Here is a 57,671-nt window from a genome sequence, read left to right as displayed (position 1 = left end):
AAAGTCTAATATTGTCAAAGTAAAATACAAAATTTTGATGACTTTGTAAAGTAGAATTACTTTAATACATAAGTCGATCTTAATAATAAACTTAAAAGAAAGAATTTCTTGAAATTTTTGTTTTTTAAGAATATATTTTGATATAATATCAAAAGAATTTAAATAAATTTTGAAAATAACTTGATTTTATTAGGCTTTTTTGGTATAATTATAGAACCTGCTCTATTTTAGAAGTAGGGCTAAAAAGCCATAGGAAAGGAGAAAGAAAATGAGAAATTATGAAATTATGTTTATTTTATCTACACAATTAACAGATGAAGAAAAACAAGCTGGAGTTGCATTTGTAGAAGAAACATTAAAAGTTGCAGGAGCAGCTGAAGTTAAGACAGAAGTTTGGGGAGATAGAAAATTAGCTTATCCAATTAAGAAAAAAGAAAATGGATACTATGTTTTAACAACATTCCAAGCAGATGGAACTAAATTTACTGAAATTGAATCAAAATTAAATATTAATGAATCAATTTTAAAATATATGATTGTTAAAAACGACTAATTTAAAGTATTATAATTGATAAATACAAAAATTTGAGGTTAAAAAAATATTATAATTAGGGGGAAATTATGAACGTAGTAATATTAATGGGAAGAATGACAAGAGATCCTGAATTAAAGTATACTTCAGGAGGTAAAGCATATACTAGTTTTACGCTGGCTGTGCAAAAAATGAAAGATGATGCTGAGTTTATTGACTGTATTGCCTGGGAAAAGACAGCAGAAACCATTGCTGAATATTTTAGAAAAGGTAGAAAAATTCTTGTGCAAGGACGTTTGAATGTAAGCAGTTACGAACAAAACGGCGAAAAAAGAAAATCTACAAAAGTTGTTGTAAGTAGTTTTGAGTTTGTTGAAAGTTCAGGAACTAGCAATAATAATGGCGGGTATCAGCAAAATCAGCCTTATAATGGAAATGGCGGAAATAGCGGAAGTAAACAAGTTCATAATAATACATATGAAAATGATGACGATACGGATGATAATGAAGATTTTCCGTTTTAGTAACTAGGCAAGTTTTATAAAAAAATTGCTATAAAAGTTTTTAGGAGGTGCAAATTAATGAGAGCTAAACCAGTTACAGAATTTAAAAGAAGAAAAAGAAGACCAAAAGTTAAATTTAAAGTAGAAGATATTAACTATAAAAATGTTGAATTATTAAAAAACTTTATGAATGATAAGGGAAAAATCTCTCCTGCGAGAGTAACAGGATTAGAAGCTAAAGTTCAAAGAAAAATTGCAAAAGCAATTAAAAGAGCTAGACAAATCGCTTTAATGCCTTATACAAGAATTGAAAAATAATAATAAATTTTTCTTTTAACAATATTTAGCAAGAAGTCTCCTTCTTCTATAAGTGGGAGATGAATTGCAGAATATAGCTTGAAATAACAGATCTTATATGGTATACTATTCATAGTTAGGGCAGGAACTGTCCGAAGAGCTTGGTAAATATATTTGGCTAGCAAAAGCAGATAATTCCCAAGAAGCTCCCGCTTCTAAAAGCGGGAGTAGTTCACTTGAAAATTACGGTTATATATTTATAATTTTAGCCGTAATTTAGTTAAAAATCCAAGACTATTTAAAATAAGTTTGGCTTGTTTATAAATAGTCTTTTTTTATGAAAAAATGTGGAAAAATTAAGATTAATATTGTATAATGTATCAAATATACATAATCCCTTTAATATTGAACTGAAAATTAATATTGTTTCTCATTTAAGCAGTGAATTTATACTATTTTCCATTTAAACAGCGGATTAGTTATAAGTTTGACTTCTTGTTAATGAAGTAATATAAAATATAACTTTTATTTTTATGGAATTTAAGTATTACTTTAAAGAGAATAGGATTAACTTGCTGCAAGTAACTATTTTTTCTAATAGTAATAGTTAAAAAAGTAATGGGAATACAATATTTAAGTTTAGTTTTAAAGTGGTTTTGCTGTATAAAAAAAAATAGGTGGTAATAAAAATGCTGAATAAAAAAATGAATATAATTTTACTTTTTTTATTTATTTTTATGGCAGGATGTGATAAAAAAGGGAGTGAAGCGAAAGAAAAAAGAGATAATCCTGAGAATATACAAAGTAAAACTGCAAAGGAAAACATTTTTTCAAATAATTCAATAGAAAAAATAATAGAAATATTTTCAAAAAAATCTAAAAGTAATAAAGTAAGTATTGAAAATTTTGAAAAATTAACTTATGAAAATAAAAATTATTATTATGCTAAAATACATTCAAGAGGAAATGCCGTTTATGCCCTTGATTATAGTGGACTAAGTGCAACTAGCATATTTTTAAAGGTTAATAATGTAAATGGGGCAAATTTGGGAATTATTGAAAATATGGTTGTAAATTTGATACAAGTGTCTGATGAAAATATTAAGGATTCAGAAGCTAGAGCAATTTATACAAAAATTTTGTCAAATTTGGGAGAAAAGGAATTGTCAAGCCTTTTAACCTATACAAATGGCATAATTTATGGAATAAGAATAGATCCTGCAACAGGAGAACTTATATTTTTTGCTAGGGAATCAGAAGATGAGAAGGCAGTAACAAGTATTCCAAAATTAAATTTTATTGACAAGAAAAAGATTAGCGAAAAAGCATTAACAAAATTAGGAGAAAGTAATTAATTTAAGAAAAAATGGAGGCAAAATGAATTTAGAAGCATTATTAGGACTTTTACAAGGACAAGATTTAGGAAAATTAGCCGAGCAAGTTGGAGGAAGCAGCACAGAAGCGAGAAATGGAGTAGCAGCGGCTCTACCAGCAATTTTGGCGGCAGTTAATAAAAACGCAAATAATAGCGAAAAAGCACAAGGATTGAATAAAGCGTTGGAACAGCACGATGGCTCAGTATTAAATAATCTTGGAAGTTATTTGCAAAATCCAGATTTAAAAGACGGAGCAGGAATTTTGAGCCATTTATTTGGTGGAAATACGCAAAATGTGGCAAACGCAGTTTCTCAGTCGAGCGGTTTAGATGCACAAGGAAGTTTGAAGATGTTAGAAACTTTAGCACCATTAGTTTTGGGAGCGTTGGGACAACAGAAAAAAGAAAATAATTTAGACGCACAAGGAATTAGTAATTTAACTTCAAATCTTGCTGCAAATTTTGGCGGAGAAGGCGGAATTATGAGTATGATTACAAATTTATTGGATGCGAATAAAGATGGAAATGTAATGGATGATTTGACTGGAATGATTGGTAAATTTTTTGGTGGAAAATAAAAATAAAAATTTAAAAATAATTAGTTTTAGCAAGTTGTAAAAATTCTTGCTATAAAATATAATTTAGTAAATAAAAGGAATTACTTGAAATCTTGAGTAGTTCTTTTTATTTATTGAATAAATTTATTTTCAAAAGATTAAATGTTTTAAATACAGCAATTAATACATTTCCTGTTTAATACTATTCCCCGTTTAAAAAGCGAATATTTATTTTAACAAGAGGTCTTAACTTCTCGTTACAAAAAAATAAATAAAATATAGTTTCTATTTTTCAAATAGGATTTAGAATAAAATATGATATAATAAATATTATTTGTTAATTTTTTATAGTTGTCAGTGGAGGATTTTATGAGAGAAATAATAATTATTTATATAATTGCGATTACAGTTTTACTGATTTACTACTTTTGGACAGTAAAATTTTGGGGTAAAAATTTTTTCAAAAAAGATGTGCTACCAAAGTTGAAAGTTCCGAAAAGCATTTCTGCAATGGGAGTTGGAATTTTGAATAATTCTAGGACGGAGAAAAATTTTCATATTGGGATATTTTCTTTGGTTGAGAAAAATTTTATAACTGCGAAAAGAGAAAAACTTTTTGAAAATATGGATTTTCAATCGGATATTTTGTATAAGAAAAATTTGGAAAAATCTAAAAGTAATTATTACAGACAAGATGAGCTTTTTGCAGAAGAGCGATGGGTTTTAGATAGCTTGGCGGATTCTGAAAAGGGGATTTTGAGTGATTATCAAAGTTCTGGGAATAGAGAGAAATTGCCGAAAATGGATGAAAAAAATATTGATAGAAGAAAAGAGATTTTTAGAGAAGTTTTGCAAGTGTTAATAACTTTTTTAGTAGCTTTTTTGATAAATGTAATTTTAAAGGGTTCTTCATCGAGTAGTTCAAGCGGCAATTATTCGAGTAGTTCATATAATCAAAAATCTTTAGATCCTTTTTTTGAAAAAATGTTTGAGATTTATAAAAGGACGAAGAAAAAGTTTTTAGGTTCATTTTGGTCGCCTGAAAAATTGGAAGAATTTATAATTTACAAGAAAAATTCAGGATTTTATATTTTTTATTTTGGAGTTATTTTAGCTTCAATTATAATGACAAGTAAAGATGTAAAATTTGGAAGTGGGGAAGGGAATTTTGGACTTATAGTTTTAGCTGCAATAATTGTTTTTTTCTTGGAAAGTCTTTGGCTAAGAATATTATTTTTACCGATATTTTCTAAGTATATCCCAAAAATACTAAAAATTTTTATTGCATTGGCATTTTTATTTTCGTTGTATAGTTTTATGTTACCAAATATTGCGTTCATATTTGGACTAAGATTTTATATTTTAATTCCACTGACATTTGTAATTCTATTTTTTATTTACAAGAAATTAATCGTGCGGTATACTGAAAACGGACTTTTGGCTATGAATGAAATTGAATCATTCAGAAAATACATTTTAAATTTTGAAAAATTGGAAGTTCCCACTTTTTCAAGTGAAGATGAATTAATCGAAAATTTTCAGCAAATGTATATTTATGCTTTTGCTTTGGGAATTGAAAAAAGATTTTTGAATTTTTTGGATGTTACCTTGGAGAAAAATAATTTTGCTGGGAGAAAAGAAGTTATTTATGAAAAACTTTGGATTTCGACTGTTTTTTGTGATAAAAAATTGTTGGGGGAATTGAAAGTTAATATTATGAGAAGATGATTTTTTAAGGAGGAAATTTTATGAAAAAAATTTTAGAAAAAATTGGAAAAGATGAGTTGCTTGAATATTATCGTTTATCTAAAGGACGATTTGCTGTTGGAAATTTTGTTGGGATTAATGGACAATTTGCTATTTTTACTTCAATTAGTAAATATGGAAAAAATGGTGGATTTCGATTTATAAAAATAGATGATTTAAAAAGAATTGCAAAAAATACAGAATATTTAGCATCAATGAAAGAAAAAATAAAAGAAAGAAATTCTGAAAATAGAAGAATTGTTGAACTTGAAAAAAATAAATTTTTTAAAGAATTATTTAAATATCTTAAAAAAAATAAAATAAAATTGAAAATATTTTTTGAAGATGATTACCAAAAAGAAGGATATTTATTGAAAGAAACAAAAGAATTTTTACATTTTCAGTGGTGTGATGAGGAAGGAAATCCTGAAGAAGTTATTAGAAAAAGTGAAGCGAAGAGAATTGAGATAGGAGAAAATATTATTAAAGACATAATTATTAAAGGTGAAAAAGTTAAGAAAAATAAAATTATAGTAGCTGAAGATGATATTCAAGGAGATATTTTTTTTCAAGATGAAGATTATTCATTGATTTATGAAAATAATTTGTTTTGGGAAGATTCAAATTTTGTAATAGTGAGAACAACTGATATTTGGGAAATTACAGAAAAAGTTTATAAAATAGAAACAGAAAGCGTTTCTCCAAATGATATTTTTTCTGATATTTCAAATATGGAGATAAAAGAAATTTTGAAAAGATGTTATGAAAATAAGATATTGATAGATTTTGAATATGAACAGTCATATTATGAAAAATACGGAATCATTGAAAAACTTGAAGATGATAAATTGATTTTAAAAGAAATAAGTAAAATAAGTGGAATTTTTGTTTCTAAATCAGAAATATTGATTAAAGATATTTCATTTTTGTTTGTGAGAAATTGTAGAGTTTTGAGAGTAGTAGAGTAAAACTATGGCTTTGTTTGATATAGTAAAAAAAGAGAACTGATTTGATTGGTTCTCTTTCATTTTTATCTATTATTTTGAAAATTTTTGGATAAAATTTTTCATATTCGTGATGTCATTGTATTATAAAAGTCAGTAAAATAAAATATTTTAAAATAAAAATTTTTACTATAATTCCAAAATCATAAATCCAATAAAAAATCAATAATTCGTTTTCGCAGAATTCCATTTATATTATATTCACTTAAATTATCCATAGAAAGAACATATTTTGGATAGTTGTCTTCAATGTTTTTTAATGGAGAAAATTCTCGTTCAATGGTGTTTTCTGAGGCTAAAAGATAAGTTGCTTGAATATATAATTTTTTATCTTCTTTTTGTGCGATGAAATCAATTTCTTTTGTTTTTAATTTTCCGATATTTACATTGTATTTTCTTCTTAATAATTCTAAATAGATGATGTTTTCAAGATGACCAGCGATGTCGTTTGCTTTGTATCCTAATTGAGAATGTTTTAAACCTAAGTCAAGAAGATAAAATTTTTCTTGTGTTTCTAAAATGGATTTTCCTTTTATGTCATATCTTTGAACTTTTGAAATAATATACGCATTTTCAAGTGCTTTTAAATAATTGTAAACAGTTTCAACGCTTAACTTTCTACCTTGACTTTTTAAAAAATCTGAAATTTTTTTTGCAGAAAAAATATTTCCAATATTGTCAAAAATGTATAAAATTATTCGTTCTAAAAGTTCAATATCCCTTATATTATTTCTCGCAACAACATCTTTTAGCAAGACAGAATTATAAATATCAGTCAAATATTGATAAATAGAAGTTTTATCTTGATTAAAATTGTGGATGGCAGGTAAACCTCCAAATTGTAAATATTTTTCAAAATATTCTTCATTGCTGTAAATTTTTTCTGGATTTTGAATTTTGGAAAAATCTATAAATTCTTTAAAAGATAAAGGAAAAACCTTTATTTCAACATATCTTCCTGCGATGTAGGTAGCCAATTCCGAAGATAATAAATTAGCATTTGAACCAGTGATATAAATATCACAATCTAAGTCAACTAGCAATGAATTTATCACTTTTTCCCAAGAAGCAACTTCTTGAATTTCATCGAGTAAAATATAAATTTTACCAGCTAAATTTTTTGATTTTTCAATAATATAGCTATATAATTTTTGAAAATTTGCAAATTCGGCGAACATTAAAGACTCAAAATTAATAAAAATAATATTCTCTTTATTAATTCCCTTTTCTTCAAGTTCTTTAGATATTAATTTTAAAATCATAGATTTCCCGCTTCTACGCATACCAGTAATAACTTTTATTATCGGCTTATCTATAAATTTCCTAATTTCTTTTAAATATTGCTCTCTTTTTATCATTTTATCACCACCTATATTAATATATACAAGAAATTATATACTAAATTAAAAAATTTTTCAACTTATACTAGAAAAACTTTTCGAAATAACATATTTTTTGCTTATATACTAGAAAAAATAAATAAAAATTTCTGATAAAATAAAAAAAGAGGCATAAAACCTCTTTTTGCTTTTAAATATATTTAATAGTAAATTTCATTTTTTATAAATAAAAATTTATAAAGCTGTAATAAAAGTTAAAAATCCTAATATTACACCAGCTAAATTTGGAACAATAAGGATAAAATCTTTTTTAGGTTCTTTAGTCCATCCGTAAATAACCCAAATTAGACAAGAAATCGAAGCCGTAAGAGGTTGCCAAGGCTGAGCTTTTTCTCCTCCTAAATTAGCGATAATTTGAGGAATATAGGTTATAAACACAAAAACTCCAATAAATGCTCCAATTGAACCAACAATAGTGTTAATTTTCTTTTTGTTCATAAAATTACCTCCTTTTTAAAAAGTACATATATAAATTATATCAAAGTTTAATATTATTGTCAAATTTAAAAGAAAAATTTCTTTAATGAGAAATTCCCAAACATTGTAAACAAATATCAAAAATGATATAATTTAACGAATAAAATTAAAATATAAGATATAAAAAAATAATTTGATAAAAATAGAGAAAAGGAAGGGAATTTGATGAGTTTAGTGCAATTTAATAGGGTGTATAAGCAGTTTGCTGGGGAATATATATTGAAGGATATTAATTTTACGATTGAGGAGAAGGATAAGATTGGGCTTGTTGGGGTGAATGGAGCTGGGAAATCGACGATTATTCGGATGTTACTTGATAGAGAGCGAATTGATGGGGCGGAAGATAATTTGAATGAAGTTGGGAATATTGTGAAAAGTCCTTCTATGAAAATTGGATATTTGTCGCAAAATCATGAGTTTTCGGATGAAAAAAATACGATTTATGAAGAGATGATGTCGGTTTTTGCAGAAGAGAGGGAAATTTGGCATGAACTTCAGAAGGTTAATTTGCTTTTGGGAACGGCTGAAAATGATGAGCTGGAAAAATTGATTAATAAGTCTGCGGAGTTGTCGTCGCTTTATGAGGCGAAGGGCGGATATGATATTGAGTATAAGATAAAGCAGATTTTGACTGGGCTGGAGCTGACTGAGGAATATTACAATTTGGTGCTGAAAGATTTGAGCGGTGGAGAGCAAACTAGGGTTTCACTTGCAAAATTGCTATTATCTGAGCCAGATTTACTAATTTTAGATGAGCCGACAAACCATTTGGACTTGGTTTCGATTGAGTGGCTGGAAGATTACTTGAAACGGTATGCGAAGGCGTTTTTGCTTGTTTCACATGATAGAATTTTCTTGGATAATGTTTGTAACAAAATTTTTGAAATTGAGAATAAGAAATTGCATAAATATGATGGGAATTTTTCTGCATTTATCATTCAAAAAGAAATGATTTTAAAGGGGGAAATGAAGCGTTACGAAAAAGAGCAGGAAAAAATTAAGAAAATGGAAGAATACATTGACAGATTCCGTGCTGGAATAAAAGCTAGACAGGCAAAAGGGCGACAAAAAATTCTGGACAGAATCGAGCGAATGGACGATCCTGTTTTTAATCCGCAAAGAATGAAATTGAAATTTGAAACAGATACAATTACTGGGGACAATGTTTTAAAAGTGAATGGAATTTCAAAAAGTTTTGACAACAAAAAAGTATTGAATAATGTGAGTTTTCAGCTATTCCGTGGCGAAAGAGTCGGAATTATTGGAAAAAATGGGATTGGGAAATCGACTTTGCTAAAAATTTTGGTAAATAAATTGAAACAGGATTCAGGAACAGTTGAGTTTGGTTCTCGTGTGAAAGTCGGTTATTACGACCAAAATCACATGGATTTAACTCCAGCAAACAATATTTTGCAGGAAATTAATAATTCTCTAAATTTGACGGAAGAATATTTACGAACACTTGCGGGAGCTTTCTTGTTTTCAGGCGATGATGTTTTGAAAAAAGTAGAAAAATTGAGCGGTGGAGAAAAAGTTAGGGTTTCATTCTTAAAATTGTATATGCAAAGGGCGAATTTCCTAATTTTAGATGAGCCGACAAACCATCTGGATATTTACTCAATTGAAGTTTTGGAAGATGCATTAGAAGATTTTGACGGAACAATGCTTGTTGTTTCTCACAACAGACACTTTCTAGACACAGTTTGTAATACAATTTACTATCTTGATGAAAATGGTCTTACGAAATTTAAAGGAAATTACGAAGATTACAAGGAAAGTTTGAAAAATAATAAATCGAATCCGACTACAACTGACATTGAAACAAAAGAAGAACAAAAATTGTCATATCAGGAGCAAAAGGAACTTTCTAAAAAAATCTCAAAATTGAAAAGAGATATTGCAAAATTGGAAGAAAAAATGGAGAAAATCTCAGAAAAACGGGAAGAATTGAATAAAGATTATGAAGAAGCTGGGCGAAAAAATGATGTTGGAAAATTGATGGAAATTCAGGAGGAATTTGATAGATTGGATAGTGACGAGATGGAAATGATGGAAGAGTGGGATTTGAAGAGTGAGGAGTTGAAGGGATTTGAAGAATAGAAAGTAGAATGGGGGAAATAAATGACAAATAGAAAATACAACTGGGAAAACGAAAGTGACAAAATCTCAAAAAGACTAGTTTCTCAAGACGAAGAAGAATTTTTGAGTAAAAGAAGGGTAAGAGAATTGTTTGATAATGAGATATTGAAAAATATTCAAGTGGGAACTTTTGAAGGATTGAAGGAAATACATCGGTATTTGTTTCAAGAATGCTATGGAAGTGCTGGAGAAGTGCGAAAACATGATATTCGGAAAGGTGATACCATGTTTTGTCGTGCAATGTATCTTGAAAATAATTTAAAGACAGTTTCTAAAATGCCTGAAAATACTTTTGAGGAAATAATTGAAAAATATGTTGAGATGAATATAATGTATTCGTTTTATGAGGGAAATGGAAGAACGACTAAGATTTGGCTGGATCAGATGTTGATAAAAAGGCTTGGAATGTGTGCGAATTGGCAAAATATCAGTAAAAATAATTATTTATCGGCAATGAAAAGAAGTGTGATTAATGATTTGGAACTAAAGATGCTTTTGAAGGAGAATTTGACGGAAGATGTGGAAAGTAGAGATATATTCATGAATGGGATTAATTAGTCTTATGAATATGAAAATATGAGAAAATATGATGTGCTAAATATATGAAGTAAATGTTTGAAATTATATTGATTTGTAAAAGGAGGTTTGAATGAAAAAGCGGTTATTGAAAATATTAATGCTATTATTTTTAATTGGGAATTTAACATTTTCAGAATATGTTGTGAAAGACGGGAAAGTTTTTTATGATGGTAAGGAAGTTTTGAGAGCAGATATAGGAAGTTTTAGGATTTTGAATAATAAAATTGCTGTTGATAGTCAGAATATATATTTTTTAGGAAGCAGAACGATAAAATCTGAAAAAAATGCTTATGATACATCAGAACCTGTTTACAAACTTTCAAGTGATTCAGGAAAATTGAAAATAGATAAAGAAGAATACGATGTAAAAAAATTTAAATTAATTTCAAGTAATGTAAAAAATAGTAATTTTTATTTTCTAAAATATGATAAAAAAATATATGTTGTATATGGGTATAATCATAGCGTTTTTTTTAGCGAAATATTAAATGTAGATTATGAAACTTTTGAGAGTGTGTCTAAAAATTTAGTAAAGGATAAAAATAAAGTTTATTTTGTTAACTCGTTTATAGCAGATTCACATAATAGATATTTAATTGATTTTGGAATAAAAGAAATAAAGGGAATTACTCCTAAAAATTTTAAAGTTATTGCAGATAATTTAAGATATAATTTAATATTTACTGAAAATAATGGGAAATTATATTTTTTAAATCTTTATCCGTTAGTTAAATACGAATTTACATTTGAAGAATTATCCCAAATGGACAATAAAACGTTTAAACCTTTTGATTACAAATTTATAAAAGATAAAAACAATGTTTATTATTTATATGGATATGATAAATTTATCAAATTTGAAAAGGCAGATGCAAAGACATTTGAAGTTATTGGGAACGGCTATGCAAGGGATAAAAGCAATATTTATTTTTTGTATCCAAACTTGGAATATATGATGCCAATAAAAATGGAGGCAGATAGAAAGTCGTTTAACTTGATTAAAGTTGGAGAAGATTATACATCTTATGCGAGAGATAAGAAAAACATTTATTGTGATGGAAGGATATTAGAAGGTGCAGATTACAAGACATTCAGAATCTTTAAAGAAAAAGATGAAAATGGAGAAGAAATTGTGAAAATAAAAGATAAAAATCATGAATATGATGAAAATTGTCTGATAAAAGATAGAAATAGGTTTTAGAAAAATATAAACGAAAATATTTTATGAGTAATAAAAGTGATAATTTCTGAGAATAGGATTTGTATATATACTTAATAAGTATTATTTAGAAAAACATAGTAGATAAAGAGGAGGTCAAATGGAAAAATTAGTAAGAAGAGGTGGTGGCGGACATTCTCACGGTGGAGGACACAGCCATTCTCATGGAAGTGGCGGAAGTCATCATTATGGTGGTCACTATGGTGGAGAACATAGTAGTGGAGAGCATTCGAGAGGACATTCAGATGGAGAAGGAGATGGAAAATCTCGAAAGTCTGGTGATGATGAGCAAGAAAATTCGTCATCTTTTTGGAGAAGTCGTGGTTCTCATTCAAGCAGTTCAAGTCGAAAAAATTGTGAAAATATTGTTGATATTAAGAAAAGACAGGATTGTATTGAAAGTAATAGTAATGCTAATAATCTTGAAATATTTTTTATCTTTTGTGCTGTGATAGTTTTTATTTTTTTAAAAATAAAAGATTTTGGGAAAAAATATTAAAATAAAAGATTGAAATTACAAATATTATAAATATTGCTTGGCAAATTATAAAAAAAGTAAAAAAATAGGAGAAATTATGATAGAAGGAATGATAAATATAATAAAAAAGATGTTATCAATATTAACATTAAGTACAACAGCAGTTGCTCCAATAAATACTGAAAATACAAACCATATTGCAGATGTTGGAAAAAAAGAATTAATTTGTATTGATCCTGGACATCAAATAAAAGGAGATCCAGGCTTAGAAGAAGTTGCACCAGGCTCATTGGAAAAAAAGCCAAAAGTTTCATCTGGAGCAATGGGAGTAGCAACGAAAAAATATGAATATCAGCTTGTGCTTGAAGTAGGATTAAAATTAAGAGATGAATTACAAGGTAAGGGTTATAAAGTGTTTATGGTACGTGAAACAAATGATGTAAATATCAGTAATAAAGAACGTGCAATTAAAACAAATGAAGCAGGATGCTCGTTGTATGTAAGACTTCATGCAGATGGAGTAGATAATTCTTCTGTAAATGGAGCTTCAGTATTAACTTCTTCACAAAAAAATCGCTACACACAAAGTGTTCAAAAATCCAGCGATAAATTTTCACATGATGTTCTATCTGAATACATAAAATCAACAGGAGCAAAAAATCGCGGGGTTTCATATAGAGATGACCTTACAGGTACAAATTGGTCGAAAGTAACTAATACATTAATTGAATTAGGATTTATGTCAAATCCCGCAGAAGATAAAAAAATGTCAACATCAGAATATCAGAATAAAATGGTATTAGGAATAGTGAATGGTATAGAAAAATATTTGAAAGAAAAGTAGAAAAGAGATAAAGTGTTTGAAGAAATAATGAGTATACATTTTTTGTTACACTTTACTTGAGAATACACCGTTGAGAAAATTTGAAAAAAATTTCAAAAAAGTAGTTGACAAATATTTTCTTTTATGATAATATATATCTTGTCGATACGAAAATGTATCAACGGACAATAGAGATATTAATAATGTAAAGAAGCAATTAAGTGTATAATCAACAAAGTCAAGTATCTTGAAAAAGATAACGTCAAGACTAAATTAGGTGAAATTTAAATATATGTAAATATATTGAATGAAGAGTTTGATCCTGGCTCAGGATGAACGCTGACAGAATGCTTAACACATGCAAGTCTTTGGCGAAGCTGTGCTTGCACAGCCTAGCCAAGGCGGACGGGTGAGTAACGCGTAAGGAACTTGCCCTGCAGTCAGGGATAACAGACGGAAACGACTGATAAGACCTGGTAAAGTCAGGCGGGCTCATGTCCAGCCTGATGAAAAGAGATGCTGCAGGAGAGCCTTGCGTCCTATTAGCTTGTTGGTGGGGTAACGGCCCACCAAGGCGATGATAGGTAGCCGGCCTGAGAGGGTGGACGGCCACAAGGGGACTGAGATACGGCCCTTACTCCTACGGGAGGCAGCAGTGGGGAATATTGGACAATGGGGGCAACCCTGATCCAGCAATTCTGTGTGCACGATGAAGGTTTTCGGATTGTAAAGTGCTTTCAGCAGGGAAGAAAAAAATGACGGTACCTGCAGAAGAAGCGACGGCTAAATACGTGCCAGCAGCCGCGGTAATACGTATGTCGCAAGCGTTATCCGGAATTATTGGGCATAAAGGGCATCTAGGCGGCCAGATAAGTCTGGGGTGAAAACTTGCGGCTCAACCGCAAGCCTGCCCTGGAAACTATGTGGCTAGAGTACTGGAGAGGTGGACGGAACTGCACGAGTAGAGGTGAAATTCGTAGATATGTGCAGGAATGCCGATGATGAAGATAGTTCACTGGACGGTAACTGACGCTGAAGTGCGAAAGCTAGGGGAGCAAACAGGATTAGATACCCTGGTAGTCCTAGCTGTAAACGATGATTACTGGGTGTGGGCATGAAGAGTGTCCGTGCCGAAGCTAATGCGATAAGTAATCCGCCTGGGGAGTACGGCCGCAAGGCTGAAACTCAAAGGAATTGACGGGGACCCGCACAAGCGGTGGAGCATGTGGTTTAATTCGACGCAACGCGAGGAACCTTACCAGATCTTGACATCCTGCGAAGGCCTGCGAGAGCAGGCTGTGCCTCCGGGAACGCAGAGACAGGTGGTGCATGGCTGTCGACAGCTCGTGTCGTGAGATGTTGGGTTAAGTCCCGCAACGAGCGCAACCCCTATTGCTAGTTGCCATCATTAGGTTGGGAACTCTAGCAAGACTGCCTGCGAAGAGCAGGAGGAAGGTGGGGATGACGTCAAGTCATCATGCCCCTTATGATCTGGGCTACACACGTGCTACAATGGCCGGTACAGAGAGCCGCAAGGCGGCAACGCCAAGCCAATCTTTAAAGCCGGTCCAAGTTCGGATTGAAGTCTGCAACTCGACTTCATGAAGCTGGAATCGCTAGTAATCGCAGATCAGCAATGCTGCGGTGAATACGTTCTCGGGTCTTGTACACACCGCCCGTCACACCACGAGAGTTGTCTGCACCTGAAGCTGCCGGTCCAACCGCAAGGAGGAAAGCATCTAAGGTGTGGATAGTGATTGGGGTGAAGTCGTAACAAGGTATCCGTACCGGAAGGTGCGGATGGATCACCTCCTTTCTAAGGAGAAACAAGCACTGCTTCTTTATATATCTTTATAACTGTTAGGACAATGGGAAATGAATAGTAGGTAAAAGATTATAACTAAACTAGAGTAAAAAGTTATTCTGGATATAAAAGCTAATAAGGGCACACGGAGGATGCCTAGGCAGCAACAGCCGACGAAGGACGTGATAAGCTGCGATAAGCCGGGAGAAGATGCACATAATCATTGATCCCCGGATTTCCGAATGGGTAAACCTGCATGCCTGGAGGGCATGCGTGAAAACGGCAAGCCTGCGAACTGAAACATCTAAGTAGCAGGAGGAAAAGAAAGTAAAAACGATTCCCCAAGTAGCGGCGAGCGAACAGGGAAAAGCCTAAACCGTGCCAGTGTCAAGCGGACAGCGTTGCTGGCACGGGGTTGCGGGACTTCCATTAACGGATTGTCATAATGTTTAATCTATATATGTGTAAGTAGAATCAGTTGGGAAGCTGAACCAAAGAAGGTGAAAGTCCTGTAGAACATAAAACATATATGGAGACTGGAAGCACCCGAGTAGCGTCAGGCACGAGGAATCTGGCGTGAATCAGCGTGGACCAAATCACGTAAGGCTAAATACTGTTGCTGACCGATAGTGAAGAGTACCGTGAGGGAAAGGTGAAAAGAACCCTGAGCAAGGGAGTGAAACAGAATTTGAAACCGTGTGCTTACAAACGGTAGGAGCACTTTATGTGTGACTGCGTGGATTTTGGTTAATCATCCTGCGAGTTATGGCTGGTGGCAAGGTTAATAGACGGAGCCGAAGGGAAACCAAGTCTTAATAGGGCGTCAAGTCGCCAGTCATAGACGCGAAACCTAGTGATCTAGGCCTGTCCAGGCTGAAGCTGAGGTAAGACTCAGTGGAGGGCCGAACTCACCGCCGTTGAAAAGTTGGGAGATGAGATAGGTCTAGGGGTGAAAAGCCAATCGAACTAGGAGATAGCTCGTTCTCTCCGAAATGCATTTAGGTGCAGCCTTGAACTGAGATATGTGGGGGTAGAGCTCTGTATGATCTAGGGGGCGTACTGCTTACCGAAATCAAGCAAACTGCGAATACCATATATCATGTTCAGGAGTGAGTCCGTGGATGACAAGGTCCTCGGACGAGAGGGGAACAGCCCAGACCGCCAGCTAAGGTCCCTAATTATGTCTAAGTGGGAAAGGAGGTGGACATTCATAGACAACCAGGAGGTTGGCTTAGAAGCAGCCATGCCTTGAAAGAGTGCGTAATAGCTCACTGGTCGAGAGTGCCTGCGCCGAAGATGTAACGGGGCTAAGACATAAACCGAAGCTGCGGAAGATACACCGTATCTTGGTAGGAGAGCGTTCTGTAGGCCGTCGAAGGGATGCCGCAAGGCCGTCCTGGAGGTATCAGAAGCGAGAATGCAGGAATGAGTAGCGAGAAGGCGGGCGAGAATCCCGCCGGCCGGAAGTCCAAGGTTTCCAGGGGAAGGCTTGTCCGCCCTGGGGAAGTCGGGACCTAAGCATAAGCAAAATTGTGATGGCGAATGGAAAACAGGTTAATATTCCTGTACCGCTGTTATCGCTTGAGAGACGGAGTGACGCAGGAAGGTATGCGAGAAGGCTGACGGTTTAGCCTTTCTAAGGGCCCAGCGTGGGCGTGCAGGTAAATCCGCACGCCTAAACGTGAGACCTGACGGGGAAGTGCATTTGCATAAGTCGCAGATCCTACACTGCCAAGAAAAACTTCTATCGATGAGAAGCAGCGCCCGTACTGTAAACCGACACAGGTGGACAGAGTGAGAAACTTAAGGCCGACAGGATAACTCTAGCTAAGGAACTCTGCAAAATAGCCCCGTAACTTCGGGAGAAGGGGTGCCTGACATACCTGAAGGAGAGAAACGCTCCCAGGGGAAACAGGCCGCAGTGAAGAGTCTCAAGCAACTGTTTACCAAAAACACAGGTCTATGCTAAGCTGAAAGGCGACGTATATGGGCTGACACCTGCCCAGTGCCGGAAGGTTAAGAGGAGGAGTGAGAGCTCCGATTTGAAGCCCCGGTGAACGGCGGCCGTAACTATAACGGTCCTAAGGTAGCGAAATTCCTTGTCGGGTAAGTTCCGACCTGCACGAATGGTGAAATGATTTGAGAGCTGTCTTGGCTGGAGACCTGGTGAAGTTGTAATGCCGGTGAAGATACCGGCTACCTGCAGTAGGACGGAAAGACCCCGTGGAGCTTTACTGTAGCTTGGCATTGGGTTCTGGCAATGTGTGTATAGGATAGTTGGGAGACTGTGATGTGATGGCGTCAGCCATTGCTGAGTCGCTGTTGGAATACCAACCATATGCTGTCGGAATTCTAATCTGGCAACGGAGACAGTGCTAGGTGGGCAGTTTGACTGGGGCGGTCGCCTCCCAAAGAGTAACGGAGGCGTTCAAAGGTTCCCTCAGGCTGGATGGAAATCAGCCTAAGAGTGCAAACGCATAAGGGAGCTTGACTGCAAGACTGACGGGTCGAGCAGGTACGAAAGTAGGAGTTAGTGATCCGGCGGTTCCGCATGGAAGGACCGTCGCTCAACGGATAAAAGCTACCCCGGGGATAACAGGCTGATACTTCCCAAGAGTCCATATCGACGGAAGTGTTTGGCACCTCGATGTCGGCTCGTCTCATCCTGGGGCTGGAGAAGGTCCCAAGGGTTGGGCTGTTCGCCCATTAAAGAGGCACGCGAGCTGGGTTCAGAACGTCGTGAGACAGTTCGGTCCCTATCCACTGCAGGCGCCTGAATATTGAAAAGATCTGACCTTAGTACGAGAGGACCGGGTTGGACAGACCTCTGATGTATCAGTTGTCACGCCAGTGGCATGGCTGAGTAGTCACGTCTGGTACGGATAACCGCTGAAAGCATCTAAGCGGGAAGCCGGCTTTGAGATGAATATTCGTAGTATCCATAGAGAACATATGGTCGATAGGCTAGGGGTGTAAGTGCAGCAATGCATTTAGCTGACTAGTACTAATATTACGTCTGCTTTTAAGATAATCTTTTGCTGCTGCTATTTATTTCTCATTGTCTTAATGGACAGTATATATATCTAGTTTGGTGATGATAACGACAGGGATACACCCGGAAACATTTCGAACCCGGCAGTTAAGTCTGTTAGTGCCTAAAATACTTGGATTCGTCCTGGGAAGATAGGTAGTTGCCAAACTTTTTTAAATATGTGTGTCTCCGTAGCTCAGCCGGTTAGAGCATCTGACTGTTAATCAGAGGGTCGTTGGTTCGAGTCCAACCGGGGACGCCATTTTTTGTTTTATGAGGAATTTTATAAATAAAGATAAACGAGGTTATTTATGTATGATTTTACAGCCTGTATTGTAACATATAATACACCAGCAAGCGATTTGGAAAGGATAATTAAGTGTTTTCAAAAGATTAAGTTGAATTTTAAGTTGTGGATATCAGATAATTCAGAAACAGATAATTTGAAGTTTTTTTTTGAAAAGACTGATGATGCTAGAATAGAATATATTTTTAATAATTCTAATAAAGGATTTGGAGCTGGACATAATGTAGTTATTAATAAATTAATCAGTAATTCTAAAATATCAGAATTTCATTTGATTATTAATGCGGATATTTATTTCGAGGAGAATATAATTGAAAAAATTGTTGAATATATGAAAAATCATAATGAAATTGGGCAAATAGGGCCAAGAATTAGAGATTTTGAAGGGAAATTCAGTTTGTGTCGAAGAATTGGACAGAAATACAAAGTTATTTATTTTCCGGAAGCTGAAATATTTCATGAGCATGGAAAAGCTTCGTATAAATCAAGAAAATTAATGATGTTTCACGTAAAATCGGCAATTAAGTATTTTAATAAGTGGGGATGGTTTTTTGATAAGGAGAGAAAAGTAAAAAATAGAAATTGTATGAGTAAATATAAAAAATAAAAATTGTAGTTTATTTTGTTATTAATAAAAAACAATTTACTTTGCTAGAAGGAATTTATAATTAATACTAAACCTTATTTGAATAACGGATATGCTATAAATCTTTTCAGTAGATTAAACCTAATATTTATTTTCAAATAATTAAAATAATTTAAATGGGGAATAGTATAAATTTGACTGAAATGTTGAAATTCTTATTATTAAAGTGCTATAATAAAGCATAATATATATTCAAATTTATCTAAAATTTAACTGTTAAAAATGTATAAACTTAAAGTTTGAGTAAAATAGTTATAGTTTTTTGAGTTCGATTCATAAATTAAAAAAGGAGATACAGAATATGAAAAAAAATATTTTTTTTAGAGCAGTTTTGCTTATGCTAATGGGAAATATGGCATTTGCTGCAGGAGATAGCCAAAATACAATAAGTTCTCAGCAAGTTGAAACAAGTGTGGTTCAGGCAAAAGAAAAAATTGAAGGGAATTTAAATAAAGTTGAAAATAGTGTAAAAGCTAAAAAAGGAAAGTTAGATAAATTCATTTCTAAAGTAAAAGGTAAAAGTTGGAAATTAGTTTGGGATGATGAGTTTAATGGAGATCGTTTAGACAGTACAAAGTGGGCTTACTGGGAAAATGGAAATCCTTGGAATGCTGGTAATTATGTTGATGAAAATGGGAAATTGGTAAACCAGTATGGATTTGATGCAAAACAGTATTATTTGAGAGATAATGTTAAAGTTGAAAATGGTAATATGGTTATAACATTGAAAAAGGAAAATGATAAAAAAGTAAATGTGGATGGGGTTGAAAGAAAAATTCTTTATAGTTCAGGAGCAATTCACACAAGAAATCTTTATAATGTTAAATATGGTAAAATCGAAATGAGAGCGGCTATGCCTAAGGGGATTGGAACTTGGCCTGCATTTTGGCTATGGCCTGAAGGATATTCTCAGGCTGCTGGAAAACTAGCAAACGGTGAAATTGACATAGTGGAAACTGATGGCGGTGAAATGAACCGTGTTACAGGTACAGCTCATGTTCTAAGAAGTGACAATACTTATGAATCATTTGAAGGCAGTGACTATAAAATAGGCAAATGGTCTAAAGAAAAGTTGACAAATTTTAATACTTATGCTGTAGAATGGGATGACAAAGAAATAAAATGGTTATTTAACAATAAAGTATATAAAAGATTTACCTACAAGGAATTAGAGAAAAAAGGATTGCAAAATCCATTTAACCAACCATATTTTATAATGATAAATGTGGCTTTGAGTAAAAAAACTGGAGAAGATGGAGATGTTGACTTTCCAACAGAGATGAAAGTTGATTATGTAAGAGTTTATCAGAAAAAATAGATTAATTCCAGTTTGATTAATAGAAATAATTTAGACAGAAAGACTTTTTATTTAGTGAAGGAAGTTTTTCTGTCTTTTTTTTAAAAAAGGAGCATATCTCACTTATGAGATGGCTCCTTGCTAAACAATTATATCAAATTTTAATAGTAAAAATCAGAAACTCAATTTAAATCCAAGTCCGCCTCTGATATTTTTACCCTTCGTATCATACCCTAAATTTGCTGTCACACCAAATCCTGTATTTTCCACTCCAATATTTAAGTCAAATTTTCCATTTCCTTTTCTGTCTTCCTTTTCATTTCTCAAATTATACCAATCTGCAGTAGTATAACGAACTCTAGCCTGATTTAATCTATTAAGTTTTCCAAGTTCGTTTTCATATGCTGCCGAAAGTCCGACTGAAAGTTGAGTTCCCGCAGTTAGTGGCTGAATATATTTAAACTCTGCTCCAACTTCAGGCTTAACTGAAAAATAATCATTTCCTTTAATTTCCAAGTTCATTTGACCATTATCTTCTTTTATGTCTGTAAATCGTCCATATTCTATTTTTAAAGCTCCATAAGGTCGCAAATGAGTTTTTTCAGATAATCTTATATCATAGCCTAATTCATTTTTTAAAGCTGCTCCATAAGTGTAATAATTAGCTTTAGACTCAAATGAATTGTCTACAATCCAGAATTTACGGTGCATACTATTTAGTCCACCAAATACATCTCCTGAGATTGTCCATTTTAATGAACCATTTTGATCATTTTTTGGCGATATTGTTTTAAATATTCCAGCTTTAATCATTGTATCTTGTTCAGTCGATTTTCCTAAATCTTTAAATTTAAATTGATTTGTAACAGCACCGGCATACCATCCGGAAGAATCTCCCATTTTAAGCGCTTCACCTTCATGAACATAGGCTACTCCATAAGCATTGCTGTCATAGTCTATAACTCCAGCTGTATCTGTTTTATACTCATCTTTTGTTCCAAATATCTTAATCTTGTCATTTTGCTTAACTGGATTTTTCCATTCGTTTCGTAAATATCCAATTTCCTTATCTAATTTATTCCCAGTTGAATTAATACGTTCTTGAGTATTTGAATATTCATAACCTTTCATTTCGTTTACAGCCTGTGCAAATATCTTTTTCTCATCTTTTCTCAAATCATTCAACTTATTAAAGAGCTGTTTTTCTCTTGAATTTATATCTTCAATTCCATATCTTTGTTCAAGCCCATCTAAAAAATGTCCGGTATCCGTGTCATTTTTATTTGCAAAATCAGTATAAGGAATTTTTTCCATATATACTATTTTTATTGGTGCTGCCGTATTTTCAGATTCCACTAGGTGCGCTTTCCAAGTCAAACTTGCTGAATCTACATTTACCTTAGCCCCTGCACTTCCCAAAGCATCATTATACGGCTGCAGAATGTCATCTCCTATTTGAACTGCTTTTGCATTCAAAGTATTGGTAACTTCTGTTCCAATTATTAAATTTACATCTGTAAGTCCTGGTAAATTGTTCAAACCTTGGATAGGATTTGTATGATTTATTCCTGAAGTATCTACATACATTCCTATAGTTGACATTTCTCTTATTGAAATTGTATTATTGGTGTTATTGCTGCTGCTATTATTATTGTTATTGCTACTATTATCAAAATTATGACCTGCTTGTTCCACCGGCATATTTAATGTTGTAACTCCTGTAAAATCAGAAATAGGCATTTTTGGTGCTTGTGGCAAAGCTATATCTGTGTCAACTCTTGATGTTTCGTTTTGTACGGCAGGAATCGGTATTGATACTGGACTTGGATGCGCTGGAACTTTTGTTATTGATTTTTCTGCTACTGTTCTATTAACTCCTGTTCCTACAGAAGATGCAGTTGCTGAAGTATTAGTTCCTTGAACTTGGTACTCGCTAGCTGCTTCGTTATATACTCCCACACCTCCAGCAATATGTATTGTTCCATAATTTTTAATGATTCCTCCATTTTTTGTAACTACACCTTTTATTCCAGTTCCACTTGCAGCTGGCATTGTCTGAATTGTTCCATAATTTTCTCCAGTAGCATGATTGTCAATATACATTCCAACTGTATCATTACCTTCCAGGTTAATAGTACCTCTATTTATTGCTTTTGAACCAGAACCTGATGCATACATTCCGACACTGCTGTTTTTTGTGACATTAATTGCTCCATGGTTTTCTATTGTTCCCATTGATGCAGCTGTACTTCCTGTTGCCATTCCAATTCCGTATTTTCCAGCTGTCACATCACTTGGACCAACATCAATTGTTCCATAGTTTTGGCCAATTCCTTGAGATGAATAAATTCCAACATTTCCAGTTCCTGATTTTAAATCAATATCTCCACGATTTATAAAATCTTGAGATGAATAAATCCCATAGCTGTTATTTCCATCAGTCACAATCTTTGACTCAGTTTCAATTTTTCCGCCTAAATTTTGTGGTGCTCTAGAATAAATATAAACTGAGTTTTCTCCAATATGAACATCACTTGATGCCTTTGTTTTTATATCCGTCTTAGTATTTGCTGCAGTTATCAAATATCCAACTGAATTTTGCCCAACCTTCATATCTACATTTCCCTTAACAATTGTAGGTTTTGGCTCTACGGTAGCATCATCAATGTATATTCCGACTGCATTATTGCTTGCTACATTAATTTTTCCTGCAATAAGATTGACATCAGGCCCTTGAGAATAAATTCCTACTCCATTATCACCTACATTTATTGTACCGCCGTTCATTTCTATGTTTCTGACAAAAATACCGTAAGAATACTGTCCAACATTTATTATACTATTGTTTCTTATTCTAGTTCCATTTTCAGTTTCTAATACATAAACTTTTGTCTTTGGATCATCCCCATACATTCCTATTGATTCATTTCCAGGAGAAGTTGCAGCAACATTTATTATCCCAAAATTTTTCAAATCGGTATTATTTGTTCCATACATTCCAAACGATTGCGTACCAAGTATATTAATTATCCCAGAATGATAAACATGAGTAACAGGATCTTCACCTTCATAATTTGTAACAGCTCCAAAATTAGATCCCATTCCTATCGCATGATTGTTTCCTTCCATTGTAATAGTACCTTCATTTACACCGACAAGCCAGGCTTTAGATGTAGATGGAACAGATCTTACAGTAGGATCAATACTGTTATTTTTTGTAAATATTCCAATCGCTCCATCCCCATACATTGTAATTACACCCCATGGCAAATTCATAATGTCTATTTTCCCAAAATTTTCTGGATGTGCAGCACTTCTAAAATAAGGTTCGTTAGATGGATCGATAGCCAAACCTGTAGCAGGGTCTATTTTATAAGAAAGTCCTAAAATTCCAATTGAGTTTTTACCGCCAACACGTATTGGACCAGAACTTACCATATTTGAATTATTTGTTCCATACATTCCAACTGCTTTGTCATTAGGTGTTACTGTTACTGCTTTATTACTGCTATACTCTACTTCCAGCGATCCAGCATTATAGTTATTAATCCATCCATAATCAGCCAAAAATCCTACTCCGCCTTGCCCAGCATCTGTTCTGTCAACAAAAACTTTACCTTTATTTCCAATTTCTGTTGTACTGTTATTAATTGACCTTGAACTTCCAGCAATTGCAAGTCCGACTGGTACTAAAAATTTGTTATCTATCGCATTTATTTGTGCAGTATTTAAGGAAGAATTTATTGAACCATACTCCGTTTCAATATGTAATCTTGAATTTTGGTATAAAAATCTTTTTGTAAATACTTCACTGTCTGAACCGCTTATCAAATTTGCTTTATCAATTGCCGATTTTATTTGAACTGTCGCATCATCTATCAAGGCATATTTATAGTCTGTTTTTCCATTTGAACTTGTAACATTCACGTTTCCTCCAAGAAGCCGGCTTTTCAAGCTGTTATTGCCAGATTTATTTTCCACATCTATGACAAGCGGTCCTGCTGAATTTTTTAAATCTGAAATTATTACATCATCAGAAAGCACATCAATGTTTGTATTGCTGTTAAAAGCTATAACATTCGGCCTAGCCTGGTCATAAACATATCCGACAGCTTTTCCATCTAGCGTTAATGTCGCATCTTTCATATTAATAGCATCCGAGGAGCTGCTTGTACTGTCGGTATAAAGTGCATACCCCTTTCCTTTATATTCAATTTTTCCACCTTCCAAATCAATTTTTGCACCGTTAATTGAAGCAATATTTGTGGCTCCATCTGTCACTTTTATCCAGTTATTCCGTGCATTAATTTTACCGCCATTATTGGCAAAAAGCCCAAATCCTGTATTTTTATTAGTCTGAGAATCAATTCCGCCAGTTATGGAAATGTTTGATGCTGATGGAAGAGAAGTTCTATTCATTGTTATTACTGCGCCATTGTCGGCATAAGCTGCTCCGGCATTGTCTGTGGAAACATTCTTAGCATCAACACGGCTTGGATCATAATGAAATTCCAGTCCAGATATTTGCACTCCTGCATTTGTTATTTTTGTCGTATTTGTACCAATTATTGAAGGAGAAGAAATAGAATCATTTACAGTAATTTTCGCCCCTTTATCTGCAATAAGCGCTACTGAATTTGTGGCATCCTTTGAAACAACCGCATTTACAGCAACTTCATTATTTGCATTATTTCCAGCATAAATGGCTATATTTCCCCTGTCATTCCTGCTGTCACCTTCAATATTGACAACATCTCCTTTTACTTTCCCATCCGTGCTTTGAACTCCAGAAACTGAAGTATCGCTTCCGCCAGCAACAATACCGATATTGTCAAGTCCGCCTTTTAACGAGATTTTTCCAGCGCCAAGTTTAATATCGGCTCCATCTCCAGTCAATACTCCAATGCTGTCTTTTACATTTTTAAAAAGATTTATCCGATGACCATTTTCTATATTTTTACTTGCAGTAGATGTTTCAAGGTCAACAGAGCTGGAAGCAAAAATACCGTAAGATTTGTCAATGTATCTGTCATTGTTTACTGTAAATCTGCTTGGAATACCAGCAGTAGTCTGAGCATCAATATTTGTGCTGTTTTTTGATTCATAAATTTCTCTGGAATTTCCGCTGGAATCTCCTAAATTAACAGCAAAATTCCCAATAACTGGACCAGAATCCCTGTTTGGAATCAATTCAGTAATTTCTTTTGAATCTTTGTCAACTGGAACATATAGCCCGATGCTGCTATCTCCATATATAGTCAATGGCGCCCATTCTCCATTTGAAGATTTTGTCTTAAAATCAAGATTTGCAGAACTTATATATTTTCCTGTTTTTACATATACTCCTACATTTTCTTCGCCGTATGTATTTATTTTATTTCTATTAACAATTGTTATTTCTCTAGGATTTAACGTGTCATCATCATAAAATGTTCCACTAGGATTTGGAATTAAATTGCTATATGGCTGTTCAAAAAATCCTCCGTAATTGTGGTTACTATGATTTCGTGTATAATCTCCATTTGGATTCAAGAAAAAAATTGCAGATTTTTTATTATACATTTCCACCGTTCCGGCATTATATAAAATTTGCGGATTCCCATTTCCTATAACCGATGGAGAAACTATAAATGCCGCTGAATTAGAATCATATATCCCGCCATTTCCAGAATATGGATGAATTATTATATTTCCTTCGCTTGTATTTACAACAGAAGCAACTGTCGTATCATTTTTACCTCCGATATGTTCATAACTGTTAGAAAAAGCTGCATTTCCACCTTCAATTACATATGTTCCTGAATTTATAAAAGTGTACCCTTCTGTACTGTTCGTTATTTTGCCAGCAATTTTTGCTACATCATCAAAAGCTGCATATTCAGATGAAGCCGTTCCAAGTTTGTTTCCCAATTTATTTTTTTCGCTTTCAAGATTAGCCCCGCTGTGCATATCTAAACGAATAATCCCGTTAACATAGTCATTAGGATTATTAGAAGCCCTGGTATACAGAAAATTTTTCCTGTTTACTAAAGTTTTATCTTGTCCAGTTATATTATTTCCACCGCTCGTACCATTACTGTTATTATAATCATTATCACTATCGCTCTCTATAACTGTTTTTATAATTCCCGTCTTCTTGTACGAAGTATCTCTGGCATATTTAACATCTTTGACCTTATCTCCATGGCCTTTGTAGCGTCCTTGCCAATTGTTGTAAAATTCGTTTATTCCAAATTGCCAATTGCCCCAAGGTGATTTAACCGCATGATCTCCTTGTTCCATAAGCTGAATCAATTCTAAATTTGTTTTTTTGGTAAGTTTGTCATTTTCCTTCCTTGCCCTTTTGAAATCTTTTTTCTGCTGTGCAATCGAAGTATTTATCGCCTTTGACTGTATTTCAATTTCATTTTCGTCTGAAAAGTGATTAGCCGATGCACTTTTTCCTATCGCACCAGTTAATAAAAATGTGATAAGCGCTGAATCTGTGTATTTAAAATCTTTTACTTTTTTAGCAAATGATTTTAATTCTTGCTTAAATTCTTTTAAATTATTTGTCATATTTCTTCCTTTCTAAAAGTCAAAAAATCTGTTTAAACTATACATTTCTTTCTTTATCTATAATTTAACTTTTTTAATTTTTACAGATAAAATACCGATTTTATCTTCAATTAATACTATTTCCCATTACAATAATAGATTTATTATAAATTTTTTCCAAGAAGGGAGTTGATCCGTTACTAGAAAATAATAAGATATGTATTCTATTTTTTAAATAGGATTTAGCATAACGTGCAATAACCTTATATTAGCCTTTACCTAATTATATAAAAGTTTTTTGAAAAAGTAAACTTTTTTTTACTAATTTTAACAAAATATAAAAAGAATTTTTTAACTTATGTTATAGAAAATTTGAATAAAAAAATTGTGAAACGGTGTTCAAATACAGAAAAGATAAAAATTCAGAGTGGAAATAGTTAAGCAGGATTGATAAAAGCATATATTTTTCAAAAAACTCCCGCTTTTTAGGCAGGAGTGGCTCATATTTCAATTTAAAAGAAAATATTTTTAAAAAATCTTTTAAAGAAACAATAAGTTATTCATATGAATGCTTTACTTTGACTAATCATCCAAAATAATTTTTTGTTTTGTCAAATTTCTGTTGAACTTTATCTTTTTCAGAAATTGTCAGTTCATCGGGGTTTATTCCAAATTCTTCAAATTTCCAGTCAATATTTATTGTTTCATCGTTCCATAAAATTCCGCTATCATATTCAGGAGCATATAAATCTGTGCATTTATAAGTAAATTCTGTTTCATCTTCAAGTGTTAAAAAGCCATGTGCAAAGCCTTCTGGAATATAAAACATCAGTTTATTTTCGGCAGATAATTTTACCGCATGCCATTTTCCAAAAGTTTCGCTGTCCTTTCTCAAATCAACTGCCACATCATAAACACTTCCCTTTATCACACGCACTAATTTCCCTTGAGTGTGCTTTGTCTGGAAGTGAAGTCCACGTAAAACGCCTTTTTTAGATTTTGAATGGTTATCTTGAACGAAGTCCATTGTAAGTCCCAATTCTTCAAAGGATTTTTTGTTATAAGTTTCCATAAAGAATCCTCTTTCATCTCCAAAAACTTTTGGCTCAATTACTGCTAAGCCTTTTATTGGGGTTTCTTTTATTGTAAAATTGTTCATTGAATTTCTCCTTATATAATATTTAATCAAACTTGTAAAATTAAATAAACTTAGAGTTTGAGAAGATTTGATTTTTGTTCATTTTATTTTTTATATTTTTTTATTATTTTCACTGTAGACTTGGATTGTCCAATACAATATCTCTTTGCCAATTCAAAGTATCAGGTACCCGAAGCGATCCAGAAATTGTTACTTTCTTATTAACATATCGTGTGTATCTGCCATCATTATTAATAATATTTAACTGAATTTGCTTGGCACTCATATTATCTACAGTTATTGAATTTGGAAGCTCCAAAACATAAAAATCTATTCTCTGTCCCGAAAATGCACCAAATTTCTTAATTTCTGAAAAATGTCTTAAAGTTCCTGTCAAAGTGGCATTATCACCACCTGAATATGAAGAACGTATTCTATTTTTGCTATAATTTACATTAGAGTCATAGCCACCGTATCCATAATTTCCACCTGAACTTCCTGATGAAACATATGCTCCACCACTTCTTTCTATATATCCGTAATTTTCATTTGTAAAATTTGGATAATTTGTTTTTATAGTTGTAATTAACCAATTTAATCTACTTTTGAATTTTTCTGGGGAAAGTAGAATCTGTGTATTTTTACTTCTCAAAAGTGACTGCACTTCATTCAATGAATATGTTTGATAGTTTTCTCTCTTATATTTTTTCCCATTTTTTACATATGAACCTGCTCCAACTATTATTTCCGTATCTTTGAACTCAATATAATAGAACTGATTATCATCTTTTTTATATCCTATATCTGGATAGCCATCTGAAGTTCTTTTGTTACTTTCAAAAGCCGTATAAGCTACTGCAAACTCCCTTTCTCCAACACGAACTACATGCATAACAAAATTTAAATATTCACATTTTTCTCGATTAGTGTTATTTTCTGTATAACAGAACCAGTCTTTCTGATCTGATATAAAAATCAGTGAATGATTGTTAAAATCTATAATCGAAGACGAATTTAACCTATTTCTGTTAGAATATAGCGGAAGTCCTAGAAATGATATATTGACCACATTTTGTTGTGCACTCGATAACATACTTCCTAAAAGAAGTACCAGCAAAAAAATAATTTTTTTCATAATAAATTATCACCTTTCTTTATCAATTTTTTTAATATTAAATAAAATTTGTATATACTTGAATTTTTTTTACTGAACTATTCATTTCCGTACATTTCTTCATAATATTTTTGATAATCTCCTGAAACTACTTCATTTACCCAGTCCTGATGCTCCAAGTACCATTTTACAGTTTTTCTGATACCTGTTTCAAAGTCTGTTTCTGGATACCATCCTAAATCTCTTGCAATTTTTGAAGGGTCAATGGCATATCTCATATCGTGCCCAAGCCGATCCTGAACATGAGTAATCAAATCATAATTTATATTTTGCAAGTCAGTTTTTAAAACCTTTTTATATTCATCGTTATTTTCAATTTCTTCTCTTAAAATATCAATAACTAATTTTACAATGTTAATATTTTGCTCTTCGTTAAAGCCTCCAATATTGTAAATTTCATAAATGTCAGCATTTCTTAAAACTAGGTCGATTCCTTTACAGTGATCTTCCACATAAAGCCAGTCCCTTACATTGTCTCCTTTTCCGTAAACTGGCAATTTTTTACCCTCCAGCACGTTTTTTATCATAAGCGGAATTAATTTTTCAGGGAAGTGGTAAGGACCGTAGTTATTTGAGCATCTTGTAATGTTTATTGGCATTTTATAAGTTTCGCCGTAGGCAATTACAATGTGGTCGGCACTTGCTTTGGAAGCTGAATACGGGCTTCTTGGATCAAGGGCAGTTTTTTCTGTGAAGAATTTTTTCCCGTAAGTTTTTAAATTTGTTCTATTTTTTACAACTTTTTTTACTTCATCATCATCAATTACTAAGTCGATGGCTGTGTCATAATCTTTTGACAAGCTTCCGTAAACTTCATCAGTTGAAACTTGTAAATATTTTACTCCATCCTTGTAAACTGGATACCCATTTTCATCTTTTGCAATGGTCCATGCTTTTTTTGCATTTTCCAAAAGATTTTGCATACCAAGAATATTTGTTTCCAAAAAAATTTGCGGGTTTTCAATAGAACGGTCAACATGCGATTCTGCCGCAAAATTCACAACAAAGTCAACTTCATTTTCAGAAAAGATTCTGGCAATTTCCCTTTGATCACGAATATCAACCTTTTCAAATTTTACTCTTTCATCCTTAAGTTCATTGGCAATCGTGCCTAAATTTCCTGCATAGGTAAGCACATCGACTACAATTACTCTAATATCATCATTTTTATAATTATTTAAAATATATTTTAAATAATTAGAGCCAATAAAGCCAGCAGCACCTGTCACTAAATATGTTTTCATATTATCCTCCTAATTAATTACTGTAATTTACAGCTTTTTATTTATCATCACCGATTAAATTATACAATTTTTTTTTAATTTTTCCAAACAAAATTTTAATAAAATGGACTTGACATAATAAAAAAAGGGTATATAATAATAGTAAGAAACATTTTAATGAAAATTTAAAGTTTTAAATTAAGGATGTGAATGAAATGCGTGTAATTATCTTAAAAAATGCTGATGAAGTGGCAAGATGGAGTGCTTATCAGATTACTAAAAAAATATTAAAATTTAAGCCTACAAGGGAAAAGCCCTTTGTGCTGGGACTTCCTACAGGCTCTACACCGCTTGCGACTTATCGGGAACTGATAAATTTGTATAATGAAGGGATATTGTCGTTTGAAAATGTCGTAACTTTTAATATGGATGAATATGTGGGATTAAAGCCTGAAGAACCACAAAGTTATCACTATTTTATTAAATAGTGCAAGAACACTCACAACTTTAGTCGTGAGATGAATTGCACGAAAATTTTAGTAAGCATATAGGGAAACTTGTATGTAGATACAGAGAGAAGCTGTACAACAAAGAAACTGAATTGCTGGGAACTCTTAAAGCTAGTATAACCACAACATAATACCTTCGTTCAAATATGGTATAAGTGTGATGGTAGCGAAAGCAGAAAAAATATACTAGATGGTGCAAGGTTAAATCCTAAACATTATGATAATAGACAATCAGCAGCTAAGCCTGAAAAGGAAAGTTCAACGACTATCCCTCGTGAGGGGAGTACAATACAAGCGATTGGTATTGGAAGTGGTTTCGCCTAAGTCCTTGAAATAGGATATGGATAAGATATAGTCTGTGCTTGTTAGAGATAACAAGAAGTTCATAAGAGAACTGCATAAGTAGTAGCGCACTTATGTGAACGACGCTTCCCGCTGTTGTGGGGTTTTAAAAACTTTAAAAATATTTAAAAATAAATAAAAAATATTACTTTTTTGACAGATAAAATGTAGAATACATGGTATAATATCTCTGATGAAAAGGAGGTGATATCTATGTATTTAACTTTAAAACAACAGGTAAAACATCTTAGTAAAAAGGAGTTTAGGAATTTAAAATATTTATCTCATATAGCCAAGAACTTAACTAATGAAGCTATATATAATATTAGACAGTATTATTTTAATAAGAAAAAGTATTTAAGTTATAACGAAAACTATAAAATGCTTAAAAATAGTGAGAACTATAAAAAATTAAATTCTAATATGGCTCAACAAATTCTAAAAGAAGCAGACGGAAGTTTCAAATCATTCTTTGCACTTTTAAAACTTGCTAAAAATGATCAATATAATTTTAAAGATATAAAATTACCTAAATATCTTGCTAAAGATGGATTTACAACTCTTGTTATAGGTTTTGTAAGATTAAAAGATGATATTCTGATAGTTCCTTATTCAAATTTGTTTAAGAAAACTCATCAGGAAGTTAAAATTAAGCTACCACCAGTATTAAAAGACAAGAAGATAAAAGAGATTAGAATAATACCAAAACAACATTCTAGGTACTTTGAAATTCAATATACTTATGAGATAGAAGAAGTTCAAAGGGAATTAAATAAAGAAAATGGACTAGGAATAGATTTAGGTATAGATAATCTTTGTACTTGTGTTAGTAATAATGGAGCTTCATTCATAATAGACGGCAGAAAATTAAAATCTATTAATCAATACTATAATAAGATAAATGCAAAATTACAAAGCATAAAAGATAAGCAAAAGATAGAGCATATAACATTGAGGCAAAAGAGAATAGCTAGAAAGAGAAATAATCGTATAGAAGATTATCTTTCAAAAGCAGCAAGAATAATAATAAATTATTGTCTTAATAATGATATAGGAAAACTAGTTCTAGGATATAATGAAGATTTTTAAAGAAATTCAAATATAGGAAGCATAAATAATCAGAACTTTGTAAATATACCATATGGAAAATTAAGAGATAAATTAATATATTTATGTAAACTATATGGAATAGAACTTAAGCTACAAGAAGAAAGTTATACATCAAAAGCAAGTTTCTTTGATGGAGATGAAATTCCAATATATGATAAAGAAAATCAAAAAGAATATATATTCAATGGAAAAAGAATAAAAAGAGGACTATATCAAACAAGTGCAGGTGAACTCATAAATGCAGATTGTAATGGAGCATTAAACATATTAAGGAAAAGTAAAGTTGTGGATTTAAGTATCCTATACAATAGAGGTGAACTGAACACGCCTAAAAGAATAAGGGTAGTGTAAAGCTATCAAACTTCTTAGAAAATTTTTAAATAATTTTAAAGATTTTAGAACCCTGTGACTTTAGTCGTGGGAGGTTCAGGAATGAGAACTTTTTTAAGCATATTAATATAAAAAAAGAAAATATAAATATTCTAAATGGATGTGCCGAAGATTTAGAGGAAGAATGTCATAACTATGAGGAAAAAATAAAAAAATCTGGCGGAATTCAGCTGTTTTTGGGCGGAGTTGGAGAAGATGGCCATATTGCATTTAATGAGCCAGGTTCGTCGCTTTCTTCACATACACGTGACAAGGATTTGACTTATGACACAATTTTGGCAAATTCCAGATTTTTTGACAATGATATTGAAAAAGTGCCAAAATCAGCCTTGACAATTGGTGTGGGGACGCTTATGGATTCAAAGGAAGTTATGATTCTTGCAAATGGGTATAAAAAGGCCCGTGCAGTTTATCATGGAGTAGAAGGCGGAGTTAATCATCTTTGGACAATTTCGGCTTTGCAGCTGCATAGAAGGGCAGTGCTGGTGATTGATGAGATGGCAGCTTCGGATATAAAGGTTAAGACTTATAAGTATTTTAAGGAAATTGAGGCTAAGAATTTGGATTTGGAAAAATATAAAAAATATTTGATAGAATTGGCAAAATAAGTTTTATTAATTTTCTTATTGTTAATGAATGTTTTTCTAAAGTCTTTATGTTTTTTCTTTTTTTCAAAGCAAGGGAAATCAATTGTCATTTCCTTTGTCTCCATGGCTTGTCTAGGTATTTTTAATTTGATTTAGTTATTAAAAAAAAACAGATTAAGTAGAATAAGAAAAAACATCTTTGACTAAAATATTCTAAAATAAAGAAAGGAACTATTGTTAAGATGATTATAAAAAATGCAAAGATATTTGATGGGGAGAAATTTATTGGGGAAAATGCGGTTTTTTTAGAAGGGAAATTTATAAAAAAGATAGTGAATTTTTCTTTGATTGATAAAAAAGAATTGGAAAATCAGGAAGTTATTGATGTTGAAGGGATGATTTTGTCGCCAGGGTTTATTGATTTGCAGATTAATGGATGCGGAGGAGTGCTGTTTAATGATGATATTTCTAGGGAAGCGTTGGAAATAATGAATGAAACTAATAAAAGATATGGGTGTACTTCGTTTTTGCCTACGCTTATAACTTCTCCAGATGAGAAAATAGAAAAGGCTATTGAGCTTGTGAAGGGAATGGAGGATAAGGAGGAAATTGGAGTTTTGGGGCTTCATATTGAAGGGCCTTATATAAGTGTGGAAAAAAAGGGGATTCATCGTTCTGAATATATAAGAGTTTTGTCGGATGAGATGATTGAGAAAATAGCTAAGGCAGGACCAGAAGTTACTAGAATAATAACGATAGCACCTGAAAAGGCTAAAGTTGAACATTTGAAGAAATTGAGGGATGCTGGGATTAATGTGGCTATTGGGCATACGAATGCAACTTATAAGGAGTGTGTAGAAAAGAAGGAATATTATAATTGCGGAACTCATTTGTATAATGCAATGAGAGGACTGGATTCGAGAGAGCCTGGGGTTGTTGGATTTTTATTCAATAATGATACTACGAATTGCGGGATAATAGTTGATGGACTTCATATAGATTTTGCTTCTGTGGAAATTGCTAAGAAAATAATGAAGGATAGGCTTTATCTTGTGACAGATGCAGTTAGCCCTGCTGGAACAGATAATATGACGGAATTTATGTTTGAAGGCAACAGAGTTTTGTATAGGGATGGAAAATGTATTTCTCCAGAAGGGACTTTGGGGGGATCTTCGCTTGTTATGATAAAAGGGGTGCAAAATCTAGTGGAAGAAGTTCATATTTCGCTTGAGGAAGCACTCAGAATGGCAACTTCCTATCCTGCTGAAGCGGTGGCTATTGATGAAAAATATGGATTTATAAAAGAGGGATATTTTGCAGATTTGACATATTTTGATGAAAAGTTTAATGTGAAGGGGACAATAAGCAAGGGGAAATTGACTAGATATTAAGAATATTTGTATAATAAAACTTAAAATTTCAGGAAAAAATTTTTAAAATTGTAAAATATAAGTGGAAAAATTTGAAAAAAAGTTTGTTTTTTGTTATACTTTAATTGAAAAAAAGTTTGGTAAAAAATTACTTTAAAACGGAAGAAAGTTTTTTGTATATTTTTTATTTTGCTAACTAGCTTGTGGCTTGTAATTTGAAAACTATGTGGTTATCAGGCAAGTTTATGAATTGCTTCAAAATCGAGATATTAAATTGAAATTACAGAGATTTATTTTTATTCGATTTTAAGGTTGTGTTACTATGTGTAAATAAAAGTTTTTTGATTTTCAAAAAATTTAGGAAATAAAATTGTATTAGGAAATTGTAAAAGTAATGGGTATAAAATTTAAGTGATGAGTTTAAAATCTCTTGCTAAAAAATTGAAATGGAAGATTAAAATTGATAAAACCTTTATTAATGGAATTTTACAAACTTTTACAATGGACTAAAATAAAATTGTATATTAAGGAGATAAAAAAAATGAAATTAAATTTTAGCTATCAATTTGCAAAAAATTTTTTTAACGAAGATGAATTAAAACAAATTAAGCCTTATGTGGAATTGTCAAATGAAGTATTGACTTCAAAAACTGGAGCAGGAAATGACTTTTTAGGATGGGTTGATTTGCCTGAAACTTATGATAAAGATGAATTTGCCAGAATTAAAAAGGCGGCTGAAAAAATTAAAAATGATTCGGAAGTTTTAGTTGTAATTGGAATTGGGGGGTCATATTTAGGAGCGAAGGCTGCAATTGAATTTTTATCACACAGTTTTTACAATAACTTGCCAAAAGATAAGAGAAAAACTCCTGAAATTTACTTTGCAGGGACAAATATGAGCGGTGTTTACTTACAACACTTAATCGATGTAGTTGGAGATAGAGATTTTTCAGTAAATGTAATTTCAAAATCTGGAACTACAACTGAACCTGCAATTGCATTCAGAGTATTCAAGAAAATGCTGGAAGAAAAATACGGAAAAGAAGAAGCTGCAAAAAGAATTTATGCTACAACAGATAAAGCGAAGGGAGCATTAAAAACACTTGCTACAGCTGAAGGATATGAAACTTTTGTTGTACCTGACAATGTTGGAGGAAGATTTTCTGTGTTGACTGCAGTAGGACTTTTACCAATCGCTGCGGCTGGAATTGACATTGATGACTTAATGGCTGGAGCAAAAGATGCGATGAATGACTTTGCAAACAAAAATATGGATGAAAATCAGGCTTTACAATATGCGGCTGTTAGAAACATCTTGCATAGAAAAGGAAAAGATTTGGAATTAATGGTAAATTATGAACCAAGAGTTCACTATTTGGCAGAATGGTGGAAACAATTATTTGGAGAATCTGAAGGAAAAGAAGGAAAAGGACTGTATCCAACTTCAGCAGATTTCTCAGCTGATTTACACTCATTAGGTCAATATATTCAACAAGGGCAAAGATTATTTTTTGAAACAGTAGTTTCTATTGGAAAACCTGAAGTGGAATTTGTTATTGAAAGTGACAAGGAAAATCTTGATGGATTGAACTTTATTGCTGGAAAAACATTGGATTATGTAAATAAAAAAGCAACTGATGGAGTAATCTTGGCGCACGTTGATGGAAATGTGCCTAACTTAGGAATAAATATTCCTGAAGTAACTCCTTATCACTTAGGATATACATTCTATTTCTTTGAAAAAGCATGTGGAGTAAGTGGATACCTTTTAGGTGTAAATCCGTTTGATCAGCCTGGAGTAGAAGCATATAAGAAAAATATGTTTGCATTATTAGGAAAACCAGGATATGAAGAAGCTGGAAAAGAATTGGAAAAGAAATTAAACGAAGTTAAATAAATTTGATATTTAGATAAATAAAATTAAATAAATCGAAAAATTAATTTAGTTTGGAAAGAAGGTGGCTGATTCGGGATATTTTTTCAAGCCACCGTTTTTTTGTTATTTTTTATTTAAATGTTGATTTATTAGATCTGTTCGATAACCACGCAAACTTAGAATTTAATAAAATAAAAAAACTTGGGTTGTTGAATATATCTATTATGTTTTTGTTATAATTGAAACTTTGGGAAAGGAAGTAAAATGACAAAGGAAAATTTGTGGAAAAGTTATACAGATGAACAAAAAAAAGTAATATTTGAATTTGCTGAAGACTATAAAAAATATTTGGATTTGGCAAAGACTGAGCGTGAATTTGTAGATTTGACAGAAAAAGAGCTTATAAAAAATGGATTTGTCGATATTAATAAAAAAAGTGAATTGAAAAAGGGGGATAAAATTTATTTTAACAATAGAAATAAAAATATTATTGCGGTAATTGTTGGAAATGATATAAAAAGCGGTATTAATATGATTGTTTCCCACGTTGATTCCCCAAGACTGGATTTGAAGCCTAATCCAATAATGGAAGCTGAAGAATTTGCACTATTGAATACACATTATTATGGTGGAATTAAAAAGTATCAATGGGCTGCGACTCCGTTGGCATTGCACGGTGTAGTTTTTCTGAAGGATGGTGAGAAAATTTCGCTTTCAATTGGAGAGCGGGATGATGAGCCTGTGTTTAGCGTGCCTGATATATTGCCGCATTTGTCGTATAATGTGCAGGATGAAAGAAAGGCAAGGGATGTAATAAAAGGTGAAGAGTTAAAATTGTTATTTGGGAATATGCCTGTAAATGATGAAAATGTAAATAAAAAAATAAAACAGTTTGTGCTTGATAAATTGAAAAAAGATTATGGAATAGAAGAAGATGACTTCTTTACTGCAGAGCTGGAAGTTGTGCCTGCTGGGAAATTGCGAGATGTGGGGCTTGATCAGAGCATGATTGGAGGATACGGGCAAGATGACAGAATTTGTGCATTTACTTCGCTTAGAGCTTTGCTTGAAATAGAGGAAACAGAAAAAACTGTTATGGTTTACTTGACAGATAAGGAAGAAATCGGAAGTGAAGGTTCGACAAGCTTGAAGTCGACATTGCCTGAATATATTGTTGGGAAAATGCTTTCACTTACAGAAAAAAACTATAATGATCAGATATTAAGGGAAACTTTGTGGAATTCTAAAGCCTTGTCATCAGATGTTACCGCTGCAATGAATCCTGTGTATAAATCTGTTCACGATATTGAAAATGTAGCTCGTCTATCTTATGGACTGGCATTCGCTAAATATACTGGAAGCCGTGGAAAATCTATGGCAAATGATGCAGATGCTGAATTTATTCAGGAAATAAGACAAATATTTGATAAAAATGAAATTAAATATCAATCGGGCGGATTTGGAAAAGTTGATGAAGGTGGAGGAGGAACTGTTGCGAAGTTTCTGGCTTACTATGGAATTAGAACGATAGATGCAGGGCCGGCACTTTTATCAATGCACTCTTTATTTGAAATTTCATCAAAAGCGGACTTGTATGAAACATACAGAGCATATAAAGTATTTTTTGAACTAAATTAGAGAGCAGATAATTAGGAGAGTAAAATGGGTTATAAATTAATAATTTACAAAGATAATAAATTTTATAGTGAAGAGAATTTAAAGCAAAAATGGGAAAATTATATATATAAATGGGGAAATGTTGAATCAGGGAGCTATTTCTTTGAAATAAAGGATGAAGAAAGTGGTACAATAAGCGGTGTAACTTACAGCCATACAGCTCCATTTGCCAAAAATTTTGAAGCTGTGGTAGGCGAAAATTTGCCGCCAAAATCAATAACAGGCTTTCAAAAGGGAATAGATATTTATGTGGAATATTCGCCATCTAAAAAGACATTTTCATTAACTAAAATGAAATTTTACAGAATGAATTTGAATATTGCTGATTTTGGATTGGAAAAGGCAGATAAAGTTGAAATTGCGGGGAACTTTAATAGCTGGAAGCCTGATACTGAGCCGATTTATCATTTTGAAGGGACAAATTACGAAGTGACATTGGCTTCACCTGAAGGAGTTTATGAATACAAATATTTGATTGACGGGAAATGGTATCCTGAAAATAGAAATAGAAAGCTTGTAATAGGAGAAAATGGAGCATTATTCGCACAAGGAGATTTGGGAACTGGAAAATTTGTTTATGAAGCGATTGATAAAAATACAAATTTAAAGGCGATTGTTCATAAGTACGACAGTTTGCAATATTTTAACAAATTGTCTGACAGTGAGTATGAGTTTAAAATAAGAACTCAGATGAACGATGTGGAACGTGCATATATAAGCATTGTTTTACACGAAGAAGATAACTATGAAATGATTTACGAACTTGAAAGATATCAGGATAAGACAAATGGATTTGACTATTTTGAAAGAATTATAAACTTCGGAAAAGAAGCTAAAAAACTATTATATTATTTTATTTTAGAGGATAATGGTACAAGAGCCTACTTTAATGGAACAACATTAAGCTACAGCAAGCCCAAAAGACTTGTTGTAAATACAACTTCTAAAGATATACAGCTGTTTAATGTGCCAAATTGGGCAAAAGAAGCTGTCTGGTATAATATTTTCCCAGACAGATTTTACAATGGAAATCATTACAATGATCCGATTTTCAATGAATTTGGACCAGAGGCATTTAAGCCTAACATACTTCATGAACAGAATTTTGTGGAGGAATATAAATGGGAAAAAAGTAACAATGTAATTAGCCATTTTGATAGAAACCGATGGACATCTGACTTTAGGGAACAGACAATATGGGAAAAGCTGGGAGAACGTGAAATTGACTACAGTTTGAAATATGCCAGAATGTACGGTGGAGATTTACAGGGAATCAAGGAAAAAATACCATATATGAAGGAGCTTGGAATTAATGCTGTGTGGCTAAATCCAGTATTTTTCTCGTATCAGAACCATAAGTATGGAGCAAATGACTTTAGACATATTTCGCCAGATTTTGGGACAATAAAGACAAGCGGAGAAACTCATGGCGTGGAAATTAACAGAAATAATAAATATGGGAATAAGTCATACGTGGATGTGCTTGGAAACAAGGCTACGACAAGCAGCGAGCTAAAACTTCTGGAAGTAAACTTAAAGGGTGAAAACAGAGGAAAAAATGGATATGGAGAAACAGAAGATCCAGCTACCTGGGTTTGGACAGAGTCAGACTTGATAATGGTTGACTTGATAAAGGAATTTCATAAAAATGGTATTCGTGTAATATTTGACGGAGTTTTCAATCATAGCAGCAGTGAGCACTGGACATTTAATATGGTGCTTGCAGATGGGGAAAATTCTAAATATAAGGACTGGTATAAATTTACAGATTTTGGACAGCATGTTCAGATTACAGATGATATGAGTGATGAGCAGGCATTTGAAACATTAATTGCAAATAGAAAGAGAACTATTTATAACGCCTGGGGTGGATTTGACTCGCTTCCTGAATTTAACACTTTTAATCAGGAATATAAAGAATACATTTTTAATATTACAAGAAAATGGATGTGCGGACCTGATGGAAAAGAAAGTGAAAACTGGATGGAAGATGATGGAATCGACGGATGGCGTTTAGATGTGCCAAACTGTCTTGAAAATCAAAATTTCTGGAATGAATGGAGAGAAGTTGTAAAAGGCAGCAAGAAGGATTCCTACATAACTGCCGAACTTTGGGGAAATGCTTCAGGAGATATTAACGGCGGAAATAAATTTGACACTGTAATGAACTATGAATGGCTAAAAACAGTTATCGGATTTTTCATAAACCAAAGCCGTGAAGGTGGAGTAAGATACAAGTTGAAGGCACAGGACTTTTTCAATGAACTTCGAGAAAAAAGAACCTGGTATCCATATCAGGCATTGCAGGCAAGCCAAAATCTAAATGGTTCACACGATACAGATAGACTTTATTCAAGAATCGTAAACGATGTGGTTGGAAGAAATTTGGAAGAAGGAAAGCAGTTAGAAAAAGGATACAACGGAATTCGTCCTGACCTGGCTTCAAACTATCATCCAAATACAACGATAGATTGGCGAAACAGCCCAATTAAACCCAAAGACATACTAAAATTAATTTCAATATTCCAAATGACTTATATTGGAGCACCAATGCTATTTTACGGTGATGAAGTCGGAATGTGGGGAGCAACAGATCCATACTGCAGAAAGCCAATGTTATGGAAGGAATTTTTATACGATGATGAGAAAAATCCGTCACACATTAACCAAAATGAAGTTTATTCGCAAAAAGTCGACAGCGATCTATTTGAATGGTATAAAAAATTAATAAGAATTCGTCTTGAAAATAAAACACTTATTTACGGTAAATTTAGAGAAGTATTTGCCGACAATGAACGAGATGTAATTGCATACGAAAGAGTAATCGAAGATCAATTAATCATTGTTGTAATAAACAATTCATTTAACAGCTGGGAAAATGTGGAATTTGAAACAAATTATCAGGACGAAAGATTTATCGATCTGGTAACAGAAGGCAGAACATTTAGAACAGGTTCAAATGGGAAAATTAAGTTGGATCTAAAGGCGAAAGAAGGATTGATTTTGCGAAAAGTGAGGATAGATGGGGATTATGAGTAAGGATAGTCGGTTGAAAGATTAAATATAATTTTTGTTAAGATAAAAGGAACTATGATTTTGGGTAGTTCCTTTTTTTGTTTATGTGTAGTATTAAATCCAGTTTGAAAAATTTATTTGTTTTCTGGTAAAGGATTAAGAGATCTTGGTAAATAGGATTTATAATGGATCTATTATTTTAATAGGAAATAGTATAAAAGTAGATTTGTTATGATTTTATATTAATTTTTGTTTAAATGGTAGGTTTATTTTAGAAAAGGGAAAAATCAAATAGTAATACTATTTCCCATTAAAACAAGAGAGTTTTTATAATTCTGTTCAGCAAGGGGTTTTGACCCCTTGTCAGAAAGTAGATAGTAAATCGTTTCTTTTTTCAAATGGGTTTTAGTATAAAATTACTTTTTATTGAAAAAAGATGGTAAATTGTGAAAAAATAGTGAGAATATAAGAAATTGTGGTATAATAGTTAGAAGAAAAAGAAAATTAAGTTACTAGTTTAATTAATACAGGGGGAATTAATCGAGGTTGTAAAAACTAAAATGTAGAGGATAGTGAAAGAATGGGAAATTCAGCGAAAAAGTTTATTGAGAAGATAAATGAAGTTTTATCGGAAAAAGAAAATGCTGTGGTGAATATCATTAATGATAAATTAACCATATCAGTTTTTACGGCACTGGAAAAAAATTTAAAAAATGTGAAGGAAATAAATTTTATTATAAGAGATACGAAGTTTATTCCTAAAAATAATGAAATATCAAGAGAATTTGAGATAACACCTAATGATATTTTGTACAATTCTTATGATATAAAGGAAAAAAATAAGTTGAAGCATTTTGCTAAGGCAAAGACTATGTATGATTTTATAAAAAATAATGTAAATGTCAGAAAAGTAAAGCCATATCAGAAAGTAAACGGGAATATTTTAATAATTGATGATGATTTTATGATTCAGGGGACATCATCACTTGAAATATATGAAAAAAGAGTAAATCGCTACGATTTTGATACAACAATAAAAGGAGAATCAGAAAAATCCCAGATACTTGGCATGTCGAAAATATATGATGAAATTTGGAATAACAATGATGTAACACAAGATTATAAACAGGAACTATTAGAAAGTCTAGAATTTGTTTATAAAAATTATAACCCTGAATTTTTGTATTATTTCACATTAAATGAATTGTTTGGAGATAGGCTGGATAGCGGAATTGAAAGATTTGAAAATGATAGTGAGAAATTTAAAAAGACTGAAATTTGGAATTCACTTTTTGATTTTCAGAAAGACTGTGTCGTTTCTGCTATACAAAAACTTCAGAAATATGGAGGATGTATAATTGCTGATTCAGTAGGATTGGGAAAAACATTTGAAGCACTTGCTGTGATTAAATATTTTGAAATAAGAAATGATAATGTATTAGTTCTTACACCAGCAAAATTATACGATAACTGGCGTTCTTTTACAGGAAATTATAAAGATAGTTTTTTGAATGAAATGTTTAATTATAAAATTATGTTTCATACAGATTTATCAAGAACCAAGGGAGAATCAAAATCAGGTTATGAACTAAGCAGATTTGACTGGTCAAAATTTGATTTAGTTGTGATAGATGAGTCACATAATTTTAGAAATCGGATTGCTAAATATGATGAGAATGATGAATTAATAATGAATAGATATTTTAAACTACTTCATGATGTAATAAAAAGTGGTAAAAATACGAAAGTCCTTTTATTGTCTGCAACTCCAGTAAATAATAGTCTTGTAGATTTAAAAAATCAAATTTCAATTATAACATCAGATCATGATGATGCATTTAGTGAACAAGGTATTTCGAGCGTAGGATATTTACTGAAAAAAGCAACACAAGTTATAAATGACTGGGAAAAAGAAGGAAGTCAGAAAAAAGATGAGTTACTGGATAATTTGCCGTCAGATTTTTATAAATTGCTAGAAATGATGACAATATCAAGAAGCAGAAAACATATTACAAATTATTATGGAACAAAAAATATAGGGAAATTTCCTCAAAAGAATAAGCCGATTACATATTATCCAGAAATTGATAGTCAAAACCAGTTATTGAATTTTAAAAATACAAATTCTATTTTAGAAGAATTAAATTTATCAGTTTACACACCAACTAAATTTATAAAAAGTGAAAAATTAAATTATTATATCAATAAGTATAAGTTATCAGGGAATCGTGGTGGAAAAATGGATTTTGATACACAGTCGAAAGGTCTTGTATATTTGCATAGAACAAACTTGTTTAAAAGATTGGAAAGTTCAGTTTTTTCATTTTCTGAAACCTTGAAAAGATTGATTGAAAATATTGATCAGACAATAGAAAATTTAAATAAGGGACAGCAGATTGAAGAAAATCTTGATGTGGAAAATGAAGATGAAATCTATATTGAAAGAAGTAAATATGAAATAAAGGTAGAAGATTTGAGAATAAATGCCTATCTTGAGGAGTTGTATAACGATAGAGATATTGTAAAAAGAATATATGATGAAACATTGATTTTATTGAAAGAAGATAGGGATAATAAGATTCATGAATTAGAAAAAATTGTAGGAAATAAAGTTGATAACACACCATATAATCCAGGAAATAGAAAAATATTGATTTTTACAGCATTTGCCGATACAGCGAACTATATCTATTCTAAGCTGCTAAAAAAATTCGAGGGGAAAAATATTAGCATTGCAAGTGTTACAGGTAAAGGAGTAAAAACTTCAAATAAAAAGGTAAAAGAGGATTTTCACAGTATTTTGAGTGCATTTTCGCCAAAATCTAAACTGAAGATTGAAATTCCTCAAGATGAGCAAATAGATATTATAGTTGCAACAGACTGTATTTCAGAAGGACAGAATTTGCAAGATTGTGATACGGTAATAAACTTTGATATTCAATGGAATCCTGTATCTCTTATTCAGAGATTTGGAAGAATAGATAGAATTGGAAGTAAAAATGATAATATACAAATGATTAACTTTTTCCCAAATGCAGATTTAAATGAATATTTGGACTTGGAGAGAAGAGTAAAAGGGAAAATGACAACATTAAATATAGCTTCTACTGGGGATGAAGATATGCTTAATCCTGAAATGAATGATTTTAATTTTAGAAAGAGACAATTAGAAAAACTGAAGGAAGAAGTAATTGATATAGAGGATACAAATGAAAATATTTCATTGACAGATCTGAATATGAATGAGTATTTGTACGAACTTTCAAATTATGTAAATAATCATAAGGAAATAAGCAAAATACCTAAAGGAATTTATTCTGTAAACGAAAGTGAACAAAAAGGAGTATTATTCTGCTTTAAACATAGTAAAAATGATGCTAAACCTAAGAATGACAGTTCCCTTTATCCTTATTACCTGATTTTTGTGAACAACAACAAAGAAATTCTATTTAAAAACAGTCAGGCAAGGGAAGTTATAAAACTTTTTAGACAGCTATGCTATGAAAAAAATGAAGTTCAGGAAAAAGTTTTAAAGGAGTTCTTTAAAAATACGAAAAATGCTACTGAAATGGGATTTTATTCTGAATTGCTTAATACTGCGGTAAACAGTATAAAAGGTGAAGAGGAAGAAAAGGCTGTTCAGACAGTGTTTGATTTTTCAGGATTTAATAACAATTTTAAAGATGACACAACAGATGATTTTGAGTTGGTATCTTTTCTGGTGGTGGGTTAGATGATAAATATTCCCGAAAGATATGAAATTAATCAGGAAATAAAATTGAAAAATCTTATTCTAAAGGAATTTAAGCCTATTGAAAAAAAGAAAATAAAAGAATATATAAAATCAGTAACATTGAAATATATGATAAATGATGAGGAGATTCCAAGTGTAGAAGATGAAAAATATAATTTTAAGGTAATTCAGTATTTTGATTTTGAAATAACTGATATAAAAAAAGCTGGATTTCTTGCCAATCTATATCAAGAATCAATTAAATCGCCATGTATATTAAGATTTTACGATAATTCAAAAGAGTTGTATTCACTAGCTTTAAAAAGATTAAATCAAAATGACAGAAATGAAATAGTAGTTACAGATACTGTAATGACTGAAACATTTGATTTGTCAATGTCAGGTTCAGCAAAAAGGGAAGTGGAAGGAGTTTTAGACTATTCTAAAACACTGAATCGAACTAACAAAGTTAATTTTTATTCAGAAATATTTATAAAAAATTACATTTTAAAAAATCAGAAGTATTATCAAAAGTCAGGAAATATTTTAGAAAGTTTAATATGGTATGACAGAAATAAAACGATTAATATTTTTGAAAATTTTAAAAATCTTGTGATGTACAAGGAAAAAATAAAATCAACTATTAGAAATAGTGAGAAAGTAGAAATTAATAAAAAAATCAGAGAGATAATTTCTGAATTGGATAAATATTAGAATTTTGGAGGAAAAATGGAAAATAATAAAATAAAAAAAGAGATAAATGACATAGTAAATGACAATTTAAAAGCACTGGAGCAATTATTTCCATCTGCTGTAAAGGATGGACAGCTGGATATAAAGGCATTGAAGGAAGAGTTGGGAAATTTTGAAGAAGTAGGAATTGAAAGATATGAGCTAAACTGGGCTGGAAAACAAAATGCAAAAAAAATAGTACAGCAGGGAATTGGAAATAAAACATTGAAATTTGTGGAAAAAGATAGTAAAAATGCTGATACAACAGAAAATATATATATCGAAGGAGATAATCTGGAAGTATTGAAACTGTTAAGACAGAATTATTACAATTCAATAAAAATGATATATATTGATCCGCCATATAATACAGGAAATGATTTTGTCTATAATGATATTTTTAAAAAAGGTAACGATGAAAGTGATAAAGAAGAAGGCTATGTAACTGAAACAGGAGAAAGATTGGAAAAAAATACTAAATCAAATAATAGTAGATTTCATACAAACTGGCTGAATATGATGTATCCAAGATTGAAACTGGCTAGAGATTTACTGACTGATGATGGTGTGATATTTATAAGTATTGATGATAATGAGCAGGCTAACCTAAAGAGATTGTGTGATGAGATTTTTGGGGAGAAGAATTTTAGAAATTCCATTTTAGTTAGAAGAAGAGTGAAATCACTTAATATTCAATTTGCTGATAAAGGGTTAAAATCATTTAATGTTGGAACTGAAAATATTTTGGTATACTCAAAATCAGAAAGTTTTTTATTTAAAATGATTGAACAAGTTAAAGAAGAAATTAGAGAAGGGTATTGGGCAGGATTTTGGTCTGGTGCAGATAGACCTACTATGAGATATGAAATATTAGGTTTTACTCCATCTGTTGGTCAATGGAGATGGGGAAAAGAAAAGGCTGAAGAAGCAGTAAGAAATTATATTAATTGGAAAAATAATTTTTCTGAAATCCCATTTGAAATTTATGCCGAGAAGAACTCTAATTTGAAATTTATTAAGCGAGATATAAATGGAAAAGGTCAAAATGGAGGTGTTCAATATTGGATAAATGCAAATAATGCACAAATGAGAACAAGTAATTGGACTGATATTGAGGTATCTCAAATTCATAAGTATTTTGATATTCCATTTGATAACCCTAAAAATATAAAACTTATACAAGAAATTATTAAATCTTCTGAAGAAGAAAAAGATGTTATTATCCTAGATTTTTTCTCAGGTTCAGCAACAACAGCTCATGCCGTTATGCAGTTAAACAGTGAAGATAATGGAAATAGAAAATATATAATGGTTCAATTACCTGAATCAACCGATGAAAAATCAGAAGCATTTAAGGCTGGATATAAAAATATTGCAGAAATTGGAAAAGAGAGAATCAGACGTGCCGGAGAAAAGATAAAACAGGAAATAGAAGAATATAACTCAAATCCGAAACTTGGAGAAGAGCTTAAAAAAGTTCCAGATATTGGATTTAAAGTATTTAAAGTGGACGATACAAATATAAAATGGTACGACTTGGAGAATTTCAATGAAGATGGTCAGTATTCTTTTGATGACCCTGATTCATTGGATTTTGTACTTGGAAGCAATGATATTGATATTATTTATGAAATAATGTTAAGACAAAATGATGTTCTGTTGTCAGAAAAGATAGAATTTTTAACAGATATTGGAAATAGAACTTATTTATATGCAGGTTTATATCTAATATGTCTTGAAACAGAAATAACAGAGGAAATGGTGGAAAAATTAGCTTCATTAGAGCCATTACCAATAAAATTTGTATTTAGAGATTCAGCATTTAAGGATAATATTTCATTGAAAGATGAGACTTTTAGGAAGTTGAGAAGTCTGATTGAGAGAAATTCGGGGGAGAGTAAGGTTAGTTATAGGGTTGAGTTTATTTAGGAGAGGAATAATAATGGAAAATAAAATTAGGAAAATTTATAATCATATTTTTCAGATAGATTTTTTGATAAAATATGGGTATTATGATGTATCAATAAAGAAAAAAAATAGTATAAAAGACGAAAAGTATTTATATGAAGTATCAGAGGGAACATCAGATGCTTTTTTTTCAAGAATTTTTAATATGACTGCAGTTGCTAAATTTATTAAAAATATGAATGATATTGATAAAGAAAAGTTTTTTAATGTAGACGATAATAAAAAAATTAACAACTATAAAGCAACAGAACCGATATATTTTTCAATACCCAAAAATATATCAAATAGGAGACTCTATAAATTGCCCAATCTTTACAGTTATTTATTATTAGCATTTTTTGTTAATAAAAATAAGGAGGAATTTATAAAAATATTTGAAAAAAATAAGCTTTCGACTTCTAAATTTTTTAATTTTTATGGGTTTGTGGATACCGAGGAGTTAAGACAAAAATTATTATATTCTGGAATAAGAAGATTGCATTTAGATTTATCAAATTTTTATCATACTTTATACACACATAGTATTCCTTGGATGATTGATGGCAAAGTTAATGCAAAAAGTAATAAAAAAGATGGATTTTCAAATAGTTTAGATACTTTAATTAGAAAATGTCAATATGATGAAACATATGGAATTCCTACAGGCAATTTAATTTCTAGATTAGTGTCTGAACTATATATGTGCTATTTTGATAAAAAAATAGAAGAACACGGATTTAGATATTCGAGATACGTTGATGATATTTGTTTTCCATATTCATTTGAGAGTGAAGAAATAGAATTTTTAAGTATATTTAGAAAAATTTGTAAAGAACATAATCTAATGATTAATGAGAGTAAGACTCAGATTGAGAATTTTCCTTTTTTAAACAAGAGTGATAAAACAAAAATTTTTGGTTATTTTGATAATATTGAAGAAAAATTAACGATAGAGAAATGGGTTGAAAAAATTAAAAACTTTATAGATTATTGTATTGCAGAAGAGGCATCAGGTAATAAAGGAGTAATAAAATGTATTTTTTCAGGTTTAAAAAAAATAAATCCTAAAAATAATAAGATAAATGAAATATTTAGTTTTTATTCTTCAAAAACAAATTTTAATATTTTTGAAAAAATTTTAGATGCTTCTTTAAAGGATTCAAAATTAACAAATAAATTTATTGATTTATTTGAAACATTAAAAAGAAAAGGATTTAAGAGAGAAAATGCTGAAAAAATTGTTAATGAATATTTCAGTAATAATAAAATAGAGTATCAAAAAAAAATAGATTATTATTTGAAAAATAACTATAATCAGGAACTTTATCAAATTTTACTTTTATCTATTGAATTTAATTCAAATATTTTATTTGATAAAGGAAATTTACAAAAGATAATTTCAATAGAAAGTGATGATTTTTGTTTAACTTTAGCAACAATATTATTTTATAGAATAGAAAAATCATTAGAAGATTTGCTACCTAAAATAGATAAATTGTTTATTGAAACTAACAATAGATATTCTCATCAACCTGTTATGGCACAACAATTTTGGTTCTATAGATATTTTATATATTCTATTACAAAAAAGAATGATAAAATTTTAAAAGAGATAAAACAATATTGTAAGAATCATAATTATACTCTTACCAAAAATGGAAAGTATTACCAATCTGAGTTGTTTTGGGAATATAAGAAAGAATCACATAAAATTAATGATTTCTATGATGAGTTACTCAAAAATGAAGTTGAATTAGTATTTTTAAATGATTTTTAAAAAAGTCAAGTAAGGACAATGACAACTAAATAAAAAGAGACATAAAACCATTATTAAAGAAAGGAAAATTAAAAATGATTGTAAATCTATTTATGGGATTAATTTTAATGGCTTCTGTATTTCTTACAGGTGGTCTGGGTTTAGGCATAATTTATATTATGGAATATTGTAGAAAGAAAACGAAAGAGAATACAGGAAAAGAAAATGAGTTATTGTTCATTATTTTAGGTTTAATAATTTATATGATATATCAGTTTTGGTTTTACATAATGCTTGAATCGGAAGGAATTCTTTCTTTTTACTGGTCAACATTAGGTAGTTGGATTTATTTTGAATTTTCTAAAATTGGAATGCTAGAAAATATGAAAAAAACAGGTGGAGATACAAGATTTTTCGATAAAAATAAATATTTGCTTTATTTAATTTTGGTAATATTTTGTATTATTAATGTGATTGTGTATGAGTGTATTAAATAAAAGAAATAGCTTCAACACATTATATATATATTGTATATTTTTTGTAAAGAAAATGATTGACAAAATGAAAGTTATAGAGTATACTTGCAATTAAGGAGAGTGATTAATATGGCACAGGCAATGATTAATTTTCGTATTGATGAAAAAATTAAAAAAGAAATGGAAAAAATATGTCGTGAAATGGGAATGTCAATGACAACTGCATTTACGATATTTGCCACTAAAGTTACTAAAGAAAAAAGGATACCTTTTGAAATTACTGCAGATCCGTTTTATTCTGAAAGTAATATGAAATATTTAGAAAAAGTTATTGCAGATATTGAATCAGGAAAAGCAAAATTAGTAGAACATGATTTGATTGAAGAGTGATAACATGAAAATATTGTGGGAGGAAAAAGCTTGGGGTGATTACTGCCAGTGGCAGCAGAAAGATAAGAAAATTCTGAAAAAAATAAACAGTATAATAAAAGATATACAAAGAAATTGGTATACAGGTATTGGAAAACCTGAAGCACTAAAAAATAATTTAAGTGGCTGGTGGAGCAGAAGAATTGATGAAAAAAATAGAGTTGTTTATAAAATAAAAAATAATGCGATTATAATAGCATCATGTAAAGGTCATTATGAGTTATAGAATAAATTGAAATCTAATTGACACTCTAAAATATATATGATATTATAAAAATGAAAATAAGATTAAAAAAGAGGGAGAGTGGTAATTATGGCTACAGAAAGTATATTACTTGATGCTTTGAGAATTCCTGCAAGATATGCAGATGAAGTACTGGAAGCAATGGAGAGTAAAAAGAAAGTTAAAAAACTTGATGTTGATTTTGAAATTGTAGATGACCCAGAAGAAATAAGAAAAATGTTTGGATATTCTTTAAAGGATGAAGAATAATAGAATTATTTCATTACAGGATATAATAGCAGATATAAAAGATGAGGAGTATATTAAAGAAAAAATATTGAAGCAGTTTAAAAGTAGAGATAGAAATAGTATTGAGGATTTTCTACATAATAAAGCTATAAATTTTGAAAAAAGTTCTTTATCTGCCACTCATCTAATCCGTAATGATAAAAGTGGGGAAATATTGGGGTATTTTACATTTGCAAATAAAAGTTTGATTATTGAAAAGGAAAATTTTCTTAGTCTTAGTAAGACACAGCAGAAAAGATTTTCACAGAGTGGAAGAAAATTAAAAGATGGAAGTTATGTTGTAAACAGTTTTTTGCTGGCACAAATAGGGAAAAATTATAATATTTCTGATAAAAATATGATAACAGGTAATGAAATAATATCATTGGCACATGAATTATTATTAATCGTAAAAAAAATCATAAATACAAAATATTTATGGTTAGAATGTGAAGATAACAGTTCACTAATAGGATTTTATTCAAATTATGGATTCAATCTGATAAAAGAATTTAGTTCAGAAAATAAATTAAGAACAATGATACTAAGATTAGATAATTTTTAAAAATAAAGATTTTATAAGTTTCTTTTATCAAAAATGATAATCGAGGCTTTTTTATTACGAATTTATTAATAAAAAAGGAGGAATGTAAATGTCAAATAAAATAATATTCCAATTCGATGATAATTTGGAATATCAGAAAAGGGCGGTAGATTCTGTTGTAGAGTTATTTAGAGGATTGCCAAAATCGTTGGATAGCATTTATGCTGAGAGGATAAGAAAAACAAGGCTTACTGAAAAAGATCCTGTGAGAAATATTGATATTGTGAAGGGGAATAAACTTTTTCAGAACTTGAAAAAAGTTCAGTTAAAAAATGGACTTTTTACTAATGAAGAGACTTATAAGAAGCATGAAAAAGATTTTACAATTGAGATGGAAACGGGGACTGGGAAAACTTATGTTTATTTACGTACGATATTGGAGTTACATAAGGAATATGGATTTAAGAAATTTATGATTGTAGTTCCATCTGTGGCGATTCGTAAAGGAGTGGAAAAATCTATTGAACAATTAAGAGATCATTTTAAAAGACTGTATAATGTGGATTTATCTAAATATAGTTTTATTTATGACAGTAATAATTTAGGAAAAGTAAATAATTTTGTGGAAGATAATAATTTGAGTATTTGTGTTATGAATATTCAAGCATTTAATAAGGATTCGAATAAAATTCGTAAGGATGATGAATATGCTAAAAATTTATGGAGAGACATAAAATTTGTAAGACCGATCGTGTTTATTGATGAACCACAGAAAATAGAAGGGACTAAAAAGAAAAAATCACAATCATTAAAGGCGATAGAAGAGTTGGAGCCGTTATTTACACTTCGTTATTCGGCTACACATAAAAATTTGTATAATCAGGTGTATAAACTGGATTCTTATGAGGCGTATAAAAAGAATTTGGTAAAAAAGATTCGTGTAAAAACCATAAATAGTGTTATTTCTAAAGATTTTCCGTATATTAGGTATACTTATTTTACGAAAGATTGTAAGGCACGAATAGAAATGTTTTCTCAAGTTCAAGGAGAAAGTATTAGATTTAAGAGTTTTAATGTAGAAAATGGTGTTTCTTTGTATGAATTATCAGGAGGATTGCCACAGTATAAGGATATGTTTATTGCAGAACAGCCTCATAAAGAGAAGTCATTGAAAATTGCTACTAATTACGGAGATTTTGAATTAGCATTAGGAGAGAGCAACAAAAAGTTAGAGAATAAAGATATTATTCGTATTCAAATCCGTCTTGCTATAGAAAATCATTTTCAAAAGCAATTTGAGATTTTGGAAGAAGGCAAGAAAATAAAGACTTTGACATTATTTTTTATTGATGAAGTTAAGAAAGTTAGGGATAGTGAAGCTTCTGAGGGGAAAGGAGAGTATCTGGAAATATTTGATGAGGAGTATTCAAATTTTATAGAAAAAAATGAGGAGAAAATAGAGGAGTATAAAAATTATTTTCCTAGTTATAAGGATGCTAATTTGGTTCGAGAAGGATATTTTGCATTAGATAAGAAGAAAAATGAAGTTGAGGTGGAATATAAAAATGAAGATGAACCAAAGGCAAAATCGCAAGAGGATATTGATAGAGGGATAGAACTTATTTTAGAGAAAAAAGATGAATTGATTTCTTTTAATGAGCCATTAGCTTTTATTTTTTCACATTCTGCTCTTAGAGAAGGTTGGGATAATCCAAATGTATTTACTTTGTGTACATTGAAAAATGGAAGCAGCGAAATTGCAAAAAAACAAGAAATTGGTAGGGGCCTTAGACTTCCTGTAGATGTGACTGGAAATAGATGTCTTGATAGGAATGTAAATGAACTTACTGTTATTGCAAATGATAGTTATGAAAATTTTTCAAGAATGCTTCAAGAAGATTTTAATAAGAATATGAATAAAAATGAAGTTACATCGGATCTTTTACTTGTAACTCTTGAAAAAGCAGGTATTCCTAAAATTAAGATTACTTCGGAACTGGTAGATGAATTTAAGAAAGAATTGATTGAAAAAAAAGTGATGGATTCTAACAATGTGCTTTTGAAAAATGGGGAAGAGGAAATAAAAGAAATACAATTTTCAAATGAAACTTTACAGGAACATTCAATACAAATTGCTGAAAATTTTGTAAAATATATGATGGAAAAAGGTACAAACCGTATTGAAATAGCAAATGGAGATAATGAGCCGATTATTAATAAGCAAAGAAGTTTTGTTTCTGAAAAGGAATTCCAAAATCTTTTTGAGGAATTAGGAACAAATCTTAGTAAAAAGGCGATTTATAAGTGTAAAATTGATAATGAAAAATATATAGAAAGTAGTATAGAAAAAATAAATAATTATATAAGTAATTTTGATTTGAAACAAATTGTGGAGGTAGTAGAATCTAAAGGGGATTATAATGAGACAGGAAATTTTAATCTTGAAAAAGATAGTGGCAACAAAGAAATAGAAATGTCTAAAATTGAAGTGGCTACAAAAAGTGATTTTGAAATAGCAAATTACATAATGTATCACACAATGCTCCCAAGATTAGCGATATTAAAAATAATAAGTGGACTTGAAAAAGAAAAAAGAGAAGCATTGAATATTCAAGATGTGCTGGAAAATGTAACTGAAATATTGCTTGAAAACTTAAATGAAATGAAAGCTGAAAAAGTTTTTGAATATGAAGTGATAGATGGATACGTAACTGATACAGAGAAAATATTTGAAGTGAATAATAAAATAAACGAAGAAGATTTTGAAAATAAAAGAAGATTATTTCAAGCTAAAAAAGGTAGTAGAAGTTTAAGTGATTATTATAAACTTGATAGTGATGGAGAAAAGGAATTTGCAGAAAAACTGGAAAATGATGAAAATGTACTTATGTTTACAAAACTAAAAAAAGGTGGATTTGTAATAGATACACCTTATGGAAATTATTCACCAGACTGGGCAATCATCTACAAAAATTCTTCAGAAAACAGTGAAAACAATGTAGGAATCTATTTTATCGTTGAAACAAAGGCAGATAAAGAAGAAAAGGATTTGACTTCTGTTGAAAAAAGTAAGATAAAATGTGGAAAACTGCATTTTGAAGCTGTTTCAAAAAATGTTAAGTTTAATTGGGTTAAAAGTTATGATGATTTTAAGAGAAAGTTTGAAATTAAATAAAAAAATTAATTGAAGGGATGTGATAAAAGTGAGTGAAAATCACATAAAGATGTAAAATTACCGATTATAAAGATTCTAATAACAATATAGAACAGCAACTATATATTGAACTATTAGAAAATAATAAGTAAAGTATTTTTAAAGCATTTAATACTAAAAAAATAAATGCTAAAATATAAAAAATTGAAGTGGTAAAATATGGCTAAAAATATAATATATATAATTAAAAAAGGTGTTTATTATGGTAAGGTGGTGTATAATTATGGTAATAAATAAAAAAGTGTCGGAGTTACGACACTTAAAAGAAAAAATATTAAACATACAACTTAATCTAGCCGTACTCAAGCAAAGCAACTCAAAAGCCAGCTTTGAGTATGCAAAGATAAAGATGAAGGAATTGAAAGACTTAAAAATAGAGTTCCAGCAAGTTCAACAGGAATTGCACGAACTGTTGGACAAGGAGATGAAACTATGAGTTAAAACATATGTTTAATAAAATTTAAACGTACAACAAACAGCATTAAGACAAGGGAGAGATATTATGAAAAATTTTAAGGAAAGATTATACGGCAACGAATTGCAGGAAATAGAGCAGGAAATGGAATTGGCTGGGTATAGTAACAATTTTATTTTCTATGTGTCTAATCATTTTAAGTCATTTTTTGAAAATGCTTATGTAGAAGATACGACGGCATTAAGACAATTAAAATATTATAGTGCAATTGGCACTTTAACATACAATGATTATCAATCAAAATCAGATTTGCTGGAGCAGTATGAAGATATTAATATATTTTTTAAAAACAATAGTGAATATAAAAAATATGGTTATTTATTTTTTGAAAATGTGGAAAAACTTGAAGTGCTAATAATTGAAAAATTGTTTAATGATTATGCTCTGAAGTATGATTATACAGAAAAAGAGCTGGAGGAATTAAATAAATAAAATACAAAATATAAAACAATATTATTGATTATAGATTACTCCAATATCTAAAAAACAATTTCCGAGTAAGAATAAATTTCTAAATTCTTACTCATTTTTTTATTTACTTTTAAATATAATTGTTTAGATATGTGGATTTTAGAGATGTTTTCAATTTTTAGGTTGAAAAAAAGCAAGAATTATACTATAATAAATAATTATACGACTAATTTACAACTAGGCTTGTTAAGCCTTAATTTATACGACAAAAGAGAGAAAGAAGGTATTGAAAATGATAGAAATGATTTTGCCTGATGGTAGTAAAAGACAGTTGGAAAATCCGATGACTGTTGTGGAATTTGCAAAAAGTATTGGGAGCAGTCTTGGGAAGGCAACCGTTGGAGCTGTAATTGACGGTGTGCAAGTTGATCCGTCTTATGTTATTGATAAATCTGGAGAAATTGAAATAATTACTAATACAAGTGAAAAGGGAATAGAAATAATTAGACATAGTGCGGCTCACATAATGGCTCAAGCTGTGCAAAGATTATTCCCAAATACAAAAGTTACAATAGGGCCTGTTGTGGAAAATGGATTTTTCTATGACTTTGATCCTGAAAGACCTTTTACTGAAGAAGATTTAGCAAAAATCGAAGAAGAAATGAAAAAAATAGTAAAAGAAAATTATCCTTTTGAAAGAAGCGAAATGAGTGCTGAAGAAGCTAAAAAATTCTTTGCTGAAAAGGGTGAAACTTATAAAGTTGAAATAATTGATGACTTGGGAGTTGACAAAGTTAGCATTTACAAACAAGGAGAATTTGTGGATTTATGTCGTGGAACACATGTTCCGTCAACTGGATATCTAAAAGCGTTTAAATTAATGTCAACTGCTGGAGCTTACTGGCGTGGAGATTCTAAAAATAAAATGCTTCAAAGAATTTACGGAGTGGCTTTTGCATCTAAAAAAGAGCTGGATGAATATTTGACAATGATGGAAGAAGCTGAAAGAAGGGATCACAGAAAATTAGGAAAACAGCTTAACTTATTTTTCTTGGATGAACATGGACCAGGATTCCCGTTCTTCATGCCAAAAGGTGTGGAATTGTTTAATAAATTGCAAGAAATCTGGAGAGTTGAACATAAAAAAAGAGGCTATCAGGAAATAAAGACTCCAATTATGCTGGATAAGGAATTATGGGAAATTTCTGGACACTGGTTCAATTACCGTGAAAATATGTATACATCAACAATTGATGAAAAAGAGTATGCAATAAAGCCTATGAACTGTCCAGGTTCAATAATTGCCTACAAGAATAATTTACATTCATACAAGGATTTACCATTGAAATACGGAGAAATGGGATTAGTTCACAGACACGAATTTAGTGGAGCTTTGCATGGACTTATGAGAGTTAGAGCATTTACACAAGATGATGCGCACGTTTTCTGTACTAAAGAACAAATTGAAGAACAAATTATTGAAATTATTGATTTATACGATAAATTCTATACTTTATTCGGATTTGAATATCATATTGAATTATCAACAAAACCAGATAAAGCAATTGGTTCTGATGAAATTTGGGAAATGGCTGAAGCTAATTTAAAATCAGCTTTGGAACATAAAGGAATTGACTACAAGTTGAATCCTGGAGATGGAGCATTTTACGGTCCAAAAATTGACTTTAAAATGAAAGATTCAATTGGAAGAATTTGGCAATGTGGAACAATCCAATTAGATTTCAACTTGCCACAAAGATTTGAAATGAGCTATATTGGTGCAGATGGAGAAAAACATGAACCAGTAATGATTCACCGTGCAATGTACGGAAGTTTGGAAAGATTCCTTGGAATTTTGATTGAACATTATGCAGGAGCGTTCCCTACTTGGTTAGCGCCAGTTCAAGCGAGAATTTTGACAATTTCTGATGAACAAGTTCCTTTTGCAAAAGAAGTGTTTGAAAAACTTCAAAATGCGGGAATTAGAGTTGAACTTGACACAAGAGTGGAAAAAATTGGATATAAAATTAGGGAAGCAAATGGAGATCAAAAAATACCAGTTCAATTGATTATTGGTAAAAATGAAGTTGCGAATAATGAAGTAAATATGAGAAGGTTTGGTTCACAAGAAAGTAAAAATGTGTCAGTTGATGAAATTTTAAATATTTTGGTGGAAGAATCAAAAGTTCCGTTTAAAAAGTAAGTTTGAATTTTGAATTATAATTAAATAATTAATATTAAAAAAGTAGAAATATTTATCTATTTAGTAACAAGAGGTTTT

Annotated in this window: 38 protein-coding genes, 1 tRNA gene, 3 rRNA genes and 3 pseudogenes; 39 read left to right on the top strand and 6 right to left on the bottom strand. The window is 31.1% G+C overall.

Annotated features, from left to right (window positions below):
• Positions 1-268 precede the first annotated feature (268 nt).
• From rpsF to HW276_RS11110, 7 genes are all read left to right on the top strand, one after another.
• Entirely contained in the window at positions 269-553 is a 285-nt protein-coding gene (gene rpsF / locus HW276_RS11140; RefSeq protein ID WP_147004490.1) for a 30S ribosomal protein S6, read from the top strand.
• Between the two features lie 68 nt (positions 554-621).
• Positions 622-1,056: a single-stranded DNA-binding protein gene (locus tag HW276_RS11135; protein WP_178938471.1), complete on the top strand. Its 435-nt coding sequence runs from the start codon at positions 622-624 to the stop codon at positions 1,054-1,056.
• 57 nt (positions 1,057-1,113) lie between these two features.
• Positions 1,114-1,353 carry a 30S ribosomal protein S18 gene (gene rpsR, locus HW276_RS11130; protein ID WP_018498449.1) on the top strand — a complete coding sequence of 80 codons (240 nt, stop codon included), beginning with the start codon at positions 1,114-1,116 and terminating at the stop codon, positions 1,351-1,353.
• 668 nt (positions 1,354-2,021) lie between these two features.
• Positions 2,022-2,687 (top strand): lipoprotein, encoded by a 666-nt coding sequence (locus HW276_RS11125; protein ID WP_178938470.1) that lies wholly within the window; start codon positions 2,022-2,024, stop codon positions 2,685-2,687.
• 22 nt (positions 2,688-2,709) lie between these two features.
• Positions 2,710-3,285, top strand: coding sequence for a DUF937 domain-containing protein (locus HW276_RS11120; protein ID WP_178938469.1), 576 nt, complete (start codon positions 2,710-2,712; stop codon positions 3,283-3,285).
• A gap of 348 nt (positions 3,286-3,633) precedes the next feature.
• Entirely contained in the window at positions 3,634-4,992 is a 1,359-nt protein-coding gene (locus HW276_RS11115; RefSeq protein ID WP_178938468.1) for a DUF2207 domain-containing protein, read from the top strand.
• Positions 4,993-5,012: 20 nt separating this feature from the next.
• Complete coding sequence (locus HW276_RS11110; protein ID WP_178938467.1) at positions 5,013-5,978, top strand: transposase; 966 nt, start codon at positions 5,013-5,015, stop codon at positions 5,976-5,978.
• A 179-nt stretch (positions 5,979-6,157) separates the two neighbouring features.
• Here HW276_RS11110 and HW276_RS11105 read toward each other — a convergent pair whose 3' ends face one another.
• Positions 6,158-7,372: an ATP-binding protein gene (locus tag HW276_RS11105; protein ID WP_178938466.1), complete on the bottom strand. Its 1,215-nt coding sequence runs from the start codon at positions 7,370-7,372 to the stop codon at positions 6,158-6,160.
• A gap of 216 nt (positions 7,373-7,588) precedes the next feature.
• On the bottom strand, positions 7,589-7,852 hold the full coding sequence (locus tag HW276_RS11100) for a SemiSWEET family transporter (RefSeq protein WP_007070517.1): 264 nt from the start codon (positions 7,850-7,852) through the stop codon (positions 7,589-7,591).
• 204 nt (positions 7,853-8,056) lie between these two features.
• On the opposite strand from HW276_RS11100, the gene HW276_RS11095 reads away from it, so the two are divergent.
• From HW276_RS11095 to HW276_RS11045, 11 genes are all read left to right on the top strand, one after another.
• Positions 8,057-9,991: an ABC-F family ATP-binding cassette domain-containing protein gene (locus HW276_RS11095; protein WP_178938465.1), complete on the top strand. Its 1,935-nt coding sequence runs from the start codon at positions 8,057-8,059 to the stop codon at positions 9,989-9,991.
• A 21-nt stretch (positions 9,992-10,012) separates the two neighbouring features.
• Positions 10,013-10,588 carry a protein adenylyltransferase Fic gene (gene fic / locus HW276_RS11090; RefSeq protein ID WP_178938464.1) on the top strand — a complete coding sequence of 192 codons (576 nt, stop codon included), beginning with the start codon at positions 10,013-10,015 and terminating at the stop codon, positions 10,586-10,588.
• 91 nt (positions 10,589-10,679) lie between these two features.
• Positions 10,680-11,810: a DKNYY domain-containing protein gene (locus HW276_RS11085; protein ID WP_178938463.1), complete on the top strand. Its 1,131-nt coding sequence runs from the start codon at positions 10,680-10,682 to the stop codon at positions 11,808-11,810.
• 118 nt (positions 11,811-11,928) lie between these two features.
• Complete coding sequence (locus tag HW276_RS11080) at positions 11,929-12,327, top strand: zinc transporter 7-A (protein WP_178938462.1); 399 nt, start codon at positions 11,929-11,931, stop codon at positions 12,325-12,327.
• A gap of 76 nt (positions 12,328-12,403) precedes the next feature.
• Entirely contained in the window at positions 12,404-13,150 is a 747-nt protein-coding gene (locus tag HW276_RS11075; protein WP_255460470.1) for an N-acetylmuramoyl-L-alanine amidase, read from the top strand.
• A gap of 283 nt (positions 13,151-13,433) precedes the next feature.
• Positions 13,434-14,945, top strand: a 16S ribosomal RNA gene (locus HW276_RS11070).
• A gap of 113 nt (positions 14,946-15,058) precedes the next feature.
• Positions 15,059-17,961, top strand: a 23S ribosomal RNA gene (locus HW276_RS11065).
• 59 nt (positions 17,962-18,020) lie between these two features.
• A 5S ribosomal RNA gene (rrf, locus tag HW276_RS11060) occupies positions 18,021-18,133 on the top strand.
• Together the 16S, 23S and 5S rRNA genes with 1 tRNA gene alongside form the textbook arrangement of a ribosomal RNA operon.
• A 16-nt stretch (positions 18,134-18,149) precedes the next feature.
• Positions 18,150-18,226 (top strand) — tRNA-Asn (locus HW276_RS11055).
• Between the two features lie 49 nt (positions 18,227-18,275).
• On the top strand, positions 18,276-18,878 hold the full coding sequence (locus HW276_RS11050) for a glycosyltransferase (protein ID WP_178938461.1): 603 nt from the start codon (positions 18,276-18,278) through the stop codon (positions 18,876-18,878).
• Positions 18,879-19,218: 340 nt separating this feature from the next.
• Positions 19,219-20,235 (top strand): family 16 glycosylhydrolase, encoded by a 1,017-nt coding sequence (locus HW276_RS11045; protein WP_178938460.1) that lies wholly within the window; start codon positions 19,219-19,221, stop codon positions 20,233-20,235.
• Between the two features lie 153 nt (positions 20,236-20,388).
• Here HW276_RS11045 and HW276_RS11040 read toward each other — a convergent pair whose 3' ends face one another.
• From HW276_RS11040 to HW276_RS11025, 4 genes are all read right to left on the bottom strand, one after another.
• Positions 20,389-26,772: an autotransporter-associated N-terminal domain-containing protein gene (locus HW276_RS11040; RefSeq protein ID WP_178938459.1), complete on the bottom strand. Its 6,384-nt coding sequence runs from the start codon at positions 26,770-26,772 to the stop codon at positions 20,389-20,391.
• A gap of 565 nt (positions 26,773-27,337) precedes the next feature.
• A complete protein-coding gene (gene rfbC / locus HW276_RS11035) occupies positions 27,338-27,910 on the bottom strand; it encodes a dTDP-4-dehydrorhamnose 3,5-epimerase (RefSeq protein ID WP_178938458.1) in 573 nt (190 codons plus the stop codon).
• A 109-nt stretch (positions 27,911-28,019) separates the two neighbouring features.
• The gene (locus HW276_RS11030; RefSeq protein ID WP_178938457.1) at positions 28,020-29,024 is read right to left on the bottom strand and encodes a hypothetical protein; all 1,005 of its coding nucleotides are present in this window, start codon (positions 29,022-29,024) and stop codon (positions 28,020-28,022) included.
• Between the two features lie 77 nt (positions 29,025-29,101).
• Positions 29,102-30,307 (bottom strand): dTDP-glucose 4,6-dehydratase, encoded by a 1,206-nt coding sequence (locus HW276_RS11025; RefSeq protein ID WP_178938456.1) that lies wholly within the window; start codon positions 30,305-30,307, stop codon positions 29,102-29,104.
• A gap of 194 nt (positions 30,308-30,501) precedes the next feature.
• On the opposite strand from HW276_RS11025, the pseudogene HW276_RS11020 reads away from it, so the two are divergent.
• The 21 genes and pseudogenes from HW276_RS11020 to thrS form a co-directional block, all read left to right on the top strand.
• A pseudogene (locus tag HW276_RS11020) lies at positions 30,502-30,768 on the top strand (glucosamine-6-phosphate deaminase); the annotation flags it as partial.
• Between the two features lie 41 nt (positions 30,769-30,809).
• Positions 30,810-30,926 carry a MarR family transcriptional regulator gene (locus HW276_RS11015; RefSeq protein ID WP_147004471.1) on the top strand — a complete coding sequence of 39 codons (117 nt, stop codon included), beginning with the start codon at positions 30,810-30,812 and terminating at the stop codon, positions 30,924-30,926.
• Between the two features lie 424 nt (positions 30,927-31,350).
• Positions 31,351-32,598: pseudogene (locus HW276_RS11010) on the top strand (RNA-guided endonuclease InsQ/TnpB family protein).
• A gap of 74 nt (positions 32,599-32,672) precedes the next feature.
• Positions 32,673-33,245: pseudogene (gene nagB, locus HW276_RS11005) on the top strand (glucosamine-6-phosphate deaminase); the annotation flags it as partial.
• Positions 33,246-33,466: 221 nt separating this feature from the next.
• Positions 33,467-34,615, top strand: a complete 1,149-nt coding sequence (gene nagA / locus HW276_RS11000; protein ID WP_178938454.1) for an N-acetylglucosamine-6-phosphate deacetylase — start codon at positions 33,467-33,469, stop codon at positions 34,613-34,615.
• A 520-nt stretch (positions 34,616-35,135) separates the two neighbouring features.
• Complete coding sequence (locus tag HW276_RS10995; protein WP_178938453.1) at positions 35,136-36,491, top strand: glucose-6-phosphate isomerase; 1,356 nt, start codon at positions 35,136-35,138, stop codon at positions 36,489-36,491.
• Between the two features lie 243 nt (positions 36,492-36,734).
• Positions 36,735-38,108: an aminopeptidase gene (locus HW276_RS10990; RefSeq protein ID WP_178938452.1), complete on the top strand. Its 1,374-nt coding sequence runs from the start codon at positions 36,735-36,737 to the stop codon at positions 38,106-38,108.
• Positions 38,109-38,132: 24 nt separating this feature from the next.
• Complete coding sequence (locus HW276_RS10985; RefSeq protein WP_178938451.1) at positions 38,133-41,186, top strand: alpha-amylase family glycosyl hydrolase; 3,054 nt, start codon at positions 38,133-38,135, stop codon at positions 41,184-41,186.
• 556 nt (positions 41,187-41,742) lie between these two features.
• The gene (locus tag HW276_RS10980; protein ID WP_178938450.1) at positions 41,743-44,895 is read left to right on the top strand and encodes a helicase-related protein; all 3,153 of its coding nucleotides are present in this window, start codon (positions 41,743-41,745) and stop codon (positions 44,893-44,895) included.
• Positions 44,896-45,609 carry a DUF4391 domain-containing protein gene (locus HW276_RS10975; protein WP_178938449.1) on the top strand — a complete coding sequence of 238 codons (714 nt, stop codon included), beginning with the start codon at positions 44,896-44,898 and terminating at the stop codon, positions 45,607-45,609.
• A 15-nt stretch (positions 45,610-45,624) separates the two neighbouring features.
• Positions 45,625-47,556: a site-specific DNA-methyltransferase gene (locus HW276_RS10970; protein ID WP_178938448.1), complete on the top strand. Its 1,932-nt coding sequence runs from the start codon at positions 45,625-45,627 to the stop codon at positions 47,554-47,556.
• Between the two features lie 13 nt (positions 47,557-47,569).
• The gene (locus HW276_RS10965; RefSeq protein ID WP_178938447.1) at positions 47,570-49,351 is read left to right on the top strand and encodes an RNA-directed DNA polymerase; all 1,782 of its coding nucleotides are present in this window, start codon (positions 47,570-47,572) and stop codon (positions 49,349-49,351) included.
• A 74-nt stretch (positions 49,352-49,425) separates the two neighbouring features.
• Positions 49,426-49,827 (top strand): hypothetical protein, encoded by a 402-nt coding sequence (locus HW276_RS10960; protein WP_178938446.1) that lies wholly within the window; start codon positions 49,426-49,428, stop codon positions 49,825-49,827.
• A gap of 108 nt (positions 49,828-49,935) precedes the next feature.
• Positions 49,936-50,196 carry a type II toxin-antitoxin system RelB/DinJ family antitoxin gene (locus HW276_RS10955; protein ID WP_018498538.1) on the top strand — a complete coding sequence of 87 codons (261 nt, stop codon included), beginning with the start codon at positions 49,936-49,938 and terminating at the stop codon, positions 50,194-50,196.
• Positions 50,197-50,200: 4 nt separating this feature from the next.
• Complete coding sequence (locus HW276_RS10950; RefSeq protein ID WP_178938445.1) at positions 50,201-50,461, top strand: Txe/YoeB family addiction module toxin; 261 nt, start codon at positions 50,201-50,203, stop codon at positions 50,459-50,461.
• 87 nt (positions 50,462-50,548) lie between these two features.
• The gene (locus HW276_RS10945; protein ID WP_178938444.1) at positions 50,549-50,728 is read left to right on the top strand and encodes a hypothetical protein; all 180 of its coding nucleotides are present in this window, start codon (positions 50,549-50,551) and stop codon (positions 50,726-50,728) included.
• The gene (locus HW276_RS10940; RefSeq protein WP_178938443.1) at positions 50,718-51,311 is read left to right on the top strand and encodes a GNAT family N-acetyltransferase; all 594 of its coding nucleotides are present in this window, start codon (positions 50,718-50,720) and stop codon (positions 51,309-51,311) included. Before HW276_RS10945 ends, HW276_RS10940 begins: the two co-directional genes overlap by 11 nt.
• Positions 51,312-51,399: 88 nt before the next feature.
• On the top strand, positions 51,400-54,465 hold the full coding sequence (locus HW276_RS10935) for a DEAD/DEAH box helicase family protein (RefSeq protein WP_178938442.1): 3,066 nt from the start codon (positions 51,400-51,402) through the stop codon (positions 54,463-54,465).
• 241 nt (positions 54,466-54,706) lie between these two features.
• Positions 54,707-54,940 (top strand): hypothetical protein, encoded by a 234-nt coding sequence (locus HW276_RS10930; protein ID WP_178938441.1) that lies wholly within the window; start codon positions 54,707-54,709, stop codon positions 54,938-54,940.
• A 66-nt stretch (positions 54,941-55,006) separates the two neighbouring features.
• Positions 55,007-55,411 carry a hypothetical protein gene (locus HW276_RS10925; RefSeq protein ID WP_178938440.1) on the top strand — a complete coding sequence of 135 codons (405 nt, stop codon included), beginning with the start codon at positions 55,007-55,009 and terminating at the stop codon, positions 55,409-55,411.
• A 271-nt stretch (positions 55,412-55,682) separates the two neighbouring features.
• Entirely contained in the window at positions 55,683-57,593 is a 1,911-nt protein-coding gene (thrS, locus tag HW276_RS10920; protein ID WP_147004456.1) for a threonine--tRNA ligase, read from the top strand.
• Positions 57,594-57,671: the final 78 nt, after the last annotated feature.

It is taken from the genome of Leptotrichia sp. oral taxon 417, from assembly GCF_013394865.1.
Lineage (GTDB): Bacteria > Fusobacteriota > Fusobacteriia > Fusobacteriales > Leptotrichiaceae > Leptotrichia > Leptotrichia wadei_A.
Note: the sequence above shows the minus strand (reverse complement) of the source record. Positions and strands in the feature narration are given on the sequence as shown.

Bases quoted from the DNA above. Each gene is read 5' to 3' on its own strand.
- rpsF (WP_147004490.1), top strand. From the start codon at position 269: ATGAGAAATTATGAAATTATGTTTATTTTATCTACACAATTAACAGAT.
- HW276_RS11135 (WP_178938471.1), top strand. From the start codon at position 622: ATGAACGTAGTAATATTAATGGGAAGAATGACAAGAGATCCTGAATTA.
- rpsR (WP_018498449.1), top strand. From the start codon at position 1,114: ATGAGAGCTAAACCAGTTACAGAATTTAAAAGAAGAAAAAGAAGACCA.
- HW276_RS11125 (WP_178938470.1), top strand. From the start codon at position 2,022: ATGCTGAATAAAAAAATGAATATAATTTTACTTTTTTTATTTATTTTT.
- HW276_RS11120 (WP_178938469.1), top strand. From the start codon at position 2,710: ATGAATTTAGAAGCATTATTAGGACTTTTACAAGGACAAGATTTAGGA.
- HW276_RS11115 (WP_178938468.1), top strand. From the start codon at position 3,634: ATGAGAGAAATAATAATTATTTATATAATTGCGATTACAGTTTTACTG.
- HW276_RS11110 (WP_178938467.1), top strand. From the start codon at position 5,013: ATGAAAAAAATTTTAGAAAAAATTGGAAAAGATGAGTTGCTTGAATAT.
- HW276_RS11105 (WP_178938466.1), bottom strand. From the start codon at position 7,372: ATGATAAAAAGAGAGCAATATTTAAAAGAAATTAGGAAATTTATAGAT.
- HW276_RS11100 (WP_007070517.1), bottom strand. From the start codon at position 7,852: ATGAACAAAAAGAAAATTAACACTATTGTTGGTTCAATTGGAGCATTT.
- HW276_RS11095 (WP_178938465.1), top strand. From the start codon at position 8,057: ATGAGTTTAGTGCAATTTAATAGGGTGTATAAGCAGTTTGCTGGGGAA.
- fic (WP_178938464.1), top strand. From the start codon at position 10,013: ATGACAAATAGAAAATACAACTGGGAAAACGAAAGTGACAAAATCTCA.
- HW276_RS11085 (WP_178938463.1), top strand. From the start codon at position 10,680: ATGAAAAAGCGGTTATTGAAAATATTAATGCTATTATTTTTAATTGGG.
- HW276_RS11080 (WP_178938462.1), top strand. From the start codon at position 11,929: ATGGAAAAATTAGTAAGAAGAGGTGGTGGCGGACATTCTCACGGTGGA.
- HW276_RS11075 (WP_255460470.1), top strand. From the start codon at position 12,404: ATGATAGAAGGAATGATAAATATAATAAAAAAGATGTTATCAATATTA.
- HW276_RS11050 (WP_178938461.1), top strand. From the start codon at position 18,276: ATGTATGATTTTACAGCCTGTATTGTAACATATAATACACCAGCAAGC.
- HW276_RS11045 (WP_178938460.1), top strand. From the start codon at position 19,219: ATGAAAAAAAATATTTTTTTTAGAGCAGTTTTGCTTATGCTAATGGGA.
- HW276_RS11040 (WP_178938459.1), bottom strand. From the start codon at position 26,772: ATGACAAATAATTTAAAAGAATTTAAGCAAGAATTAAAATCATTTGCT.
- rfbC (WP_178938458.1), bottom strand. From the start codon at position 27,910: ATGAACAATTTTACAATAAAAGAAACCCCAATAAAAGGCTTAGCAGTA.
- HW276_RS11030 (WP_178938457.1), bottom strand. From the start codon at position 29,024: ATGAAAAAAATTATTTTTTTGCTGGTACTTCTTTTAGGAAGTATGTTA.
- HW276_RS11025 (WP_178938456.1), bottom strand. From the start codon at position 30,307: ATGAAAACATATTTAGTGACAGGTGCTGCTGGCTTTATTGGCTCTAAT.
- nagA (WP_178938454.1), top strand. From the start codon at position 33,467: ATGATTATAAAAAATGCAAAGATATTTGATGGGGAGAAATTTATTGGG.
- HW276_RS10995 (WP_178938453.1), top strand. From the start codon at position 35,136: ATGAAATTAAATTTTAGCTATCAATTTGCAAAAAATTTTTTTAACGAA.
- HW276_RS10990 (WP_178938452.1), top strand. From the start codon at position 36,735: ATGACAAAGGAAAATTTGTGGAAAAGTTATACAGATGAACAAAAAAAA.
- HW276_RS10985 (WP_178938451.1), top strand. From the start codon at position 38,133: ATGGGTTATAAATTAATAATTTACAAAGATAATAAATTTTATAGTGAA.
- HW276_RS10980 (WP_178938450.1), top strand. From the start codon at position 41,743: ATGGGAAATTCAGCGAAAAAGTTTATTGAGAAGATAAATGAAGTTTTA.
- HW276_RS10975 (WP_178938449.1), top strand. From the start codon at position 44,896: ATGATAAATATTCCCGAAAGATATGAAATTAATCAGGAAATAAAATTG.
- HW276_RS10970 (WP_178938448.1), top strand. From the start codon at position 45,625: ATGGAAAATAATAAAATAAAAAAAGAGATAAATGACATAGTAAATGAC.
- HW276_RS10965 (WP_178938447.1), top strand. From the start codon at position 47,570: ATGGAAAATAAAATTAGGAAAATTTATAATCATATTTTTCAGATAGAT.
- HW276_RS10960 (WP_178938446.1), top strand. From the start codon at position 49,426: ATGATTGTAAATCTATTTATGGGATTAATTTTAATGGCTTCTGTATTT.
- HW276_RS10955 (WP_018498538.1), top strand. From the start codon at position 49,936: ATGGCACAGGCAATGATTAATTTTCGTATTGATGAAAAAATTAAAAAA.
- HW276_RS10950 (WP_178938445.1), top strand. From the start codon at position 50,201: ATGAAAATATTGTGGGAGGAAAAAGCTTGGGGTGATTACTGCCAGTGG.
- HW276_RS10945 (WP_178938444.1), top strand. From the start codon at position 50,549: ATGGCTACAGAAAGTATATTACTTGATGCTTTGAGAATTCCTGCAAGA.
- HW276_RS10940 (WP_178938443.1), top strand. From the start codon at position 50,718: ATGAAGAATAATAGAATTATTTCATTACAGGATATAATAGCAGATATA.
- HW276_RS10935 (WP_178938442.1), top strand. From the start codon at position 51,400: ATGTCAAATAAAATAATATTCCAATTCGATGATAATTTGGAATATCAG.
- HW276_RS10930 (WP_178938441.1), top strand. From the start codon at position 54,707: ATGGTAAGGTGGTGTATAATTATGGTAATAAATAAAAAAGTGTCGGAG.
- HW276_RS10925 (WP_178938440.1), top strand. From the start codon at position 55,007: ATGAAAAATTTTAAGGAAAGATTATACGGCAACGAATTGCAGGAAATA.
- thrS (WP_147004456.1), top strand. From the start codon at position 55,683: ATGATAGAAATGATTTTGCCTGATGGTAGTAAAAGACAGTTGGAAAAT.